At 71.3% G+C, this 55,271-nt stretch carries 57 protein-coding genes and 2 pseudogenes (2 of these 59 only partly in view); 30 read left to right on the top strand and 29 right to left on the bottom strand.

The annotated features are described in order from the left end of the window. The 5 genes and pseudogenes from AC07FJ_RS21480 to AC07FJ_RS21460 form a co-directional block, all read left to right on the top strand. Nucleotides 1–986, top strand: the 3' portion of a protein-coding gene (locus tag AC07FJ_RS21480) for a TIGR03842 family LLM class F420-dependent oxidoreductase (RefSeq protein ID WP_479050958.1). 16 nt of this gene lie to the left of the window's left edge; 986 of the gene's 1,002 nt are visible here — the last part of the coding sequence; its start codon lies beyond the left edge, outside the window; its stop codon occupies nt 984–986. A gap of 450 nt (nt 987–1,436) precedes the next feature. Continuing rightward, the gene (locus AC07FJ_RS21475; RefSeq protein WP_479050957.1) at nt 1,437–1,562 is read left to right on the top strand and encodes a hypothetical protein; all 126 of its coding nucleotides are present in this window, start codon (nt 1,437–1,439) and stop codon (nt 1,560–1,562) included. Between the two features lie 353 nt (nt 1,563–1,915). Beyond that, nucleotides 1,916–2,852: pseudogene (locus AC07FJ_RS21470) on the top strand (transposase); the annotation flags it as partial. A gap of 62 nt (nt 2,853–2,914) precedes the next feature. Further along, nucleotides 2,915–3,682, top strand: coding sequence for a hypothetical protein (locus AC07FJ_RS21465; RefSeq protein ID WP_479050956.1), 768 nt, complete (start codon nt 2,915–2,917; stop codon nt 3,680–3,682). A gap of 84 nt (nt 3,683–3,766) precedes the next feature. Then, nucleotides 3,767–3,856: pseudogene (locus AC07FJ_RS21460) on the top strand (IS5/IS1182 family transposase); the annotation flags it as partial. A 107-nt stretch (nt 3,857–3,963) separates the two neighbouring features. Here the strand turns inward: AC07FJ_RS21460 and AC07FJ_RS21455 are convergent. The 3 genes from AC07FJ_RS21455 to AC07FJ_RS21445 form a co-directional block, all read right to left on the bottom strand. Beyond that, nucleotides 3,964–4,272 carry a DUF7677 family protein gene (locus AC07FJ_RS21455; RefSeq protein ID WP_479050955.1) on the bottom strand — a complete coding sequence of 103 codons (309 nt, stop codon included), beginning with the start codon at nt 4,270–4,272 and terminating at the stop codon, nt 3,964–3,966. A gap of 294 nt (nt 4,273–4,566) precedes the next feature. Further along, the gene (locus tag AC07FJ_RS21450; protein WP_479050954.1) at nt 4,567–5,559 is read right to left on the bottom strand and encodes an ATP-dependent DNA ligase; all 993 of its coding nucleotides are present in this window, start codon (nt 5,557–5,559) and stop codon (nt 4,567–4,569) included. Between the two features lie 341 nt (nt 5,560–5,900). Next, nucleotides 5,901–6,257 (bottom strand): hypothetical protein, encoded by a 357-nt coding sequence (locus AC07FJ_RS21445; protein WP_479050953.1) that lies wholly within the window; start codon nt 6,255–6,257, stop codon nt 5,901–5,903. Here AC07FJ_RS21445 and AC07FJ_RS21440 point away from each other — a divergent pair. After that, nucleotides 6,237–6,449, top strand: coding sequence for a hypothetical protein (locus AC07FJ_RS21440; protein WP_479050952.1), 213 nt, complete (start codon nt 6,237–6,239; stop codon nt 6,447–6,449). The genes AC07FJ_RS21445 and AC07FJ_RS21440 overlap by 21 nt on opposite strands. A gap of 218 nt (nt 6,450–6,667) precedes the next feature. On the opposite strand, the gene AC07FJ_RS21435 is transcribed toward AC07FJ_RS21440, so the two are convergent. After that, nucleotides 6,668–7,543, bottom strand: coding sequence for a polysaccharide deacetylase family protein (locus tag AC07FJ_RS21435; RefSeq protein WP_479050951.1), 876 nt, complete (start codon nt 7,541–7,543; stop codon nt 6,668–6,670). A 171-nt stretch (nt 7,544–7,714) separates the two neighbouring features. Between AC07FJ_RS21435 and AC07FJ_RS21430 the strand changes: the two genes are divergently transcribed. Continuing rightward, a complete protein-coding gene (locus tag AC07FJ_RS21430) occupies nt 7,715–8,329 on the top strand; it encodes a TetR/AcrR family transcriptional regulator (RefSeq protein WP_479050950.1) in 615 nt (204 codons plus the stop codon). Nucleotides 8,330–8,564: 235 nt separating this feature from the next. Here the strand turns inward: AC07FJ_RS21430 and AC07FJ_RS21425 are convergent, their stop codons facing one another. From AC07FJ_RS21425 to AC07FJ_RS21415, 3 genes are all read right to left on the bottom strand, one after another. Further along, on the bottom strand, nt 8,565–10,211 hold the full coding sequence (locus AC07FJ_RS21425) for an alpha/beta hydrolase (protein ID WP_479050949.1): 1,647 nt from the start codon (nt 10,209–10,211) through the stop codon (nt 8,565–8,567). Between the two features lie 115 nt (nt 10,212–10,326). Beyond that, nucleotides 10,327–11,664, bottom strand: coding sequence for a sensor histidine kinase (locus AC07FJ_RS21420; protein ID WP_479050948.1), 1,338 nt, complete (start codon nt 11,662–11,664; stop codon nt 10,327–10,329). Next, a complete protein-coding gene (locus AC07FJ_RS21415) occupies nt 11,661–12,341 on the bottom strand; it encodes a winged helix-turn-helix domain-containing protein (protein WP_479051243.1) in 681 nt (226 codons plus the stop codon). Before AC07FJ_RS21415 ends, AC07FJ_RS21420 begins: the two co-directional genes overlap by 4 nt. Nucleotides 12,342–12,648: 307 nt before the next feature. Between AC07FJ_RS21415 and AC07FJ_RS21410 the strand changes: the two genes are divergently transcribed. Together AC07FJ_RS21410 and AC07FJ_RS21405 are read left to right on the top strand one after the other, a co-directional pair. After that, nucleotides 12,649–13,314, top strand: a complete 666-nt coding sequence (locus tag AC07FJ_RS21410; protein WP_479050947.1) for a response regulator — start codon at nt 12,649–12,651, stop codon at nt 13,312–13,314. 143 nt (nt 13,315–13,457) lie between these two features. Then, nucleotides 13,458–14,552: a sensor histidine kinase gene (locus AC07FJ_RS21405; RefSeq protein WP_479050946.1), complete on the top strand. Its 1,095-nt coding sequence runs from the start codon at nt 13,458–13,460 to the stop codon at nt 14,550–14,552. A gap of 73 nt (nt 14,553–14,625) precedes the next feature. On the opposite strand, the gene AC07FJ_RS21400 is transcribed toward AC07FJ_RS21405, so the two are convergent. The 3 genes from AC07FJ_RS21400 to AC07FJ_RS21390 all read right to left on the bottom strand — a co-directional run bounded on the left by AC07FJ_RS21400 (nt 14,626) and on the right by AC07FJ_RS21390 (nt 15,660). After that, nucleotides 14,626–14,853, bottom strand: a complete 228-nt coding sequence (locus AC07FJ_RS21400) for a DUF2283 domain-containing protein (protein WP_479050945.1) — start codon at nt 14,851–14,853, stop codon at nt 14,626–14,628. A 302-nt stretch (nt 14,854–15,155) separates the two neighbouring features. Further along, nucleotides 15,156–15,299 carry a hypothetical protein gene (locus AC07FJ_RS21395; protein WP_479050944.1) on the bottom strand — a complete coding sequence of 48 codons (144 nt, stop codon included), beginning with the start codon at nt 15,297–15,299 and terminating at the stop codon, nt 15,156–15,158. Between the two features lie 31 nt (nt 15,300–15,330). Further along, nucleotides 15,331–15,660 carry a hypothetical protein gene (locus AC07FJ_RS21390; protein ID WP_479050943.1) on the bottom strand — a complete coding sequence of 110 codons (330 nt, stop codon included), beginning with the start codon at nt 15,658–15,660 and terminating at the stop codon, nt 15,331–15,333. A 437-nt stretch (nt 15,661–16,097) separates the two neighbouring features. Here AC07FJ_RS21390 and AC07FJ_RS21385 point away from each other — a divergent pair, with 437 nt between their 5' ends. Together AC07FJ_RS21385 and AC07FJ_RS21380 are read left to right on the top strand one after the other, a co-directional pair. Next, entirely contained in the window at nt 16,098–16,979 is an 882-nt protein-coding gene (locus AC07FJ_RS21385; protein WP_479050942.1) for a DUF72 domain-containing protein, read from the top strand. Between the two features lie 32 nt (nt 16,980–17,011). Further along, entirely contained in the window at nt 17,012–17,158 is a 147-nt protein-coding gene (locus AC07FJ_RS21380; RefSeq protein WP_479050941.1) for a hypothetical protein, read from the top strand. Nucleotides 17,159–17,550: 392 nt separating this feature from the next. On the opposite strand, the gene AC07FJ_RS21375 is transcribed toward AC07FJ_RS21380, so the two are convergent. Beyond that, nucleotides 17,551–18,135, bottom strand: coding sequence for a CchlQ (locus AC07FJ_RS21375; RefSeq protein ID WP_479050940.1), 585 nt, complete (start codon nt 18,133–18,135; stop codon nt 17,551–17,553). Nucleotides 18,136–18,630: 495 nt separating this feature from the next. On the opposite strand from AC07FJ_RS21375, the gene AC07FJ_RS21370 reads away from it, so the two are divergent. Continuing rightward, entirely contained in the window at nt 18,631–19,338 is a 708-nt protein-coding gene (locus tag AC07FJ_RS21370) for a hypothetical protein (protein ID WP_479050939.1), read from the top strand. Nucleotides 19,339–19,562: 224 nt separating this feature from the next. On the opposite strand, the gene AC07FJ_RS21365 is transcribed toward AC07FJ_RS21370, so the two are convergent. Then, complete coding sequence (locus tag AC07FJ_RS21365; RefSeq protein ID WP_479050938.1) at nt 19,563–21,179, bottom strand: alpha/beta hydrolase; 1,617 nt, start codon at nt 21,177–21,179, stop codon at nt 19,563–19,565. A gap of 509 nt (nt 21,180–21,688) precedes the next feature. Here AC07FJ_RS21365 and AC07FJ_RS21360 point away from each other — a divergent pair. The 12 genes from AC07FJ_RS21360 to AC07FJ_RS21305 all read left to right on the top strand — a co-directional run bounded on the left by AC07FJ_RS21360 (nt 21,689) and on the right by AC07FJ_RS21305 (nt 34,792). Continuing rightward, nucleotides 21,689–23,038 (top strand): MFS transporter, encoded by a 1,350-nt coding sequence (locus AC07FJ_RS21360; RefSeq protein WP_479050937.1) that lies wholly within the window; start codon nt 21,689–21,691, stop codon nt 23,036–23,038. 92 nt (nt 23,039–23,130) lie between these two features. Beyond that, nucleotides 23,131–24,279, top strand: a complete 1,149-nt coding sequence (locus AC07FJ_RS21355) for an aKG-HExxH-type peptide beta-hydroxylase (protein WP_479050936.1) — start codon at nt 23,131–23,133, stop codon at nt 24,277–24,279. Nucleotides 24,280–24,455: 176 nt separating this feature from the next. Beyond that, nucleotides 24,456–25,202, top strand: coding sequence for a phytanoyl-CoA dioxygenase family protein (locus AC07FJ_RS21350; protein ID WP_479050935.1), 747 nt, complete (start codon nt 24,456–24,458; stop codon nt 25,200–25,202). Between the two features lie 54 nt (nt 25,203–25,256). Next, nucleotides 25,257–26,276 (top strand): radical SAM protein, encoded by a 1,020-nt coding sequence (locus tag AC07FJ_RS21345; RefSeq protein WP_479050934.1) that lies wholly within the window; start codon nt 25,257–25,259, stop codon nt 26,274–26,276. Nucleotides 26,277–26,342: 66 nt separating this feature from the next. After that, entirely contained in the window at nt 26,343–26,645 is a 303-nt protein-coding gene (locus tag AC07FJ_RS21340; protein ID WP_479050933.1) for a PqqD family protein, read from the top strand. A 151-nt stretch (nt 26,646–26,796) separates the two neighbouring features. Further along, the gene (locus AC07FJ_RS21335; protein WP_479050932.1) at nt 26,797–26,961 is read left to right on the top strand and encodes a hypothetical protein; all 165 of its coding nucleotides are present in this window, start codon (nt 26,797–26,799) and stop codon (nt 26,959–26,961) included. Between the two features lie 55 nt (nt 26,962–27,016). Next, nucleotides 27,017–29,545 (top strand): B12-binding domain-containing radical SAM protein, encoded by a 2,529-nt coding sequence (locus AC07FJ_RS21330; RefSeq protein WP_479050931.1) that lies wholly within the window; start codon nt 27,017–27,019, stop codon nt 29,543–29,545. After that, nucleotides 29,542–30,507: a TylF/MycF/NovP-related O-methyltransferase gene (locus tag AC07FJ_RS21325; protein WP_479050930.1), complete on the top strand. Its 966-nt coding sequence runs from the start codon at nt 29,542–29,544 to the stop codon at nt 30,505–30,507. The genes AC07FJ_RS21330 and AC07FJ_RS21325 overlap by 4 nt, the downstream gene beginning before the upstream one ends. Beyond that, nucleotides 30,507–31,133, top strand: a complete 627-nt coding sequence (locus tag AC07FJ_RS21320; protein ID WP_479050929.1) for an N-acetyltransferase family protein — start codon at nt 30,507–30,509, stop codon at nt 31,131–31,133. The genes AC07FJ_RS21325 and AC07FJ_RS21320 overlap by 1 nt, the downstream gene beginning before the upstream one ends. 40 nt (nt 31,134–31,173) lie before the next feature. Continuing rightward, nucleotides 31,174–32,589, top strand: coding sequence for an amidase (locus AC07FJ_RS21315; RefSeq protein ID WP_479050928.1), 1,416 nt, complete (start codon nt 31,174–31,176; stop codon nt 32,587–32,589). A gap of 413 nt (nt 32,590–33,002) precedes the next feature. After that, nucleotides 33,003–33,821, top strand: a complete 819-nt coding sequence (locus tag AC07FJ_RS21310) for a S8 family peptidase (protein ID WP_479050927.1) — start codon at nt 33,003–33,005, stop codon at nt 33,819–33,821. Nucleotides 33,822–33,844: 23 nt separating this feature from the next. After that, a complete protein-coding gene (locus AC07FJ_RS21305; RefSeq protein ID WP_479050926.1) occupies nt 33,845–34,792 on the top strand; it encodes a cyanobactin maturation protease PatG family protein in 948 nt (315 codons plus the stop codon). Nucleotides 34,793–35,751: 959 nt separating this feature from the next. On the opposite strand, the gene AC07FJ_RS21300 is transcribed toward AC07FJ_RS21305, so the two are convergent. Beyond that, nucleotides 35,752–36,072, bottom strand: a complete 321-nt coding sequence (locus tag AC07FJ_RS21300) for a C2 domain-containing protein (protein ID WP_479050925.1) — start codon at nt 36,070–36,072, stop codon at nt 35,752–35,754. Between the two features lie 199 nt (nt 36,073–36,271). Between AC07FJ_RS21300 and AC07FJ_RS21295 the strand changes: the two genes are divergently transcribed. Further along, nucleotides 36,272–36,481, top strand: a complete 210-nt coding sequence (locus tag AC07FJ_RS21295; RefSeq protein WP_479050924.1) for a hypothetical protein — start codon at nt 36,272–36,274, stop codon at nt 36,479–36,481. A gap of 59 nt (nt 36,482–36,540) precedes the next feature. On the opposite strand, the gene AC07FJ_RS21290 is transcribed toward AC07FJ_RS21295, so the two are convergent. From AC07FJ_RS21290 to AC07FJ_RS21280, 3 genes are all read right to left on the bottom strand, one after another. Then, nucleotides 36,541–37,596: a lipoate--protein ligase family protein gene (locus AC07FJ_RS21290; RefSeq protein WP_479050923.1), complete on the bottom strand. Its 1,056-nt coding sequence runs from the start codon at nt 37,594–37,596 to the stop codon at nt 36,541–36,543. A 100-nt stretch (nt 37,597–37,696) separates the two neighbouring features. Continuing rightward, complete coding sequence (locus tag AC07FJ_RS21285) at nt 37,697–37,870, bottom strand: hypothetical protein (RefSeq protein WP_479050922.1); 174 nt, start codon at nt 37,868–37,870, stop codon at nt 37,697–37,699. A gap of 53 nt (nt 37,871–37,923) precedes the next feature. Then, on the bottom strand, nt 37,924–38,172 hold the full coding sequence (locus tag AC07FJ_RS21280) for a hypothetical protein (RefSeq protein ID WP_479050921.1): 249 nt from the start codon (nt 38,170–38,172) through the stop codon (nt 37,924–37,926). A 76-nt stretch (nt 38,173–38,248) separates the two neighbouring features. Between AC07FJ_RS21280 and AC07FJ_RS21275 the strand changes: the two genes are divergently transcribed. The 4 genes from AC07FJ_RS21275 (at nt 38,249) to AC07FJ_RS21260 (ending at nt 42,952) form a co-directional block, all read left to right on the top strand. Next, a complete protein-coding gene (locus AC07FJ_RS21275) occupies nt 38,249–40,018 on the top strand; it encodes a gamma-glutamyltransferase family protein (protein WP_479050920.1) in 1,770 nt (589 codons plus the stop codon). Between the two features lie 114 nt (nt 40,019–40,132). After that, nucleotides 40,133–40,966, top strand: a complete 834-nt coding sequence (locus tag AC07FJ_RS21270; RefSeq protein WP_361416048.1) for an inositol monophosphatase family protein — start codon at nt 40,133–40,135, stop codon at nt 40,964–40,966. Nucleotides 40,967–41,021: 55 nt separating this feature from the next. Further along, nucleotides 41,022–42,443 carry a phytoene desaturase family protein gene (locus AC07FJ_RS21265; RefSeq protein WP_479050919.1) on the top strand — a complete coding sequence of 474 codons (1,422 nt, stop codon included), beginning with the start codon at nt 41,022–41,024 and terminating at the stop codon, nt 42,441–42,443. Beyond that, nucleotides 42,440–42,952, top strand: a complete 513-nt coding sequence (locus tag AC07FJ_RS21260) for an O-acetyl-ADP-ribose deacetylase (RefSeq protein WP_479050918.1) — start codon at nt 42,440–42,442, stop codon at nt 42,950–42,952. Before AC07FJ_RS21265 ends, AC07FJ_RS21260 begins: the two co-directional genes overlap by 4 nt. A 412-nt stretch (nt 42,953–43,364) precedes the next feature. Here the strand turns inward: AC07FJ_RS21260 and AC07FJ_RS21255 are convergent, their stop codons facing one another. From AC07FJ_RS21255 to cpt, 4 genes are all read right to left on the bottom strand, one after another. Next, the gene (locus AC07FJ_RS21255; protein ID WP_479050917.1) at nt 43,365–44,039 is read right to left on the bottom strand and encodes a DUF3618 domain-containing protein; all 675 of its coding nucleotides are present in this window, start codon (nt 44,037–44,039) and stop codon (nt 43,365–43,367) included. Then, nucleotides 44,015–44,461, bottom strand: a complete 447-nt coding sequence (locus tag AC07FJ_RS21250; protein WP_479050916.1) for a phage holin family protein — start codon at nt 44,459–44,461, stop codon at nt 44,015–44,017. Before AC07FJ_RS21250 ends, AC07FJ_RS21255 begins: the two co-directional genes overlap by 25 nt. Beyond that, nucleotides 44,458–45,219, bottom strand: coding sequence for a hypothetical protein (locus AC07FJ_RS21245; protein ID WP_479050915.1), 762 nt, complete (start codon nt 45,217–45,219; stop codon nt 44,458–44,460). The genes AC07FJ_RS21250 and AC07FJ_RS21245 overlap by 4 nt, the downstream gene beginning before the upstream one ends. Before the next feature lie 223 nt (nt 45,220–45,442). Next, a complete protein-coding gene (cpt, locus tag AC07FJ_RS21240) occupies nt 45,443–45,973 on the bottom strand; it encodes a chloramphenicol phosphotransferase CPT (RefSeq protein ID WP_479051242.1) in 531 nt (176 codons plus the stop codon). Nucleotides 45,974–46,036: 63 nt separating this feature from the next. Between cpt and AC07FJ_RS21235 the strand changes: the two genes are divergently transcribed. Beyond that, nucleotides 46,037–46,834, top strand: a complete 798-nt coding sequence (locus tag AC07FJ_RS21235) for an aminotransferase class IV (protein WP_479050914.1) — start codon at nt 46,037–46,039, stop codon at nt 46,832–46,834. A gap of 39 nt (nt 46,835–46,873) precedes the next feature. On the opposite strand, the gene AC07FJ_RS21230 is transcribed toward AC07FJ_RS21235, so the two are convergent. The 9 genes from AC07FJ_RS21230 to AC07FJ_RS21190 form a co-directional block, all read right to left on the bottom strand. After that, nucleotides 46,874–47,704, bottom strand: a complete 831-nt coding sequence (locus AC07FJ_RS21230; RefSeq protein WP_479050913.1) for an SCO4651 family lipoprotein — start codon at nt 47,702–47,704, stop codon at nt 46,874–46,876. Between the two features lie 102 nt (nt 47,705–47,806). Then, nucleotides 47,807–48,961 (bottom strand): oxygenase MpaB family protein, encoded by a 1,155-nt coding sequence (locus AC07FJ_RS21225; RefSeq protein ID WP_479050912.1) that lies wholly within the window; start codon nt 48,959–48,961, stop codon nt 47,807–47,809. Between the two features lie 127 nt (nt 48,962–49,088). Continuing rightward, nucleotides 49,089–50,111, bottom strand: coding sequence for an ABC transporter substrate-binding protein (locus tag AC07FJ_RS21220; RefSeq protein ID WP_479051241.1), 1,023 nt, complete (start codon nt 50,109–50,111; stop codon nt 49,089–49,091). A gap of 5 nt (nt 50,112–50,116) precedes the next feature. Further along, the gene (locus AC07FJ_RS21215) at nt 50,117–50,908 is read right to left on the bottom strand and encodes an ABC transporter ATP-binding protein (RefSeq protein WP_479050911.1); all 792 of its coding nucleotides are present in this window, start codon (nt 50,906–50,908) and stop codon (nt 50,117–50,119) included. Continuing rightward, entirely contained in the window at nt 50,908–52,002 is a 1,095-nt protein-coding gene (locus AC07FJ_RS21210) for a FecCD family ABC transporter permease (RefSeq protein WP_479050910.1), read from the bottom strand. The genes AC07FJ_RS21215 and AC07FJ_RS21210 overlap by 1 nt, the downstream gene beginning before the upstream one ends. A 261-nt stretch (nt 52,003–52,263) precedes the next feature. Then, the gene (locus AC07FJ_RS21205; protein ID WP_479050909.1) at nt 52,264–52,719 is read right to left on the bottom strand and encodes a MaoC family dehydratase; all 456 of its coding nucleotides are present in this window, start codon (nt 52,717–52,719) and stop codon (nt 52,264–52,266) included. Continuing rightward, nucleotides 52,716–54,272, bottom strand: coding sequence for an acyl-CoA synthetase (locus AC07FJ_RS21200; RefSeq protein WP_479050908.1), 1,557 nt, complete (start codon nt 54,270–54,272; stop codon nt 52,716–52,718). Before AC07FJ_RS21200 ends, AC07FJ_RS21205 begins: the two co-directional genes overlap by 4 nt. A 23-nt stretch (nt 54,273–54,295) precedes the next feature. Continuing rightward, the gene (locus AC07FJ_RS21195; RefSeq protein ID WP_479050907.1) at nt 54,296–55,189 is read right to left on the bottom strand and encodes an amidohydrolase family protein; all 894 of its coding nucleotides are present in this window, start codon (nt 55,187–55,189) and stop codon (nt 54,296–54,298) included. A 4-nt stretch (nt 55,190–55,193) separates the two neighbouring features. Then, nucleotides 55,194–55,271 carry the end of an SDR family NAD(P)-dependent oxidoreductase gene (locus AC07FJ_RS21190; protein WP_479050906.1) on the bottom strand. 837 nt of this gene lie beyond the right edge of the window, so only the last 78 of its 915 coding nucleotides appear in the window; its start codon lies off the right edge, out of view — the gene reads right to left on this strand; the stop codon is at nt 55,194–55,196.

The raw sequence follows: 55,271 nt of genomic DNA, 5'->3' as shown, positions 1-55,271 counted from the left end.
TCCTGCAGACCGACCCGCCCGCGTCACAGGTCGTCGGCCTGATGCGGCGCGCGGAGCGCAACGGCTTCCGCTACGGCTGGACCTTCGACTCCGCCGTGCTGTGGCAGGAGCCCTTCGTCATCTACAGCCAGGTCCTGGAACACACCCGGAGGCTGACCATCGGCCCGATGGTCACCAACCCGGGTACCCGGACCTGGGAGGTGACCGCCTCCACCTTCGCCACGCTCAACGACATGTTCGGCAACCGCACCGTGTGCGGCATCGGGCGCGGCGACTCCGCGATGCGCGTCGCGGGCCGCAAGCCCAACACCCTCGCCCGCCTCGGCGAGGCGATCGACGTCATCCGCGACCTCGCCGAGGGCCGCGAGGCGCTCGTCGACGGCCAGCCGGTCCGCATCCCCTGGGTGAAGAACGGCAAGCTCCCGGTCTGGATGGCCGCGTACGGCCCGAAGGCCCTCGCCCTCGCCGGGCAGAAGGCCGACGGCTTCATCCTCCAGCTCGCCGACCCCTTCCTCACCGAGTGGATGGTCGCGGCGGTACGCAGGGCCGCCGAGGAGGCCGGCCGCGACCCCTCCTCGGTCACCATCTGCGTCGCCGCCCCCGCGTACGTCGGCGACGACCTGGCGCACGCGCGCGACCAGTGCCGCTGGTTCGGCGGCATGGTCGGCAACCACGTCGCCGACCTGGTGAGCCGCTACGGCGAGCACTCGTCCATGGTCCCCGAGGCCCTGACCTCGTACATCAAGGCCCGCCAGGGCTACGACTACAGCCACCACGGCCGCGCCGGAAACCCCTCGACGGACTTCGTCCCCGACGAGATCGTCGACCGCTTCTGCCTCCTGGGCCCTCCGGCCGCCCACATCGCGAAACTGAAGGCGCTTCGGGCCTTGGGCGTCGACCAGTTCGCCGTGTACGCCATGCACGACGCGAAGGAGGCGACGATCGACGCGTACGGCTCCGACATCATCCCCGTACTCGCCGGATGACAACCCCGGGTGGGTAGGGGAGTTCGCCAAGAGAAGCGTGCGCCTGGTGTGCCTCCCACCGCCCCCACGCTTGAGTCAGGTTGGTGAGTAGGTCCCGCGTGGGTTGGCCGCTAGCTGGCTAGAAGTGACGCTCTGAACGGACGCCAGCAACCCCTACCCAGGTGAGCAGCATTTGTCGCGTCGTCTGATGCATCACCTCGGGGAGCAGGTTGGCTGTGCCCAGCAAGTGGTCCATGGACACCACGGCCAAGTGCATTCCGGCAACACAGTGAGGATCGCTTGGTGCGCGGCGTGGCGCACCTCATAACAGAGGTGCTACCCGAACAGCCCGTTCGGCTTGCGAGCGCCGAATTCGGATGAGCCGAACCGGTCCGAACGGCGCCATCCGAACGAATGAGGTCGTTCGTGCCGCTCCCCGCCGCGCCTCGACACCCGCGTAGCGTCGCTCCCGTGAGCCCTCGTCGAGTCCGCCTTTGCATCGTCTTCGAAGTCGAGGACGTCGAAGGCGACAAGGGCCGCCAGCACACCACCCACCGGCTCTACCAGCTCACCCGCCGCCTAAGGGCTGTCCCGTAAGCGATCTCGCTTGCGATGATCTCGACCGTATCAGGCGTGATCACGGCGTCCGAGCCGTTCTAATTCCTTGGTAATGGGCCGTGAGAAACGGGGCTAGCCACCAGTCCGTTCGAGCGCCGGGTACCAATGCCCTTCGCTCATCCCGGTCTCCACAGTGCAGGTGGTGGCAGCCTTGCGGGCACCGAACGTACGCCTGGAGCCGTCTGGGTACTCGATCCCTTTATCCAGAGCGGCGGCGCTCGGTGTCTTCGAGGTCGCCACCACCGTCAACACTGTCCGCTTGATCACTCGTTGGCGTTGGTGGCGTGAGCCCGCCGCACGGTGACCTCCTGATACTCCAGAGCCGTCAGAGCTCCCGAAGAGACCGGGGCCCGTGGGGTGCGTTGGTGCCACGAACTGCCCACCGGCCGCTACCGAACGACAGCGACCTGGCCCGCGCCATCGCCGTACTGGCCCGTGCTCAGCAGGACGCGGTCTGGAACCGACAGCAGGTCGCCAACCAGCTCCGCTCGCTGCTGCGCGAGTACTACCCCGCTGCTCTGGAGGCCTTCGCCAAGTGGGACAACGGCTTGTGCCGACCGGAGGCCCGCGAGCTGATGAAGCTCGCGCCGACACCGGCCAAGGCCGCGAGCCTGACTCGCACCCAGATCACGGCGGCTCTCAAGCGTGCGGGCCGCAAGCGCGGCATCGAGGCGGACGTCGAGCGGCTGCGCGAGGCCTTCCGCACCGACTGGGCCCGTCAGCCCGAGCTTGTCGAGGATGCGCTCGGCAAGCAGACGCTCGCCCTACTCGGACAGCTCACGGCCGCCTGCATCGCCGCCGCCGACCTCGCCCAGGCCGTCGAGGAGGCGTTCCCGCAGCACCCGGACTCCGAAATTATTCTCAGCTTCCCCGGCCTCGGTATCCAGCTTGCCGCCCGGGTGCTGGCCGAAATCGGAGACGATCGCACCCGCTTCGCGGACGCCCGCGGCCTGAAGGCCTACGCGGGCGCCTCACCCGTCACACGGGCCTCCGGCAAGAAGTCCAGCATTACCAGACGATGGGTGAAGAACAACCGGCTCAACCACGCCGGTTACCTCTGGGCGTTCTCAGCGATCACTGCCTCGCCCGGTGCCAAAAGCCCACTACCGGCGGCGACGTGACGACCACGGAGACTGGCACGCCGCTGGCCAGCGCAATCTGTTCAACCGGATGCTGGGCCAGCTCCACCACTGCCTCAAGAACCGCCGCCTGTTCGATGAGCACACCGCGTTCCCGGCGCCGCAGGCCCCAGCACTGGCGGTGGCGTAGGTGATCCCGCTCACGACTCACCGCGCCTCGGAGGTCGCTCCGCAGCGTGCTTGAATCACCGAATGATCGACTGGTCCACACTCCACGACGCCTACGGTCCGGCACACGCGATACCCGGGCTGCTGGATCGAGCCATCGGTGGTGACCGGGAGGCCATCGACTGGCTTTGGGGGCGCTTGTGCCACCAGGGGACGATCACCCCGGCGAGCATCGCCGCACTGCCGCAGCTGGCGGACATCGCGAAGACCGAGGGCGCCGGGGACTGGGCGCTCGATCTGGCCGGAGCCATAGCGGGTGGCCTCCTGCAACCTCACGGCGCCGACGAAGAAGTCGCCCGCTGCACCGCGGCCTTGGCCGAGCTTCGCGCCATGGCCGCCGCCCGGCTGCGGTCCGGCCTGGACGGAAAGATCTACCTGAGCCGGCTGCGGGCCATGCTCGCGTTCGACGGCCAGCCCCTATGGTTCCAGGCCCTGGACGACTTCACCGATACCTTCGTCACTGTCGCCTGTCCGCACTGCGACGCACCGGTGACAACCGCGGTCGGCGACTACGGCTGCTACTCCTCTATCCGGGACTGGAATCTGGGGGATGTCCACCAGATCCCGCTCCGGCCAGCAGTCCCGCACGAGCTGACCGGCACCGGGAGGATGCTGCACGAGTCGGCCGTACGGGATGGCCAGCAACGGCTCGCCTGGGGCCTGACGCACCTGTTCGGCCAGGCGGAATGTCCAGGATGCGGGAGCGTCTTCGGCATCGCAGACGAGTACGCGGCCGCCAATGCACCCGCCCCCTGGGACTTCGCCCGAGACCACACCAAAGACGCTCTCTGATGACCACCGGCAGGCCCTCGAAATCGAACAGTGAGCTCGTGCCCGCTGTCCCGGCTTGACGGCTTGGCGCCGTGAGGTGTCTGGATAGCCCCGTTCACCGGCCTGAGTCCTCGCGCCTTCGGCAAGTTGGTGACCGCGCTGCGTCGCGAGGGTGCCGACTCTCCGGGGCGGGGCATCACCCGCCTGCACAACCTCGTCCTCACCGGATAGCCCCACCCCATGCAGGGGGGCGGGGTCGCGGGCGGGGTCAACCTGGCTCGGACGGCGTCGCACGGTGACGGTCAATAAAGTGCGCACTCCCAGGGCTCGATGTCCGGCTCCCCGGGAGGCAGCTTCCCGGTGCAGTAGTGGTAGAGATAGGTTGCAGCCCGGCGCTCCGCGTACTTCTCATTGACCGGTTCGCCCTGCTCGTCCAGTTCGAGGACGTTGGCGAAGATCGCGACGCAGATCTCCATCTGGGAGGGCGAATCGCGCAGCTCTTCCCAGTAATCGATCCCGTCCAGCATCGGATGGCCCACCGACCCGCGAGCAATCCATCCGGCGAAGCGTCGCAGGGCGCCCGAAGCGCCATGACTGAGATGCGAAGACATGCCAAGAAATCTAGTCAGCGTCTTCCCGGATTGATCCTTGCCCCCACCTTAGAGGGCTCCGAGGTCCTGGGGAGTGGCGCGGATGGTTACGGGGACAGCCTTTAGCACGCTGCCGCGCCCGCCGCGAGGTGGCCGAGGGCCCGCTTGTCTCCTTGCCTGTCGACGATCAGCTCTGCTGTGGCCAGATCACCGGCGTCCACGAGCACTCCAACCGAGGCCCACCATACGGCCAGGCCCGTGTCGCTGTGAGGGAAAGAGAGCCTCCGGAGCCGCAGCATGGCGACCGCCCACGCACTACCCGTCAGCTGGCTCGTTGCCTGCTCCGAACGCGGGCACGTCGGCGGGAGAAACATCGGCGCGCAGCCGAACGAAGTGCACGGCGTGTCTCCAGCGGCCGTCTTCCATGGAGGTGTCCGCGCTGATCTCGGCAACCTGCTCGGGCTGGACCAGCGTGACGACCAGCGTCTCGCGGGTTCCCCATCCGGCGGAGAACGTCCGCCCCCGCCAGGCGTGGTCGAGGGCGCCGGGCTGGAGCTGGACTCCTACGTCGCTTGCGGCATGGGCGGAGAGCACGGGGCTGCGTCCGACGTACTGGAGCATCCCGGCGCGGTCGTAGCGTCCGAGGAGCAGGCCGGTCGGTCGGTGGAGCGTGCCGGTGACCCCTGCGATGATCGCTTCGGTGGTGTGCCGGTGGCGGATCTTGCGCCATCCTCGTACTCCCGGTTGGTAGGGCTGGCGCAGCGGCTTGGCCACGATGCCTTCCATGCCCATGTCCGACCACTCTCGTATCCAGCGCTCCGCTTGGGCGCGGTCCAGCGTCATCGGGCACAGCGTCCACGGCGGCCCGAGGGCGGCTTCCGTAAACAGCGACTCCAGCCGATCGCGTCGGCGCTCGTACGGCCACGGCATCAGGTCGGTTTCGGCAAGGTGGAGCACGTCGAACGCGACGAAGTGCGCCGGGGCCACGCGGATCTCCTCGGCCACGGTGTGTGGGTCACGGTTCATGCGGCGTTGCAGCCTGCCGAAGGCGATCCGTCCTTCGTGCCACACCACCAGCTCCCCGTCCAGCAGCGTCTCGGACGGGAGGTCACGCTCGGCTGCCGCGGCGATGTCGGCGAAGGCGTGGTTCAGCACGTCGCCCCGACGGGACAGCACTCGTGGCGGGCCGTCGGTGGGTCGGGCGATGAGGCATCGAAACCCGTCCCACTTCGGCTCGTACGCCACGCCGGAGGTCGGCAGGGAGTCCGTCGCTGCGGACAGCATCGGCTCGGGGACGTGCAGGGCCATGCCCGAGACCTACCACCCAGTGCCGCCTCCGTACCGATCGCGGCACGTCGCCTACCGGTCCATGCGCAGCTCGACGTGCGGGCAGCACAACGGGCACCCTTCGACGTCTTGGGCCAGCGGCCAGCGGGCGGCGGCCAGCGGGCGGCGGGCGGCGTCTCGGCCGGTACCCAGCTGCCTCCCCTTGCTCAGGGTGCAGGTACCGGCGTGGCCGCGGTACGGCCCGCTGTCGATACGGACAGCTCGACCTTCCACTCCGGCGGCGCAAGCGGAGCCACTCCAGGTGCTCCTCCACAGCACGGAGCTTCTGGGAACGAGACAGCGTCTCGGTTATATGTTCGATGTCAGTCAAGGTCGCCGACCCGGACGTGCGGCAGGGCGTCATGGGACGAGCAGCCGACCTCGGTACTGGACGGGCCACCCCTGTCGGCGCCATCGCATCGTCCGCAAAGTCGCTGATGAACTAGGGTGTGGGGCGTGGACATGCGGACGATCATCAAGGACCTGGCGGAGGAGCCGAACGGCTGATCAGCGACCGGACATGGGTCGTTTCCGCCGCCGATCGTCACATCGCCGGAAAGGCCGCCGCCGACCTGCTTGCCGTCGTCGGCGATTCGCAGTCCCAAGAGCGCCTGCCTGCGGTCCACCGGCTGGAACGCTTGCGAGAAGCGCTCGCCGCCGTGGCCATCGCCCTCGCCCACGTCCACGGACGCCTGGCCTGGTTCCTCGGCGCAGCCGCCACTGCACTCCAGCCAGTCCTGCACTGGCGCGCCCTGCCCGCCGAAGGCGGCCCCACCTTCGGTGCCGTCCAGCCGACCCCCGAGCAGTACGCGGAAGCCGAGGACGCAGTCCGCCGGCTCCAGCGCACCCTCGCCACCATCACGACCGCCTGACGCCGCCTCACCCAGCCGGAGAGCGACACGGTCCCCCGGGTCCGACTCGGTTCGCCAGCGGCACCACGGGCACTTCAGGACGTACGCGGCCGAGCCCCTCAGCCGCTACCGCCGACGAAGAGGAGGAACCCGGCCCAGCGGAGGGATGAGGTCGGTCCGGGGGCGGCGTCGTCCGGTGGCTGGGACTGTCGGGGCAGGAGTCGTCATTCATCCTTCGGTCAGGCGGAGGCGTCGGGTCCCGCGGTGGTGCGGGCGTAGTGTTCGGCGATGTCGTCGCTGGTCGTGGTCCACACGCCGGGATGGTTGACGACATACTCGAGCGCTTGGTCCAGGTACTTCATCCGGAACGCCTGGCCGGTCACGAAGGGGTGCAGGGCCAGTGCCATCACGCGGCCGCTGTGCGCGGAGTCCTCGTACAGCTGGTCGAGCTGGTCCTTGACGATCCGCACGAAATCGGGACCGCTGATGGAGTGGGCGGTGAACAGCCCCAGGTCGTTGAGTTCGAGGGTGTAGGGGACGCTCAGGAGCCCCGGCACGTTCAGCCGGAACGGCTGGTCGTCCGCGGTCCAGTCCAGCACGTAGCGCAGGCCGAGTTCGGCGACCAGCGCCGGGGTCTGAAACGTCTCGCTGAGGGCGGGGCCCATCCAGCCGCGGGGACGGTGCCCGGTCGCCTTCTCGATGGTCTCGACGACCTCGGTGAGATAGGCGCGTTCGTCCGCCTCGACCTCGGCCTGCAGGGTGGAGTTGTTCTTGCCGTGCGCGAGCCAGGCCCAGCCGCGCGCCCGGCCGGCCTCGATGATCTGGGGGTAGTGCTCCGCGACGTCGGAGTTGAGCAGCACGCTGGGGCGTACGCCGTGCCGGTCGAACGACTCGATCATCCGCCAGATCGCCACCCGCGGGCCGTAATCGCGCCACCCGTGGTTCAGCGGATCGGGCACGAGCGCCGCGGTGCCCTGATTGATGCTGGTGGACGGCTTGCCCAGGACGAAGTGCTCCACGTTGAGGCCGACGTAGAACGCCACTCGCGCGCCGTCGGGCCACTGGATGGGCGGGCGTTCGGTGATGGGGCTGTAGTCGTACAGGTCGTTGTGCATGGATTCCCTTCGCAAGAACCGTCCGTGGACGGCAGAGCCGAACCTAAGGAGCCGAACCGTATCGTGTCGCGATCCGAAACGGATCGTGTCGCGATGTCGCACTCTTGTCAACACGAACCGGATCGTCTCCCCTGTGCGGTAACGTGAGCGCGTCAGCACCCTGGAGGCGACATGAGCACGACCCGTGCGCCCGACCCCGCCCGGCGCAACCCCCAAGCGACCGCCGCGATCCTCGAGGCCGCGCTCGGCATGGCCCGCGAGATCGGCCTGGCGCGCGTCACCATCGAGGGGATCGCGGCTCGCGCGGGCGTCGGCAAGAGAACCGTCTACCGCTGGTGGCCCTCCAAAGGCGCGGTCGTCCTCGACGCGTGGGCGCAACAGCTCGAAGAGCGCCTGCACCGGCGCCTCGACACCGCGCAGACCGGCGACTTCGAGGCCGACCTGAAGCTGATGGTCAAGGACGCCTGGATCGACACGATCGGCGACACCCGCAGCGTGCTCGCCTCGATCGTCGCCGAGTCCCAGCACGACCCCGACCTCGCCGCGCAGTTCCGCGAACGCCTCGTCGACCCCGCCAGCGCGCTCGTGGCGGAGCGCATCCGCCGCGCCCAGGCGGACGGACAGGTCGCCGCCGACATCGACCCGTACCGCGCCATCGAGCTCATCTACGCCCAGCTGTACTACCGGCTGCTCGTCGTGCGCGGCCCGAACGACGAGGCATACGTCGAGGACGTCGTCGAACTCGCCATGCGTGGGCTCAGGCCCCCTCGCCAGGGCGGTGCGTGACCGGATACGCGCCGGAAGCACCGCTTGACGCGCGGGAGGGAGAAGGCCGTCCCGAAGCCGGCCGCCGGCGGCAGCGCTAGATGGTTGGCACTGGCGGCGGCAGCACTCCGGCCACGCGGCCAGGCAGGGGCTGTGGGAGGTGCACTACGACCCCTATGACCTCTCCCGCGTGTTCCTCCGCACAATCGGCGGCTGGATCGTCACCTTCACCCAGGCGGGAATCTGGGGGCCGTCATCAGCAGGTGGTGCCGGGCGCCACCTTCTTCAGTCGGAGGAGGTAGTCGTCGACGGCGTTCGTGACGCAGGCGTTGGCGCGGCCGTAAGCGAGGTGCCCCAGGCCCTCGTATGTCAGCAGCATGCCGCCGGGGAACTGGCCGGCCAGGCTCACGGCCTCCTCGTACGGGGTGGCCGGGTCGCCGGTGGTTCCCACCACCAGTACCGGTGGCACGCCGTCGGCCTTGACCTTGTGCGGCTTCATCGTGCCTGTGGGCCATCCCTTGCAGGTGAGGGCGGTGGTCACCGCCGAAGTGCCGTAGACGCCGGCGGCCTTGTCGGCGGGTTCGAGGGCGTCCCAGTACGGCTTGTCGTCGTTCGGGTGGGGTGTGTCAAGGCAGTTGACGGCCTGGAGCACAGCCTCGCTGTTGTCGGCGGGCACGTCGCTGTCGTCGGCTGATTCGTCGGCTGCCTCGTCGGATCCGGCGGACCCGTCGGATCCGGCGGACCCGTCGTCGGGTGCGGACGGCTCGGAGTCCTCCGTTTCCGGGGGCGGGTCCTCCGCCAAGGCGGCCATTTTCGTCCCGTCCCCGTTGGCCGCGTCCCGCAGCGCCTCGGAGAGGGCCTGCCACTGGTCCTCGGGGGTGTACATCGACTCCGTGATGGCGTTGAGCAGCATGGTGCTGTCGAGTCCGTACTCATCGCCGTCGACCGGGAGCGGCCGGCGCTCGGTCCGCTCGTACAGGCCGTCGATGAGAGCGGATATCTCCTCGGGGGTGGTGCCGGGGCAGCTGTCCCCGGCGATGTCCGCGCAGTGCGTGGCGTAGTCGTCGACGGCCCGCCGGAACCCGACCGCCTGGCTCGTCGTGCGTTCGGCCCAGTCCAGTGAGGGGTCCACCGCTCCGTCCAGAACCAGGGCGCGCACCCTGTGCGGGAACTGCTCGGCGTAGGACGTGCCCAGGCTCGTGCCGTACGACCAGCCGATGTACGTGAGCTTCCGGTCGCCGAGGGCGGCGCGCAGCACGTCCATGTCCCTGGCGGCGTCCGGCGTACCGACGTGCCGCAGGAGCGGGCCGCTGCCCTTCCGGCAGGCCTCGGCCATCGCCCGCGCCTCGGCCAGCGCCCTCTCACGGTCGGTCTCGGTCCTCGGATAGAGCGGCTGCTCCGCCGGCGTGGTGTCCTCGGTGTCCTCGTCGCCACACGTCAGGGCGGGTGAGCTCTCCCCGACGCCGCGCGGGTCGAAGGAGACGATGTCGAAGCGGTCGCGCACCTTCTTGCTGATCGACTCGGCCGTACCGTCCTTGAGGGACCGCACACCGGGTTCGCCGGGCCCGCCCGGGTTGTAGACGAGGGAGCCGATGCGCCGGCCCGGATCCGCGCTGACGGCCTTCGCCACCGGCAGGACGAACGTCTTGCCGTTGCCGGGGTTCGCGTAGTCCATGGGGACGGTGAGGTCCGCGCACTGGAAGTCCCCGCAGGCGGACCACGTGAGCTTCTGGCTGTAGAAGGACGTGAGCTCCGGGCGGGTGGCGGGGTCGGCGGGAGCGGCCGATGTCCTCGGCCGCTCCGGGGCATGCCGCGCACCCGTGGCCGTGCAGGCGGCGAGGGACGCCGAGCCGAGGACGGCCAAGGCGAGGACGAGGGCGTGACGGCGGGTTGCGCGATTCAACGGGGGGCTCCCATGGTCGGTTCACGGGAAGCATCACGGGACGATGCTGAGGTTTTGATGAGGCACCGGCCACCGGCCACCGGTCCGCTCGCGGGCCCGGCCCGCGCCCCGGGGGTCAGCTCCGCGTCGGCAGGCGCAGCACGAAACGGGCACCGCCGCGTGCGCCCCGGGCGGCGGTGAGGGTTCCGCCGTGGGCGTGGGCGACCCACGAGGCGATGGACAGGCCGAGTCCGGTGGACCCCGTTCCGCTGCGGAAACGTTCGAACAGGGCGCCCGCCACCTCGGGGGGCAGGCCGGGCCCCGCGTCGTCGACCGTCACGGTGCCGTCCCGTGCGACGGTGACGCGGACGTCCGCCGGCTCGCCCGGCGCATGGCCGTGGGCGAGGGCGTTGCCCAGGAGGTTGGAGACGGCCCGGCGGACGAGGTCGGGGTCGGCGACCACGACCGTCTCCTCCGCGTCGACCGTGACCCGGTGCCCCCGCGTCGGCGCGTCCTCGACAACCGCCTCCACCAACTGGTCCAGGCGCAGCGGCCCGCGCGCCAGGATCGCCGTACCGGACATCAGCCGGGCCCGGGTCAGCAGCCCGTCGACGAGCCGGCCCATGCTCTCCGCCAGCCGCAGGGTCCTCCGGTGCACCTCGGCACTGTCCGTCTCCCCGCGCAGCGCGGTCTCCGCGAGCGTCCGCAGCGACGCGGCCGGGGTCCGCAGATCGTGCGCGGCGTCGGCGAGAAACGCCTCCTGCTGCCCCAGCGCGGCCAGCGCGGGCCGGATCGCCCGTCCGGACAACAGGTGCCCGACCGCGGCCGACAGCAGCACCAGTACGGCGCAGCCGCCCGTCACCACCCAGGTCAGCCCGCGGTGGTCGGCCCGCTGTGCGGTCGTCTCGGCCAGGGTCACCAGGGCGCCCTCCGCCTGCTCGTCTTCGGCCGCGTCCGGCGGGTAGTACGGCAGGGCGAACACCCGCACCGGCGTGCCGTCGCCCGCCCGCCGGTCGAAGGCTCTCGACTCGCCCGCGCGTACGGCCGCGTACGCCGCTTCCCGTACGACCGGGGGACTCACCGGCAGACAGGGGCGGCGCGGGGCGTGCGCGACCACCAGGTCGGGGTCCGTGTCGGACGGCTCGGCGTCGGGCGACTCCCCGGCGGACGGCACCGTGAGTACGAAGAGCGGAGGGCACGCGGTACCCATCGTGTCGACGAGCACGGTGGTGTCCACCCGGCCGTCCTCGGTGGTGTCCAGCAGGCCCAGGGCCCAACTCGTATCCGCATCCATCGACTGGTCGACCTGCTCGCGCCACCGCACACCGTCGCTGCGCACCGCGAAGACGGCCATCGCGACGAGCCCCACGGCGCTGGTGCACGCGAACAACGCGGTGATCCTGCGACGCAGCCGCTTGACCCGCGCCGTGGGCGTGAGCGTCCGGGAGCGGCGCCGGACGAGGGCTCTGCTCATTCCGCTTCGCCGACCGCGCGTTCCTCGGCCACCAGCCGGTACCCGACCCCCCGTACGGTCCTGATCAGCGGTGGGTCTCCCAGTTTGCGGCGCAGCTGGGAGATCAGGACCTCCAGGACGTTCGACTGCGGCTCCGCCATCTCGTCCCAGCAGCTCTCGATCAGCTCCGCGCGGGACACCGCCTGGTCGGCCCGCGCCACCAGCACTTCGAGGACGGCGAACTCCCGGTGGGTGAGAGTGAGCAGCACCCCGCCCCGGCGGACATGCCTGCGGGCGGTGTCGACCTCCACGTCGCCCAGCCGGTGCACGGGCGGGCGGACCACCGCGGCGCGGCGGCACAGACTGCCCACCCGCGCGACCAGTTCCGGCACGGCGAAGGGCTTCACGAGGTAGTCGTCCCCGCCACTGGCGAAACCTTCCACCCGGTCGGCGACGGTGTCACGCGCGGTGAGGAACAGCACCGGCACCGTCCGGCCGCCCCGGCGCAGCCCGTCCACGTACGCGGCGGCGTCACCGGAGGGGAGCATCCGGTCGAAGACCGCGCAGTCGTAGGCGGTGACGAACAAGGCCTCGTCGGCCTGGGGCAGGTCGGCCGTCTCATCGACGGCGAAACCCGCGGCCCGCAGGGCGGCGGCCACCCCGAAACGGAGGTTCTCGTCGTCCTCGACCAGCAGCACCCGCACGCGGCTCACCCTATCCTGGGCGCCGCCGCGCCGTGCTGGTCCGCACCGATAGCGGGATGGTGCAGTTCGGGCCGCCATGTGCCGTCGTCGACGAAGAGCGGGAACGCCCGGCGGTCAGTGCGGGAGCGTGCAGCGGGTCGCCGTCGCAGTCGCCGACGCCATCGCCGGCGCCGGCGATGGCGATGGCGACCGGGCGGGTGTGCGGCGCGGTGCGCGAGCGCGGGGGCGGGCCGGAAAGCGGCTGGCGCCAGGTGGCGTACTCTTCGGTAACTCATGTCGCGCCGAGTGAAGGAGCACGAGGGTGATTCGGGTCGTCGTCGTGGATGACGAGCCGCTGGTCCGATCGGGGCTGCATGCGATCTTGGGCTCGGCCGCGGACATCAGCGTGGTCGCGGGCTGCGGCGGCGCCGAGGCCGTCGAGGCGGTCCGGTGTCACGCTCCGGATGTCCTCCTCCTCGACATCCGTATGCCGGACGTGGACGGGCTCACCGTACTGCGGCGCGTCACGTCCATGGCGTCCGCTCCGGCCGTGGCGATGCTGACCACGTTCGACGCGGGTGAGTACGTCGACGACGCCTTGCGGGCGGGGGCGGCGGGTTTACTGATGAAGAACGCCTCTCCCGACCAGTTGGTGCACGCGGTGCGCGTTCTGGCCGGCGGCGGCAAGATCCTGGCTCCGGAGGCCGCGGGACCGGTGATCGGCGCATACCTGTCCATGGGCCGTGAGCAGGACGCGGCCGGGCAGGTCGGGCTGCTGACCGAACGGGAGCGCCACGTGCTGGCGCTGGTGGGCCACGGCCTGTCGAACCGGGACATCGCCCGGCGGCTGCACCTGGCCCACGGCACGGTCAAGGACCACGTCAGCTCGCTGCTCGCGAAGCTGGGCGGCATCAACCGGGTCCAGGCGGCCGTCGTCGCCGACCGTGCGGGCATGATCGGCTCGGCCGGACGTGGGCACGGCCGGTGAACACCGTCCTGACGGCCTTGACGCGGCGGTCGGCCCGACGTCGTATCACCGGGCGGCCGGGCCCCGTCGAACGGGCCAGTTGTGGGACGGAGCCGCACACGCCCGTCTCCCCTTGGCGCTCCCGCGCCGTAAGGCTGCGGCGGATGGGAACGGCGGTCCTTCCGGTGGCCGTCGGTACCGTCGACGGGCTGGTGGTCAACGGCCCCGGCGCCACCGGACCCGGCCTGTGGGTCGCCCTGATTGCCGCAGCCGCTCTCGTCGTACGGCGGCGTCTGCCCGAGGTGGCGTTGGCCGCCGGCCTGCCGGGGCTGTATCTCGGTTTCATCGCCTTCGCGCCGCTCATCGCCCTGTACTGCCTGGCGGTCCGGCGCCCCGGCGCCGTCACCGCCGGCATCGGGGCGACACTGGTCGCGCTGGGGCAGTTCCTGCCGTACCCGCTCGGCCAGGTGACCCAGCTCCAGCTGGACCACGACACCGTGCTCCTCGCTCTGGATTCCTGTGCCTTGGGCGTCGGGGCCGTCGTACTGGGCCGATCGACACGGCTCCGGCACGACCGGCTGCGGGAGATGACCGAAAGCCGGGAACGCGAGCACCGGCTGCTGGCGGAACACACACTGGCCACCGAGCGGGCCCGCCTGGCCAGGGAGATGCACGACGTCGTCGCCCACAAGGTCAGCCTCATCAGCCTGCAGGCAGGAGTACTGCAGGTCAGTGAACCGGACGCGGCCACGGTTCGGCAGACCGCCACGGTGATCCGCGAGCTGTCGGTGACCACCTTGACGGAGCTGCAGCACCTGGTGGGGGTGCTGCGCGCCGCGGGCGGCACCACCCACGCACTCGCCCCCCAGCCGCGCCTCGCCGACCTGGCCACACTGATACGGGACAGCGCCCTGCCTGTCACCCTGCACCTCGGGGACGTGCCCGATGGCCTGCCGGAACCTGTCGAGCGTGCCGCCTATCGCACGGTCCAGGAAGCACTCACCAACGTGCGCAAGCACGCCCCCGGCGCCGACGTCGACGTATACGTACAGGCCGACGCCCACGGCCTGAGCGTCGAAGTGCGCAATACCGCCGCCACCCCGACCGCTGAACTCCAGGACCTTCCCGTCGGCGGACACGGTCTGGTCGGCCTCCGGGAACGGGCCCACCTGCTCGGCGGCTCGTTCTCCTCCGACCCCCTGCCCTGCCGCGGCTTCCGCGTCCGGGCCCACTTTCCCGTGACGGGCGAGGCACGGTGAGAACTCCCCTGGCATGACCGTGGGGCGGTACGGCGAACCGCCCCACGACACCACCAGACACCGGCACACCCCCCTAGTAGGGGTCGGAGGCGGCCTGTGTGAGGAGTTCCGGGGTGAGGCCGCCACGGGCGCCGATGACCTCGATGCCCAGCAGGCGCCCCGCCTCTTCGAAGTCGAGGGTCAGTTCGGCTTGCTCTCCCGGCGCGTCGACCGTGATCTGCCGGACGGCGGCGCTATCCGGAATGTCCGGGACAAGGGAGATGTACGCGGTGTCGTTCTTCCGGTCGTACTCGATGTGCACTCTTCGGCTCCCGGAGAGGCGGGGTCGGACAGGTGGACGGAGACGACGTTTCCGGCCTTTGGGCGACGCCCCCAGATCTGTCCTGCGACAGCTTGGGCGGGCAGCCCGCCAGGCCGCGAGGGGCTGGCGGCCCAGGCGGTGAGCGAGTCGGAGTGCTGCATCATGCGCGCTCGCGCGACCACGTGCGTGTCTGCAGGCCACATGATCCAGACCAGTGGCTGCTCGACGACTCTGCATCGGGGGAGGGGCCCCGTTGGGCAGCGGTCTACCGCCCAACGGGGTGAGAGGCCCTCCGTGCGGTCTCAGCCCTCCCGGGTATGGCCCAGCTTGCCCAGAATATAGACCATAACTCCTGCCGAAACGGCCGTGAAAACGAGCTCTCCCCACAGCGGTTCAATGAGGAACTTATTGACCGCGGCCAGGATCACGAACCATACGGCGAACACGAAGAGTTTCTGAAGCACCATTACCTCGGGCCTAGTTGATCAGGGAGGAGAGGCAGGCTGCCGCGCCTGCCCCGACCGTATTGACTGCGATTTCCCGTGCAGCCTTTTTGTTCACCTTACCCACGATCAGGGCGGCCGCGCTGCCGACCCCTGCCCTCAGCAGGCAGTTCTTGGCTGCCTTGGTCATGGGCCTGCCCTTGAGCGCGTTGCAGTACTTCGCCCTCTCCTTGCCCGTCTTGCTCTTGTCGAAATAGCAGTTGGCGACGTTGTGTTCCTGGATGACGTCCACGGCGTGGGCCGAGGGAGCGACGCCGAGGGAAAGCGTCGCCAGCACTACCGCGGTGACAATCTTGTTCTTCACTCTGTTCCTTGCGCATATGAGGTCGAGGAGACTCCCCGTACCGGCGGCCTGATGAGGCCCAGAAGGAACAATGTCCCCGGCCCGGTGAATGCACCACCCGTCGGCAGGCGGGGACTTCATCCGCCATGCGGCGTGCCCACCCCCGCCGGTCGGCGGGGTCTTGCGCCCGCACGGGTAAGGGTCGGGAAGCGCGGTAATGAGGTGGGAAAGCCGGTGCACATCAGCGTTCCCGCTCCGGCCCGGCCGCCTCGCGTGGGTTCGCAGTGCTGCACAGCGGCGGCGAACGTGTCACAAGGGGCGTCACCGCGCCCTGAGCAGGAACATTGGCAGGGCAAACGTTGCCTGATGTGGCACAAGTAACGATGTCTCATTGAGCCCGGGCGGAGGACGAAGCGACGGAGAGGGGCGGAAGCGTCGTGCCGGGGTAGGCGGGCCGTATGGGTGAGATCCTGATCGGTACATGTTCCTGGACGGACAAGGCACTTGTGTCCAGCGGGTGGTACCCGCCGGGACGGCGGGACCCGGAGGGTCGGCTGCGGCACTACGCCGAGCACTTTCCCGTGGTGGAGGTGGACGCCACCTACTACGCGCTGCCCAGCACGCGCAACAGCCTCCTGTGGGCCGAACGGACCCCGCCCGGCTTCCGCTTCGACGTCAAGGCGTTCTCCCTCCTCACCGGCCACCCCACCCGCGACGCCGCCCTGCCCGCCGATCTGCGCGGCCGGCCCCGTACCACCGGCGACACCGGACTTCTCGACGAGATCTGGCACCGTTTCAGCGACGCCCTCCGGCCGCTGCGGAACGCCGGCCGCCTCGGCACGCTGCTGTTCCAGTTCCCGCCCTGGTTCGCCCCCGGCGCGCGGTCCGAGGCCGCCCTCCGGCACACCCGCCTGCGCACCGGCGACTGGCCCGTGGCCGTCGAGTTCCGGCACCCCGACTGGTGGCGGGACGAGCACCGGGCCCGTACCACCGCCCTGCTGAGGGAGCTGGACGCCGCCGCTGTGGCCGTGGACACGCCACAGGGACTGCCCACCTCGATACCGCCGGTCACCCCGGTCGCCTCCACCGACCTCGCGGTGGTGCGCTTCCACGGGCGCAGCCCCGAGTGGGGCAGGGGCAGCAAGGAGGACCGCTTCCGCCACGCGTACGCGGAGGACGAGCTGCGGGAGTGGCGGCCGCGTCTGCGTGCCCTCGCCGACCGGGTCACGCACCTGCACGTCCTGTTCAACAACTGCTGCGCCGACGCAGCCGTACGCGCCGCCGCGTCCATGCAGGGCCTCTTGAGCCCGTGCGGACATCCGTCGGACGTGTCCGGGTAGGAGAGTGGTAGACACAGACTTCAGGAGGTGCCATGTCCGGACTGATGACACGCATCCAGCGGTTCGTCCGCAGCCCGCAGGGGCAGCGGGCCGTCGCCTCGGCGCGCCGCGCCGCCGCCGACCCGCGCAATCGCTCCCGGGCCCGGCAGCTGCTCGCCCGGCTGCGCGGGCGCCGGTGACGGGGTAGGGGCTGAGGGCGTACCCGCGGCGGGCGTCGGGACGGCGGTGATGATGCGCACGGAGGCGGTTCGAGTGGCGTGAACGGCTCGAGTGGCGCCAAGGAGCTCTCTCTCACGGCCGTCGCCGACGACGGCACCGCCTACGGCGTGGCCGGCGAGGACGCGCCGCTGACCCGTCTCCGTCTCCGTCTTCGCCGCCACGGGCACCGCCACGCCCTTGCCGGAGGCGACGATCACGCCGAAGACCATGGCCAACGGCGCGGGCGTGTTCGTCACGCACGCGGGGACGGACACCATGCGTCTGATCGTCCTCAAGCTGAAGAGCTGAGGGTGCCAGGAGTCGTACGGGTGTCGGTACGGTGGCAGGGCGGAGCCCTTCGCCGCCGCGGCCTTCAGCGTGCCGACGCCCGCTTGGCCCCGGCTGCGCCACCCGCGCCGCCTGAGCCCCCTGCGCCGCACAGCGAGCAGCGTTCCCTGCCGTCCCAGTCGGCCCAGCCGAAGACGCCCGGCGACAGGGAGCGGCCCTCCAACTCGTCCCGCACCGCGACCCGGTAGTCCCACACGGACGCGATGTACGGGTGGTAGACGTCGTGGAAGGAGGGCTGGGACAGCAGGGCGCCCGCGGCGACGGCACGGCGCAAGGCGCGCAGCTGCTCGAACATCGCCTGCCCGGCGGCGGCGACCGGCGCGGCGGCGTCGATGAACAGCCGCTCCCGCACCTCGTAGATGTGCGCGTCGGCGAGGGCCGCACGGCTCGCCGCCTCCCGGTCGAGGGACGGGTCCGGGTCCTGGGCCAGCTCACGCAGCCGCGTATGGGCGGTACCCGCCGCCGAGATGAAGTCGATGTACACCTCGCGCCTCAGCGCGCCGAGCCCCCGCCCCTCCTCCTGCCGGGTACGCAGCCGGTCGGCGAGCACCGTCCCCGCTATCGCGATGACCGCGCCCCCGAGCGTCGCCACCAACGTCAACCACTCCACGCCGAGCCCCCCTCGCTCCGCCGTGCCCCCTACGGTGGCGGCACCGTAACATCCGCCGCTGGAACCGCCGGTACCGCAGGTGTCCGACGGTGTGGCCCCTGGACATCCCGCGGACGCCCCGGTCCGCGATGCGCGACGATGACCCTATGAACGGACAAGGGGGAAGCAACGAAGAGGAACCCATCGCGGACCTCGCCCGGCGGCTCGTCGCGGCGGACACCGGCGGCTGGACGCCCGACGGGGCGAGGGCCTTGGCGGCCGAGCTGGGCTGGGCCTGGGGCGGCACGCCGGAGAGTCCCGTCCTGATCACCGGCCGGGCGCCGGGGAACGCCCGGTTGCGCCCGGTGGGCCGGTTCGAGAAGTCCTACGTCGACGGGGAGTCGTACGTGGAGCTCGCGGTTCCCGTGACGACGGCCGCCCGGGAAGCCGCCGCGCAGGCCTGCCTTCCGCGCCGTCAGGAAGGAGCTGACCATCGCGCTGGGTACGCCTTCCATCATGGGCTCGCACGGCGACTTGGGGCCCTACTACGACGGCGGGCAGTTCTGGGGCGCGCCCTTCCTGCGGTGGCGCGGCAGGGAAGACACGCTGGAACTGCGCGCCGGGGCCGAGGGGCCGGAGCTGGTCCTGCAGCCCACCGGGCCGGCGGAGAACTGGTTCTGGCGTCAGGGCATCGGCGAGGAGTACGCGATCAGCGGCTTCTTCGGCAGCAATCGCGACCCGGCCAACTCCGGCCTCGGCTTCCCCGGTGGCTGGACGGCCCGGAGCTGGGAGACCGTCACCCGGACGCTGGACGGCTTCCTGGGCGCGCTGCCCGCCGAAACGACCGCACTCGGCATCAGGATCGGCATGCCGGTCTACGGCCGCACCGACCGCGGCGCGCCCATCCTGTTCAACGTGGCATGCGGCGACCGGCTGACAATCGGCTGCTTCGCCCCGGACGATGTCGATCCGGCCTCCCTCGGCTGGGGGACACTCGCCCAGCACCCCGGCACCGCGTCGGTCTACGGCGACGGCGGCCCGGTGTGGCGCGTGGACGCGGGCGGCCCCGGTGAACCGAAGGGCCGTGCGCTCGCGGAGATGCTCGTGGCGACGGCCCGGGCGGTGGGCGTGAACGATCCGTCCGACCTGATCGTCGGCCGCGAGGCCGAGGACGTGGACGGCTACCACGTCACGTACTACGGGCTGGGCCTGCCGACCGGCTGACCGTTCCCCCGGGCCGGCGCGGTGGCGTGTTCGCGGATGTCGCCGTCCCTGACGCGGCCGGCGCGGCCGGCGCGGGCGCCTTGGCGTCGGGCGGGCGCGCGAGGTGGGGTCGCCGTGACGGCGGCGGCGTCCTCGGCGCTCACCGGCGGCTACGGCTCACCGTGTCCGGCGGTGGGGGCCTTCCGCGACGGAAGGCCCCCACCCACGCCGGTGAGCGGCGTTCGTCAGCGTGCGTTCATCGCCGGGACGCCCGGAGGCGTCGGCAGCGGCAGCCGCAGACGGGCCGGCTGGTCGGAGGCGGCCGGGGTGCGGCAGGTGAGGTCCTTCGCCGGGAGCTTGCCGGTGGTCAGGTAGGCCGTGGCGGTCTTGTCGGCGCAGGACTTGGTTGTGTAGACGCCGTGGCCCTCGCCTCCCAGGACCGTCACCATGCGCGAGCCCTTCATGGCCCGGTGCAGGCCCTGACCGCTGGTCAGCGGGGTCTGGGAGTCCCATTCGTTCTGCAGGATCAGCGCGCCGACCTTGTTGTTCACCACGGTCGCGGGCTCACTGCCGTTCTTCCAGAACGCGCACGGCATGATGTTCGACGCGAAGTCGCCGTACAGCGGGTACCTGGCCTTGTCGCGGATCGCGTCGCGGCGGTACTGCTCCGGGTCGCGCGGCCACGCCCGGGTGTCGGCGCACACGACGGCCCAGAAGCTCGCGTCGCCGTTGTCCGACGGGACCTCCGCCCGGGCGAACGCCGGCGGTGCGGGGCGTTCGGGGCTCGGCGTCGCGTCGCCGTTGCGGGACGGGGCCGGCTTCTGGCCCGAGGCGGCCTTCTTCAGGTCGGCGACCCGCTCGGCGGCGTTCCGCACGTAGAAGAAGACGGCCCGCTCGGCGCGGATGTCGTCCCCGGTCATGCGCGTCCCGTCGACATCGATGGGCTTGCGGTCGGCCCGGGCGACCAGGTCCCAGTACGTCTTGCGGACCTTGGCCGGAGTGTCGCCCAGCCGGTACGTCGTGTGGCGCTTCGCGGTCCACTCGGTCCAGCGCGTGAACGCGGGCTCGGCGCCCTCGGCCCACACCTGGATCATGCCCCGCCAGGCGCGCTGGGGGTCGACGCCGCTGTCCAGCACGAACCGGTCCGCTCGCTGGGGGAACAGCTGCGTGTAGACGGCTCCGAGGTACGTTCCGTAGGAGAACCCCAGGTAGGAGATCTTCTTCTCGCCGAGCACGCCGCGGATGACGTCCATGTCGCGGGCCGTGTTGCGGGTGGTGAGGTGGGGCAGGACCGCGCCGCCCTTGGCCTGGCACTTGTCGGCGACCGTACGGGCCCACTTCACGTCCTTGGCGAACGTCGCCGCCTTGTACGGGCGCTGCCAGTTGAATTCGTCGTCCGCGAGGCCGCAGCCGACCGGGGTGCTCCGGCCGACGCCCCGCGGGTCGAAGCCGATGAGGTCGTACTGCTTCTTCACGGCCGCGGGCAGATCCGGCCCCAGGTACAGGGGCATGTCCAGGCCGGAGCCGCCCGGGCCCCCGGGGTTGAGCAGCAGCACACCGCGACGTTCCTTGGTGCTGCTCGCCTTCAGACGCGACACCGCGATGTCGATCTGCTTGCCGCCGGGACGGCTGTAGTCGAGCGGCACCTTGAGGGTCGCGCACTGCAAGGCGGCGGGGCTCTCGGCGTCACACCGCTTCCACTGCGGCTTCTGCTGCAGGTACCGCTGCAGAGGGTCCGCGGTCGCGGGACGCGAGGGCGACGCGGCGGAAGGGGTGGCGGAGGCGGTGGCGGGCGCGAGGGCGGGGATCAGGGTCGCGACGGCGCCCACGGCCAGGAGAGGGGCTATTCGTCTGCTGCGCACGATGATGCCGTTCCTTACGTAGAGGGTGGCTGTGACCCACCCACCCTCTCGGAAACGGGAGTTGGGCGAATCCGCCGCCGGACCCCCGGTGTCTCCGACCGCAGGAGTAGGGAGGGACCCGGTGAATGGTCCCCCTGAAGGAGAACGCGAACCGCCGTTTTTCCGTCCGCGGTGGCCTTCGCGGCGGATGCGGCCCCGGTCCGGGGGTGGGCAGCCGAGGCGGCACACCACCCCGCACGGGCGTCCACCGGCGTGGCACACTCGTCGCCTCAACAGGCATGAGGGGAAACGTGGGTGTGCCATCGGCAGGCACCGACCCCCTTGGCCAACCCGGGCGCGGGGCGGGCCCGGAGCGAGCATGGGGTTCGATTCGCGCGGGCGTCCTTCGCCGGAGCCGGGACAGAAGGCTGAGGGGTGCCGTACGGCGGAGCCCACGCCCGCGGGTCGCGCTCGTGGGCCGGGGCCCGAACCCATGACCGTTCCCATTGAGTAAGGGGGTTGAGCAACACATGCAGCAGCAAGCGGGGAGGAAGCCAGGACCGCTGGGGCTGCCCCGGGACTTCTGGCTGCTCTGGACCGCGGCAGCGGTCTCCGGGCTCGGCGACGGGCTCGAGCTGAGCGCCTTTCCCCTGCTGGCCAGCCACTGGACCCAGGACCCGCTGCTCGTCTCCGCGGCCGCCGCCGCGGCACAGGCACCCTGGTTGTTCCTCGGGCTGCTGGTCGGCGGACTGGTCGACCGCTGGGACCGCAAGAGCGTGCTGCTGATCGCCGACAGCTGCCGCGCCCTGCTCGTGATGGCTCTGGCGGTGGCGGTGGCACTCGGTGAAGGGAACATCTGGTTTCTGCTGGCCGTGCTCTTCGCTCTGGGGACGGCTCAGATCTTCTTCGACACCTCGGTGCAGGCGGTGATCCCGTCCGTGGTCGGCACGGGTTCGCTGGTCCGCGCCAACAGTTTTCTCCAGGGCAGTTCGACCGTCCTCGTCCAGTTCGTGGGACCGGCGGCGGGTGCCGCCCTGTTCGCGGTGGCCCAGTGGCTGCCCGCAGGCGTCGACGCCGTCAGCTACCTGCTGGGAGTGGTGCTGCTGGCAGGCGTCCGGGGCCGCTTCCGCCCATCGCGGACAGCCGCGTCGCGGACAGCCGCGTCGGCGACGGTCTCGTCGGCGACGAGGCCGTCCTTGCGGCACAGCGTCGCCGAGGGGCTGCGCTGGCTGCGCGGCGACACGGTCGTGCGAACGCTGGCCATGGCGACCGTTCTGCTGGGCATGGGGAGCGCGGCCGCCTGGGGCGTCATGGTCCTGTTCGCCCGGCAGCAGTGGCACCTCACGGGCGCCGGTTACGGCCTGCTGCTGACGGCGAGCGCCCTCGGCAGCATCGCCGGCTCTCTGGTCGCGGCCCCGCTGGCCCGCCGACTGCCACCGCGGCTGGTACTGGCGGGCTCCGCCGCCGGTTCGGCGGCGGCCTTCGCCCTGCTCACGGTCTCCCGCTCGGCCGCGTTCGCCGCGGTCCTCCTGGCCGTCAACGGGCTGTGCGTGGTGGTGTGGAACGTGGTCACGGTCTCCGAGCGGCAGGCCCGCATCCCGGACGCCCTCACCGGCCGGGTCACGGCCGCCTACCGGGTCCTCGCCTGGGGCAGCATGCCTCTCGGGGGACTTCTGGGTGGTGCGTCGGCTTCCGTCCTCGGTCTGAGCTCAGCCGTTCTACTGGCAGCCCTGCTGCTCGCTCTGGCGGCCCTGCTGGTCGGCGTGGCCCGCGGCGATGCGGACGGCCAGGAGGACCTCCATGAGGACCTCCATGAAGACCTCCACGGGGTCTGTCATGAGAAAGTAAAACGATCGTCAACGCGCAAGAACGACTGTTGACTTATCAACAGCAGCCCTTTTACGTTCTGATCGAGCGTCAGTGATCTCGAAGAGGTTGATTCCTGAGCCCGAACCTGGCCGACGGAGCGCGTGTGTCTGCTGTGATCGAAGCCCAGAACGTCTCCAAACTCCTCGCCGAGCACCCGCAATTCGGGGACGCGTCCGCCATACGAAGGCGCGCGGCCGAAGTGCTCGACTTCACGCTGGAAATCCTGTCGGACTCCTTAGCGCCGGCCGGCCCGGCCATCGCCGCCGGCGCGCTGCGCATCCGGCAGGAGCGCCTGTATTTCGACCCCGTGGTCCGGGACACGCTCGAATTGGGTCTACGGGAGCTGAAGTCGGGGCGGCTGAGCGACAACAGCGCGGTGGTCGGCCTGCTGGCCGGCCTCGGCGCCGACGCGGAGGGCCCCGAGCGGCACGTGAGCGTGTTCCGCGACGTACGGCTGCCCGCGCTCGAACTGGGCAGACCCGAGGGGTGTGATGTGCGGGTCTGGGACCCCGGTGCGGAAGCACCCGGGGCGGCCGCTCGGTTCGCCGAGCTCTGCGCCGACCAGCTGCAGCACCGTGAGGGCATCGAGGCCGCGACGGTGGTGCCGCGGCCCGAGGACCTCGAACTGCTCGACTCTGCCGGGGGACTGGCACGTCACCTCCTCGGTGAGCTGGCCGTCGGCCTGTTCCGTCACGTCGAGGTGCTGGTCCTGGTGGCCGGCCGATCGGTGTTCCGCAGCGCCTCGGACCGTGGCGCACCGGGGGCCGTCTTCCTCAGGCTGGTCCCGGGAGACCATCCGCTCACGGTGGCCGAACTGCTGGTGCACGAGTCGGTGCACCACCGGCTCTACGACCTGTACGCGTCCCGGAGCATCCTGGCGGCGGGCTATTCCGAGCGGGATGCCGAACCGGTCGTGGCGCACTGGAACCGTCCGTCCGCCTTCGACACGAACCTGTGGTCCCCGGACCGGGCGCTGGCGGCCTTCCACGTGTACGTACACCTGGCTCTTCTGTACACCCGCGCATGCCAGGCGGCGGATGAGGGCCCGGGCCCGTCCGCCGAGTGGTGGCCGCTGCCCGCGGGCGCGCCGGACCGTGCGCAGCAGTGCCGCGAGCGGGCCCGTTACCTGGGCGACCAGCTGAGGAATCGTTCCTCCGACCTGGGTCCCGACGGCCTTCGGCTCGTGGAGTGGCTGCTTGACGCACTGGACCGCACCGAAGCGGCGCTGCACCTGACGCGCGCGGCCGCCTGACACCCCCGCCGCCCGGCGCTCCACCCTCCCCGGGGCATCCAGCCGCCCGGCGCTCCACTCCCCGGGGCCTCCCGCCGCCCGGGACTCCACCGCCCCGGCCGCCGCCGGGCGGCCGGCCGCGGGGCACCTCGGGCAGCGTGCCGAGACTTCCGTAGCGAGAAAAAGGTACGTACGTCATGGGCGTGAACACGATCCCGGCCGCGGCCGTGGACCAGTACCACCACACCGGCAGCGTCACCGCGGGGCGCCTGCTGTCCGAAGAGCAGCGCGAGGAGCTGACCGCGCGACTGGACCGCGAGTACGGCCTGGTCGACGACCGCCATCTGCGTTTCGACGGCGTCTCCGCCCAGGGGCCCGGCGAACTGAAGATCTTCATCAACTGGTGGGAGCGGCAGCAGGACGTGGTGGCGGAGGCGGAGAGCCTCATCACCGCATGGGCGTCCGAGCTGCTGGGCGCGCCGGCCCGGCCGATGGGGGACGAGACCTTCATCAAGCCGCCCCGGCACGGCGCGGAGATCCAATGGCACCAGGACTTCGCCGTCTACGCCGAGTTCGACGACCGGTTCCTCACCTGCTGGATCGCTCTGGACGACGCCCTCGAAGGCAACGGCGCCATGATCTTCGCTCCGGGTACGCACCGGCGCGGGCGGTTCCGTCCTCCCCAGGTGCCCGACCGGCCCCCGGCCCCCGACGGCGAGCGTCTGACGGGAGTGGACCACCTGGCGACCCTGGGGCTGCCGGCGCTGCCCGATCCCGTCGCCCTCGGCCTGCCCACGGCGGCGCACGAAGTCCCGGCCGGACACTGCTCGTTTCACCACCCGTATCTCTGGCATCGCTCGGGCGCCAACGGCAGCCTCCACTGGAGGCGCGCGGTGGCCCGCCGCTTCTGGGCCGAGGACAGCGACCGGTTGCGGAACAGCTGAGCCACGTCACCCACGTCACCCACGTCGACGAAAGGACACCGCGTGGAAGCGGTCATGCACGAACCGGTCAAGATCTGGGTCCAGGCCACCACCCGGTGCAACATGGACTGCGTCCAGTGTTACGACGACGTGTGCTCCCCGGAGGGGAGCCCGGACGAACTGACGCTGGAGGAGCACCGGAAGCTCATCGACTACTACGTGGACAACGGCATCATGCACGTGTTCTACGAGGGCGGCGAGCCTTTCCTCCGGCCCGACTTCCTGGACGTGGTCGAGTACTCGGGCCGCCGGCTGATGACCTGGATCCGGACGAACGGAACCCTTCTGGACCAGCCCACCGTCGACCGCCTCGTCGACGCCGGCGTCAACACCGTCGTCGTCGACCTGTTCGCCGCCCGCAAGGAGACGCACGAGCGGATCACCGGGCTGCCGGGCAGCTACGACCTCACGATCGAGGCCATCAAGCGGCTGGTGGACAGCCCCATCAAGGTCATCATGGCGTGCATCGTCAACCGGTGGTCCGCGCCGGAGCTGCAGGAGTACACCGAGCTGGCCTCCTCGCTGGGGGTGCCGCGCGTCGGCTGCCTGCGCCTGTACCCCCTCGGCCGGGCCAAGCGGAACTGGTCGCAGCTGTCCATGCCGCTGTCGGAGATGACCGCCGCCATCGAGGCCGTCCAGCCGCCGGACGACGTCTTCTTCATGAAGTCGTGGCACCCCAAGAACGCCAACTGCTGCTGGCAGTCCATCGCCCTCGACGCGAGCGGCACCGCCATCGGCTGCCCGTACCTGCGGGGGCTCGTGGACTTCGGCAGCGTCCGCGAGGTGCCGCTCCTCAAGACGTGGGACGACCCGCTGCACCGGCAGCTCCGCGACGCCACCGGGCCCGGCGGATGCGACGGCTGCTACGAGACGTCCAAGACCCGGGGCGGCTGCCGCAGCACCGCCTACGCCTTCACCGGTCGCTGGGACGGCCAGGACCCGTTCTGTTCGGAGATGAACAACGGCACCGACCTCACCCACCTTCCCGAGGAATACCTGCGCCGCACCCTTCCCGTGTACCGAGCGGCCCGATAGGCGGACCCACGAGAAACCCCGGGAAAAGGCCCGAAAGGCGCTGTTCCCCACCAGAGCAGGAGAGACATGTCTTTCACCGAAGGACGGTTCACGAAGACCGAGGGAATCCGCGAGCGACCCATGGAGGAGTGGGACTGTCTGCTCGTATTCACTCCGGCCAAGCCGGACCTGCACATTCTGAACACCACGAGCTGGGCCATCATGGAACTCTGCACCGGCCAGGAGTTCGACCAGCTCATCGACGACTACCGGGAATTCAGCGGCTCGCGCGTCGACGCCGAAACCGCCCGCAATCATGTGCGGCGCGTGCTGAGGAACCTGGAGACCAAGGGCATCGTGACGAGGCTCCCCGAGCCCGTCGCCGCGTAACCACCCCCGCATCCCGGACCGCGAGGCGGCGCGCCCGCGCCACGGCGCGTCGGCCACCGCGTCCGGCCCCAGACCACCGGACACGGCCGTGCCCGGTGCCGCGACAGGGGGCACCGCGCCCACCTGCGAGCCCGACGAAAGGAGGAGGAGCATGCCGAAGGAGACGAACAGCGCCCTCGACCGGCTGAAGGCGAAGGTCGACGAGCTCGGTGCGATCGAGGAGCCGGCGGCCGCGGTCATCGAGCCCGAGATCCGCACGCCGGCCCAGTACGCCATGTACACCACGCTGCCGGACGACAGCGAGGACATCGCGTAACGGGGTGCGGCGGCCGACGGCCGTCGCACCCACCCTCCGACCCCGAACGGATGCCATGTCTCAGCCGTTGCAGGTGGGGTCGGCGAAGGACCGGAGCCCGGGGCCTTCCCGGCTCCGGTCCGCACGGGCCGCGCGGCCCGATCAGCCGACCACGCTGCTCGTCAACCCGCCCCTCTGGAACGCCTACGCACCGCACCTGGCGGTTCCCCTGCTGCTCGCGTCGCTGCGGCAGGCCGGGTTTCCCGCACGAGCCCGGGACCTGAGCGCGGACGTACTGGACCGGCTGCTGTCCGGACGAGAGCTCCGTCGACTGGGCGCCCGCATCGGGACCGGGATCGCGGCCTTGACCGAGACCGCGGCCGGAAACGGGACAGGACACGCGGCCGCGGTGCGACAGGCGGAACGTGCCCGGCTCGTCCTGCCCTCCGCGATCCGCGACATCGACGAGGCGAAGTCGGTGCTGCGGGACGTGAAACACCTCGGCGACCACCGCAGAACACAGTGGGCCACCACCACCCTGCGCAACGCCCAGTGGGTCGTCTCCGCGGCCCACCCGGGACTCACCTTCGACCTGGCCGTCAACGAGCAGCGGTACGCCACCAGCTCCACCTCCCAGGTCATGGCCGCCCTCGACGACCGGGTCGGCAACCCCTACCTGGAGGTCCTGGAGGAGGAGCTCGCGGACGAGCTGGCCGACCCGCGGCTCGGTCTCGTCGCCGTCTCGGTCTCCGCGGACACGCAGCTCATCGCGGCCCTCGGCTGCGCGCGCCTGGTACGCAGCCGGCGTCCGGACGTGCGCGTGGTGTTCGGCGGCAACTACGTCTCGCGGCTCGTCAGCCGGTGGACCCGGGCCGACCATCCGTTCCTGGACCTGGTCGACGTGTTCGTCGCCTTCGAGGGAGAAGAGGCGCTGCCCGCCCTCCTCACCGCGCTGTTCGGCGACGGCAGCCTCGACGACGTCCCCGGCGCCGTCTGGCGCGAGGGCGGCACGCTGCGCCGCAACCCCGGGCGGGACGCCGACCTGGCCGCACTGCCGTGCCCCGACTACACCGACTACGACCTCGGCCGCTACTTCGCCCCCGGCCCCCTCCTCCCGCTGCTGGCCTCCCGCAGCTGCGCCTGGAACTGCAGCTTCTGCTCCATCCCCTTCGCGAGCAACCGCTTCCGGATGCGTACGCCGGCCGACGTGGTCGACGACATGGACGAGCTGTACCGCCGCCACGGGGCCACCGCCTTCGTCTTCGTCGACGAGATCATGACGCTCCGGTCGATGCGGGGCGTCGCCGAGGAACTCGTACGCCGCGGCCGTACCTACCACTGGTACGCGGAGACCCGGTTCGCCAACGGCTGGAGCCGGGAACTGGCCGATCTCCTGTACGCGTCGGGGTGCCGGCGCCTGGACTTCGGGCTGGAGAGCTACAACCAGCGGATGCTCGACCGGATGCGCAAGGAGGTGCGGCTGGAGTGGGTCGGCCGCAACCTGGACGCGCTGCTGGGCGCGGGCATCCCCGTCCACCTCTTCACCATCCTCGGCTTTCCCGGGGAGACCCGGGACGAGACCGCGCGCACCGTGGCCTTCGCACGGCGGACCCTGGAGCGGTCCCGCGAGCAGTACGGCATCCCGTACACCACCTGGGGCGCGAGTCCCTTCGTGCTGGACGTCCACTCTCCCGTGGCCCGGAACCCGGCGGAGTACGGCGTGGTACCGGTCGCTCCGCCGCCCGAGCACGATCTGGCCCTGAGCCTCGACTACACGGTCACGTCGGGGGTGAGCGCCGCCGAGGCGGAGTCCACCGCGGCCGAGGTGTTCGGCCGGGAGTCGAGCAGCCCGCGGCAGTGGTTCCACCGGGTGCAGACGCGCGACGTCGAGGAGTTCGTCTTCTTCCGGGCCGTGCACGACGCCGGAATGCCCGTACCCCAGGGGCGCCCGCTGCGGCTGTTCGCCCCGCTCGACGCCGCCGACCGCGTACGCCTGCACCCCGGGCTCCACGCCATCAGGCCGCGTGCCGGCTTCTCCGCCGGAGGACGGCCCGCCGCCCTGGCCGTGTACGACCCCCGCAGCGACGTGGTGGTGACGGTCCCGGGCGGCGGCGGCCGGGACGGCGAAGGCGACGCCGGTCACGGCCGGACACCCGGCGCGCCGACGGGCGCGCCGCTCCTTCCGCTCGGCAGGCCGCTGCGCTACGACGAGCTGTGCGCGCTGATCGCCCGCGCCGCCGGCTGCGACCCCGAGGCCGCGCGCCTCGCCGCCGACGCCCTGATCCGTCACGGCATGGCCGAACCCGCCACGCCCTTCCCCGAGCTGCGTACGCCCGCGGACGCCCCCGACGAGGCGCTGCTGCTCCCCGAACCCGAGGTCCTCGCGGAAGCGGACAGCCTGCACAGCGTGCCCACCGGAAAGTCCCTGCGCCTCAACGCCGACGCCGCCCGCGTCTGGACGGTCCTGGCCGACGGCGGGCTGGAGGCCGGGGTGCTGCGCGCCGCGGCCCGGAGCGAACGCGCCCGTACGGCCGTCGACGGCCTCGTCCGTGACCTCGTCGGTTTCGGATTCGCCTACTACCTACTCGCCCCGGAGCGCCCGTGACCACCGTGCCCCCCACCACCTTCCCCTTCGACCTGATGCTGGAGACGGACTTCCCGGGCGAACTGGGCCGCCTGGTACGCGAAGTCGGCCCCTGGTCCCTGCAACCGCCGTACCCCTGGGCCAGCTGGTGCTACGCCCGGCTCCTCGACGGCCGCCTGCGCGACGTGCCGGGCGACTACGCGGAACTCGGCGTCGGCCTGGGCGGTACGTCGCTGCTGCTCGGCCTGATCGCCCGCGAGCAGGGGCGGCAGGTGTTCAGCTACGACAGCTTCGAGGGGCTGCCCGCCCCGCACGGGGAGTTCGACAACGACTACTTCCGGGACGGCTTCTACCGCGCCGCTCCCGAGCGCGGCGACCTGCTGACGCGGTTCCGCAAGGCCATCGACCACTTCGGCCTCGCCGACACCGTGCACCCGGTGCCCGGCTTCTTCTCGGACACCGTGGCCGGCGGCGGGCGCCAGGCGCCGAGCGGCCCCCTGGCGTTCGTCCACCTCGACTCCGACCTGTACGACTCGGTCACACAGTCCCTGGAGGCCGTCTACGACCTGGTGCCCGAGGGCGGCGCCCTGGTGGTCGACGACTTCTTCCACCCGGCGCAGGGCCCCGCCCGCGCCCTGTCGGACTTCTGCAACCGCCGCAAGCTGGCTCCCGTGCTGCACGTGACCTTCCCCTACAGCGTGCTGATGTTCAAGGGCGAGGAGCCCGGCCCCGCCGACCGCCGCGCGATCGACGGCAACTACTACCGGCTCGACCTCGTCCGCCAGGACGAGGTGCTGCGCGCGGCCCTGGCCCGGGGGAGCGACACCACCGAGCGCGCGGCCCGCTCGCGTGCGCTGCTGCGGGAGCTGCTGGACGCGCCGCAGGCCGCGTACGCCGACATCTACGCGTACTGGAGGTGCCTGGAGTACTTCTGGCAGCGCATCGACTACCGCCCCGCGGACCAGGAGGTCTGGGAGATCTGATGGACGACGGCAACGCAACGGCCGAGGGCGCAGGCCCCCGCATCGTCGAGCTGGACGTCGACGCGGACGCCGTCCACGAGCAGCTCCGGGGCCTGCTGGCCGTACGCCTCTCCGCCCCCGACCGCCTGGTGCGGACGGAGGGCGTGCGGGGCGAGGCCGGACACTACGACCTGGACATGCTGGAACGGGACGTCTGGATGGTCTCCCTCGACCCGAACCGGCACCTGTTGCTCGCCCTGGACGAGGCGGGAGCCGTCCTCGGTTACGCCGACTACGTGGATGCCCACCCGCGGGACGGAGCGCCGTACCTGGGCGCCGTCGAGGTCGCCGCGGAGAGGCGGCGGGCGGGCGTGGGCCGCGCCCTGGTTCGGGCGGTGACCGGCCGTCTCCCCGCCTCCGCCCCGGCCCTCCGCGCCACCGTGGTGCCCTCCCGCGACCCGGTGGGCTTCCTCGCCGCCCTCGGCTTCCGGCCGGGCACGCCCGCCGGGCCCGCCGGCTACGACGCGTCCCCCGACTACGACGCGTCCGCCGCCTCCAGCGCCTCCGCCGGGTCCGGTGTGCCGGAGGCGTCCGCCGCGCCCGGCGCGTCGCAGATGTGGGAACTTCGCCCTCCTCGGCTCGACTGACTCCCTGACAGCCTTACTTACCGTCCAGTAAGCTCCGGCCATGTCCACCCCCGCCATAGCCGGACTCGCCGACTCCGTACGCGCCTTGACGGAGGGTCAGGTCACCTCCGCCGCCCTCGTCCAGGCCTCCCTCGACCGGATCGAGGCCACCCGCTCCACGGTGAACGCCTTCCGCCTCGTGCGCGACGCCGAAGCCGTCCTCGCGGAGGCCGCGGAGGCCGACCGCCGGCTCGCGGCGGGGGAGCGGGCCCCGCTGCTGGGCGTACCGGTCGCCGTCAAGGACGACACCGACGTCGCCGGGCTGCCCACCGCCTTCGGCTGCCGCGGCGACCTCCCGGCCGCGAGTGCCGACGGGGAGGCCGTCCGGCGGCTGCGCGCCGCGGGCGCCGTCATCGTCGGCAAGACCAACACCTGCGAGCTGGGCCAGTGGGCCTTCACCGAGGGCCCCGCCTTCGGCGCCACCCGCAACCCCTGGCACACCGGCCACACGCCCGGCGGCTCGTCCGGCGGCTCGGCGGCCGCCGTCGCCGCCGGGCTGGTCCCCGCGGCGCTCGGCTCCGACGGCGCCGGGTCCATCCGCATACCCGCCGCCTGGACGCACCTGGTCGGCATCAAACCGCAGCGCGGACGCGTCTCCGTGCACCCGTACAACGACTGCTTCGAGGGCCTGACGGTGAACGGACCCCTCGCCCGCACGGTCGCCGACGCCGCGCTGCTCCTCGACGCCGTCTCGGGCGCGCACCCCTCCGAGCGCCACCACCCGGCGCCCGTCGACGCCTCCGCCGCCGCGCGCCGCGAACCCGGCCGGCTGCGCATCGCACTCGCGTGGCGCTCCGCGTTCACCGCCACCCGCAACCCCCTGCACCCCGACATACGCCGCGCCGTGACCGACCTCGCCGAGGCCCTCGCCCGCCTCGGCCACACCGTCGAGGAGGCCCGCCCCCGCTACGGCCTCATCGGGCTGAGCTTCCTGCCGCGCGCCACCGCGGGCATCGCCGCGTACGCCGACCGGCACCCGGACCCGGCGCTGCTGGACCCGCGCACCCGCGGCACCGCCCGCACCGGCCACCGCCTCGGCGGCCGCGCCCTGCGCACCGCCCGGGAACGCGAGGTCCGCCAGCACCGCCGCATCGGGGCCCTGTTCGCCACGTACGACGTGCTCCTGACCCCCACCACCGCCGCACCGCCGCCCGCCGTCGGCGCCTTCGACGACCTGTCGGCCTGGCGCACCGACCTCACCATGGCGGCGGCCTGCCCGTACGCCTGGCCCTGGAACGTCCTCGGCTGGCCCGGCGTGAACGTCCCCGCCGGCTTCACCACGACCGGCCTGCCGGTCGGCGCGCAGCTCCTCGGCCCGGCCGGCAGCGAGGAACGCCTCATCTCCCTGGCGGCGCAATTGGAGGCGGACCGGGGCTGGCACCTCCTCCGCCCGGGGGACACGCCCCAGGCGGACTAGCGACCCGGGCACGACCTCCCACCACCTGGAAATGGGCCCCTACACGGGGCCGGCGGCTCTGGACGCACGGAAGTCGCTTGTGTGTGAATCCACGGGGAGATACCGGCCCTGGTCGATTCATCTTCTTCGTCCTCATCGCCACCGCGAGGTGATCCCTCGTCGAATTCCTCTGTCCCCGATGACGACCCTGCGCCAAGTGACTCTCACGAACGCCGCGGAATCCGCCTCTCACGGGCACGAAGCAAAGGGGTCTGCATTCCGCTGCGCGCCACGGCTCCGGGCGCGCAGGCCCGGCGCCGGCGGGGTAATCTGGACATACGCAGGGGGGCGAATCGGTCGGTGGTGGGGCTGTGATTTCTGATGCTGACGCGCCTCTCAGACTCCCCCCTTCCCTGGTTTCTCTCGCTCCCCTCATGGCGAGAAGCACAGGTGCGGCGGCTCTACGGGTAGGTCTCGCGGATGGGCCGGTGATCGTCGGCCATCCAGGGCTTTCCGGCGCAAAGATCGAATGGTTCTGTCGACGAGATGTGGCAGAACTCGGTGCGGATGATGTCTCCGCTCTTCATGCCACCTCCGCCGCAGGTGTCCTCGTGGCTGGGCGCAGGTCGGGTGCTGTGGGCATCTGTCCCGGAGTCACGCTTGTCACCCGCTCCGTCTTCCCTTCTTCGGCAGCGCGTTCTGCCGGTACCGCCCCATGGAGAGAACTGGCCGACGCCCTGGTGAAGCTCGCGGACGCCGGTGCACGGATCGTGAACATGAGCCTTTCGTCGGCAACGGGTGTGTCCAAGGGGCACCGTGCCGTGCAGGACGCGCTCGACTACGTGGCTGCTCGTGGTGTGATCGTGGTGGCCGCCACCGGCAATGAGGGCGCGATCGACGGCACGGTCGTCACCCGCCACCGGTCGGTCCTTCCGGTCGTCGCCTACAACCGGCTGGGTCGGCCCTGGCGGATGTCCAATATCGGCCGGTCCATCGGCCGGCGAGGCGTCGGCGTTGTGGCTGACGGCTTGACAAGCCTGGGCGCCCACGGAGGTCTCCGGCCGTTCGGCGGGACGAGCGCGGCTGCGGCCGTCGTGACCGGTGCTTTGGCTCTCATCATGTCCGAGCTGCCGAAGACCACGCCCGAGGAACTGATCTCCGCGATCACAGGAGCCCCGTTGCGCCGCACATCGGTCGTGCCGCCCCTGATGAACGCCTGGCGTGTTTTCGAGTCCTTGGGGTCACCGCATTGATCAAGGAAGGAGACGCCGAGCTCATGGAAGAACCCACGGTATCCACTTCGGAATCGAGCCTCGCTGCGCCCGGTCCACCGGGCGAGCGTGCGACGCGCAGCGAGACGATTCCCTCCGTCCAGGTACCACATGACAAGTCGCCCTGTTCATGCGGTGGTTGCGGTCATACCGCCCCTGCGGCCGGCCGCTCTTCCGAGCCGTATTCTCCGTTTGTCTATGCGGTGGGCCGGCTTGAGCCACGCATGCCCAGCCTCGGGACGGAGAAAGAGTTCGCCCAGGCGACCGGCCGCGCCGAGACGGCCAACCTGACGGACAGGCAGGCCCTGCACGCCGTTCTCTCGGACCCTCGGAGTCGCTATCTTGCCAAGCAACTGTGCTACGTGCTGGTGATCCAGGGAATCGACACCTACATCCTGCGTCCGCGTGATCCCGCGGACTACGCCGTCCTCGTGGACGCGATCGGCGCGTCACCGCAGGCGAGCGATCTCCACGTGGTGATCGGCCTGCGCGGCCCCCTTGCCCCGCCCGAGTTGTGCAACGGTCTCATGCTTCCCCTGGTCGCGTTCGACCACATGTACGCCTTCGACACGGACTCACTCATCGCCGGTCTGCCCAAACCGGACGACATCGACGAGGAGCCGTTCCGCTCGGCCGCTCGGGAGCTCTTCGAACGAATGATGCAGATCACCGACAACGCTGGCTCGTCCGACGAGCACCGTGCCCTCAACTACTGCGCCGTGCGTTACGCGCAGATCTACGCCAATACCGCTCATGCCTTCGCGTCGGGGCGTGCCCTCACGGCCATCGAGACGCGGCCGTCGCGGCTCAGCGGCAGCAGGAGCATTCAAGACGTGGTGTTCTCCTACACCAATCGAACGACCGACGTGACAGAGAAGTACTTCGTCCGCGTCGATGTGACAGAAGCGTTCCCCTTCCTCGTGACCAAGTTGTCCCCGTACTACGACCGGTGACCGGCAGGAAGGAGGTCGGTGGCATGCCAGCCCCGACCGCTACGGCGGAGGCCTCGCTGTACTGTACGAGCCGCGCGTACCGGTCAGCCCCCGGCCGGATGCGTTCCGACGCGAACGTCGCTCTGGCAGACAGTTGCTACGACGACTGTATGCGTGATTGCCGGGAATCCGGTTGGGAGACCTACGAATGCGAGCCGGTTTGCCGACAGGACTGCGTGCCCGGATACGACCCTTGCGTGGGAGAACAGGTCTGTCTTTTCGGCCCGCAGCGCCGTTGCTGCCCATACAGTCACACCTGCTGCAACGGGTATGAGTACCCGTCGCTGCGCCAGATCATCAGCTGCTGTCCGCCCGGGCACGAATGCTGTAATGGCAAGTGCTGTCCACCTGGTCAGGAATGCTGCGACAAGGTGTGCTACGCACCGGGCCAACAGGTCGTGTGTACGACGGACGGGATTTGTCCCGAGGACCGTATCTGCGGCGAACGGTGTTGTCTGCCCGGGGAGAAATGCATAGGCGGCAAGTGCTGCAGGCCTGGCCCCCTGTGCGGTGGCGGCCAGTGCTGCGAGGGAGAGCAGTGCACGTCGACCGGTTGCTGCCCTCAGGAGCGGTACACATCGACGCTGGGCTGCTGCCCCCCGGGCCGGGTCGCGTGCAGGGTACGTGTGTGGCCCGAGTCGGGACCGGACTCCGACCCCGAGCCGCGAATCGAGGAGCAATGCTGCCCGCCGGGCTATTCGTGCGCATCCGAGGCCTGTTGCCCGCCCGGTGAGTGCTGTGAGAACAACACGCCCTGCCCGTCGGGAAAGCACTGCGACAAGGGTAAATGCTGTGCGCAGGGACAGAAGGCGAAATTCGACCCCCACACAGGAATGCTGAGCTGCGTCTGAGTGTAACGCCTGATTGCAAGTCGACTCCGGATGGATTCCCGTCCGGAGCCGACCAGGCGCTTCGGTCAGTCACTTCGTGACCTCGTAGTAGATGTCATAATTCGAGCCGTCGCCGGTCAGGGTCTGCGCGTGCTCTCCCGTTCCTGCCAGGCTTTCGTGGACCCAGAAGCTGCCGATGAGATCGTCCGGGGAGACCGAGTCGTAATCCCGTACGACGACCTTCGCCTTGTTGGTGAATTCGACCGACTCGTTAATCTCCTCGGAGTCATCCGAGTCGAACTCATGGGTGCCATACACCTGCACGCCGTCGACCTTGATGTACACGTCGTCAGAGCCGGGGCCGCTGGTCGTTTCATGACATTGCAGCGTGTTGATCGTCAAAGTTGCCATCTCTGCGCCTTTCACGTGTGCCGAAGGTCCCACTTAATGCTCCCTCCGTGGCGCGACGGATGCAACAGGCCCTGATTCCACGCTAAACGAACCCTTCATCATTTGACGGTTGAATGAGCTCTGGTTGTCGCGGCACACATTTACAGGCGGTAATGTGGAGAAGCGACGAGAAGGAGAACATGCACGCGGAGGTGGAGCAGTGACTGATGGCGAAACTGGTCGACGTGACGCGGCGCATAAGCCGTTGCGGGTTCGGCTGCCCGCTTTCATAGACGACGAGATCGGGCTGGGCGACGCGGTCAAGAAGGTCACCTATCGCGCGAGGATGCAACCCTGCGGCGGCTGTGAACAGCGCGCCGCAACACTGAACCGCTGGGTCGTGTTCTCCGGCAGGAAACGGTCACGCTGAGGCCGAAAGGCTGGTGAGGACACGTTCGATCAGCTGATCAGCCGACGATGAGACACCTTCTAAGGCACGCGTGCCGTCCACTCGGGGGAGGAGAACTTCGTCTCCGCCAGCTCCCTCGCCCGCGCCATCTCCTCGGCCGTCACCGCGCCGTCCGTCAGGCCGTACCGCTCGCGGAACGAACCGATCATCCGCTGGATGACCGTGGCGCGCGGCAGGCCCGTCTGACGGCGCAGCGGGTCCACGCGCTTCTTCGCGCTCGTCGTGCCCTTGTCCGAGAGCTTCTCGCGGCCGACGCGGAGCACCTCCGTCATCTTCTCCGCGTCGATGTCGTACGACATCGTCACGTGGTGCAGCACCGCGCCCTCCCCGCCGACGATCCGCTTCTGCGCCGCGCCCGCGATCTTGCCCGCCTCGGTGGCGATGTCGTTGAGGGGCTGGTACCAGGCCTTGATGCCCATGTCGCCGAGCGCGCCCAGCACCCAGTCGTCGAGGTAGGCGTAGCTGTCCGTGAAGGAAAGCCCCTTGACCAGGGCCTCGGGGACGGAGAGCGAGTACGTGATGGTGTTGCCCGGCTCGATGAACATCGCGCCGCCGCCGCTGATCCGGCGGACCACCGTGATGCCGTGCCGCTCGGCTGCCTCGGCGTCGACCTCGTTGCGCAGCGACTGGAAGCTGCCGATCACCACGGCGGGCGCGCCCCACTCCCACACGCGCAGCGTCGGCGGCCGGCGCCCGGCCGCGACCTCGGCCGTCAGCACCTCGTCCAGGGCCATGTGCAGCGCGGGGGACTGCGGCGCGTCGTGGACCAGCCGCCAGTCGTAGTCGGTCCAGTCCGTGGCGTGCGCGAGGGCCCGCCGTACGGCGACGCCGATGCCCTCGCTGGTCAGCCCGAACATCTCCGTCCCGGGCGGGAGCGCCGCGTCGATGCGCGCCGCCAGCCCCGAGGCGTCGGTGTCGGCGGGGGCGCCCTCCAGGGCCCGGTCGATGGCGTCCAACGCGTCGTCGGGCTCCAGGAAGAAGTCCCCGGCGACCCGCACCCGCCGCAGGACGCCGCCCTCGGCGTCCAGGTCGACCGTGATCAGCTTGCCGCCGGGGACCTTGTACTCACCGTGCACCGCGCGCCCTTCCTGTCGGGGCTCCCACGGTATCGGGGCCCGCCGACATCAAGGCCCGTGCTCCACGCCGGCTGTCAAGGCCGGTGCTCCACGTCGGCCATCAGGGCCTGTCCTCCTCCTCGCCGGACTTCTCGGTCTTGCGGCCTCTCTCGGTGCCGCTCTGCCGTCCGGTGCGGGTGCCCTTCCGCTCCTCCTCCGGGTGGACGTCGTTCTCGCCGGTCACCCGCTCCAGCGGTGACTTGTTCCGGTCTTCCTGCCGTCCGCGTTCGCCCATGACGTCATTCCTTCCTGTTCGCCGGAGTCGACGGGTTCCCCGCCCGGCGCCCGTCACGCACCCAGCTCCCCGGCCATGGTCCGCAGGGTCGCCGCCAGCTCCCGCACCTGGTGGTCGGAGGGCGACGGCGTGCCGATCCGGTCCACCAGGTCGCCGCGCGTCAGGAGCACGGCCGCTCCCTCGTACCGCGCGGAGGCGAGCCGGTCCGGGCGGACCACATGCGCCCGTCCCTCCATCAGGACGAGCGCGGCCCCGTCGTCGGGCAGCGCGAGCAGCTCGCGTACATGGCTCTCGTCGATCATGCGGCCCGAGTACCCGATCCGTACGGCCCCGATCCGCCTCGGCGCAGACTCACTCGAAAGCGCGTACGCTCCGGCCATGTTCACCACCCGGCCCACCCTCCAGGGCACCTTCGGCATGGTGTCCTCCACCCACTGGCTCGCCTCCCAGACCGCGATGGCCGTCCTGGAGGACGGCGGCAACGCCTTCGACGCCGCCGTCGCCGCCGGGTTCGTCCTCCACGTCGTGGAGCCGCACATGAACGGCCCGGCCGGAGAGGTGCCCGTCATCCTGGCGCCCGCCGGCGGGGACGTACGGGTCCTGTGCGGGCAGGGCCCGGCCCCCGCCGGTGCCACTCTCGCGCACTACCGGTCCCTCGGACTCGACCTCGTCCCCGGCACCGGACCGCTCGCCGCCGCCGTACCGGGGGCCTTCGACGCATGGATGCTGCTGCTCCGGGACCACGGCACCGCGTCCCTCGCCCAGGTCCTGCGGTACGCCATCGCGTACGCCGAGGACGGGCACGTGCCCGTGGCGGCGATCGGCGAGACCGTCGAGACCGTACGGGGGCTGTTCGAGACCGAGTGGACCTCCTCCGCCGAGGTGTACCTCGTGGACGGAGAATCCCCCGCCCCCGGCTCCCTCTTCCGGAATCCGGCTCTCGCGCGTACCTGGCGCCGGCTGATCGAGGAGGCGACGGCGGCCGCCGGGGACGACCGGGTCGCGCAGATCGAGGAGGCCCGGCGCGTCTGGCGCACCGGCTTCATCGCGGAGGCGTTGGTACGGCAGGCCGCCCGCCCCACCATGGACACCAGCGGCACCCGCCACACCGGTACCCTCGCCGCCGGGGACCTGGCCGGATGGTCGGCGGCGTACGAGGACCCGGTCACGTACGACTGGAACGGCTGGACCCTGTGCAAAGCGGGTGGCTGGAGCCAGGGACCCGTCCTCCTCCAGCAGCTCGCCCTCCTGCCGGACCCGCTGCCCCCGTACGGCTCCGCCGACTACGTCCACCTGCTGGTCGAGGTCTGCAAGCTCGCCATGGCGGACCGCGAGGCCTGGTACGGCGACGCCGCCGACGTCCCGCTCGACGCCCTGCTGTCCCGCGCGTACAACGCTGAGCGGCGCGCGCTCATCGGCGACAAGGCGTCGTACGAGCTGCTCCCGGGCCGCCCCGGCGGGCGTACGCCGCGGCTCAGCGACCACGCGGCCCGGGCGGGCGCCGCCGCTCCGGCCGCCCTGGGGGCCGGTGAGCCGACCGTCACGGTGGACGGCGCCACGCGCGGCGACACCTGCCACCTCGACGTCGTGGACCGCTGGGGCAACATGGTGGCCGCCACGCCGAGCGGCGGCTGGCTCCAGTCCAACCCGGTCGTGCCCGAACTGGGCTTCCCGCTCGGCACCAGGCTCCAGATGGCCTGGCTGGATCCCGGTCTGCCCAACTCGCTGACGCCCGGCCGCCGCCCGCGCACCACGCTCACGCCGTCGCTGGCGCTGCGGGACGGGGTGCCGGTGATGGCGTTCGGCACACCGGGCGGCGACCAGCAGGACCAGTGGCAGCTGCACTTCTGGCTCGCCGTCACCCACGGCGGCCTCGGCCTCCAGGCCGCCATCGACGCGCCGAACTGGCACAACGACGCCTTCCCCAGCTCCTTCTTCCCGCGTGCCATGCGGCCGGGCGCGGTCACCGTCGAGTCCCGCATGGACCCGGCGGTGGTCGAGGAGCTGCGGCGCCGGGGCCACGAGGTGACGGTCGGCGGGCCCTGGACCGAGGGGCGGCTGTGCGCGGTCGCGCGCGATCCGCGCACCGGGATCCTCTCGGCGGCGGCGAACCCGCGCGGCATGCAGGGGTACGCGGTCGGCCGCTGACGGACCAGGCTGCCGACGGAACCGGCCGCTGACGGAACCGGCCGCTGACGGAACCGGCCGCGCGTTCTCGGGGTTCGGTCGCCCGTTGTCAGTGGTCCGTGATTGGCTGGACACATGATCGATGAGCTTCTCGAGGGATCCGGTTCTCTGTCCTCGCGGGTCGAAGAGGCGGTGCGCGCGGCGGCGGCCGCCGAGATCATGCCGCGCTGGCGGCAGCTCGCCACGCACGAGATCCTCGAGAAGAGCGGCCCGCACGATCTGGTGACCATCGCCGACCGGGCCGCCGAGACCCATCTGACGGCCGCGCTCACCGCGCTGCTGCCGGGCTCGGTGGTGGTCGGCGAGGAGGCGGTCCACGCCGACCCGGAGGTGTACGAAGCGCTGCGCGGCGACGCGCCCGTGTGGATCGTCGATCCGGTCGACGGGACCCGGCAGTTCGTGCGCGGCGAGCCCGGTTTCTGCACGCTCGTCGCGCTCGCACGCCACGGCGAGCTGCTGGCGGGCTGGACCTACGCCCCGGTGGCGGAGGAGATGGCCGTCGCGGTGCGCGGGCACGGCGCCCGGCTGAACGGCATCCCGATACGGTCCGGCTCGCCGGTGCCCGGGGAGGTGCTCCGGGTGGCGACCTCCCACCCCGACTACACCACCCCGGAGCAGAAGGCCGCCCTGCTGGGCCTCGCCACCGAAGGCGTCCACCCCCGGCCGTGCGGCTCCGCCGGCCTGGCGTACCTGGACATCGCCCGGGGCGTGACCGACGCGCTCGCGTTCACCTGGGAGTACGCCTGGGACCACGCGCCGGGCCTGCTGCTGGTGGAAGAGGCGGGCGGCACGCACATCACCGCGTCCGGCGAGCCCTTCCGCATCACCGGCGGCAACGCCCTGCCCTTCACGGCGGCCCGTGACCGGGCCACCGCCGCTCGTGTCCGCGACCTGCTGACCCGTCAGTAGGACCCGGGACCTATCCTGAAGCCCTTGGCCATCGGCTGACGAAGGAGTCCGAAAGGTGCCGTCGATGCTGGATGCCGTCGTCGTGGGGGCGGGGCCCAACGGGCTGACCGCCGCCGCCGAGCTGGCCCGGCGCGGGTTCTCCGTGGCCGTGTTCGAGGCCCTCGACACCGTCGGCGGCGGTGCCAGGACCGAGGAGCTCACGCTGCCCGGCTTCCGGCACGACCCGTGCTCCGCCGTCCACCCGCTGGGCGTCGGCTCACCGGCGTTCCAGGCCCTGCCGCTCGACCGGTACGGCCTGGAGTGGCTGCACGCCGAACTGCCCATGGCGCACCCCTTCGACGACGGGACGGCGGCCGTGCTGTCCCGGTCCGTCTCGGAGACGGCGGCCTCGTTCGGGCCGCGGGACGCGGGCACGTACCGGCGGCTCGTCGCGCCGTACATCGGCAAGTGGGACACCCTCGCCCGCGACTTCATGTCCCTGCCGCTCACCGCGCTCCCGCGCGACCCGGTCACCCTCGCCCGGTTCGGCGTCGACGGCCTGCCGCCGTCCACCTGGCTGATGCGCCGCTTCCGCGACGACCGGGCCCGGGCGCTGTTCGCCGGGCTCGTCGCCCATGTCATCGCCCCGCTGAACGGGCTCGCCACCAGCGCGATCGGTCTCGTCTTCGCACTCGCCGCGCACGCGGGCGGCTGGCCGCTGCCGCGCGGCGGCTCGCAGTCCATCTCCGACGCTCTGTCCGCGTACGTACAGGACCTCGGCGGTACGGTCCACACCGGTTACGAGGTCAAGCGCCTCGACGACCTGCCGCCGGCCCGCGCGTACGTCTTCGACACCTCCCCGACGGCCCTGGCGCGTATCGCCGGTCTGGGCCGGTTCTACGACCACTACCGCTACGGCGCCTCCGTCTTCAAGATCGACTACGCTCTGGACGGCCCCGTCCCCTGGACCGCGGAGGCGCCCCGCCGCGCCGGCACCGTCCAAGTCGGCCCCAGCAGCCGGGAGATCGGCACCGCGCTCACCCAGGCCGCCGGCGGCACGGCGCCCCGCACGCCGTTCCTGATCACCGCCCAGCCCAGCCTCGTGGACCCCTCCCGCGCGCCCGAGGGCAAGCACGTCTTCTGGGCGTACGGCCATGTCCCGCACGCCTGGCGCGGCGACCTCACCGACGCCGTCGAGCGCCAGATCGAGCGCTTCGCCCCCGGCTTCCGCGACCTCGTCCTCGCCCGCGCCACCGCCGGCCCGCCCGAACTCGCCGCCCGCAACGCCAACTACGTCGGCGGCGACATCGCCTGCGGCGCCGCCAGCGGCCTCCAGCTCCTGCTGCGCCCGCGCCTCTCCCTCTTCCCGTACAACACGCCGCACCCCGCGGTGTTCCTCTGCTCGTCCGCGACCCCGCCGGGCCCGGGCGTCCACGGCATGTCGGGCCACAACGCCGCGAAGGCGGTCTGGCGCCATCTGCGAAAGGCCCGGTCGTGAGGATCACCCTGGTCCACGGAGACCTCACCGAGCAGCATGCCGAGGCCCTGGTCAACGCCGCCAACTCCTCCCTCCTCGGCGGCGGCGGCGTCGACGGCGCGATCCACCGCAAGGGCGGCCCCGAGATCCTCGCCGAGTGCCGCCGCCTCCGCGCCTCCCACTACGGCCGCGGCCTCGCCACCGGCCACGCCGTCGCCACCACCGCCGGCCGCCTCCACGCCCGCTGGGTGATCCACACGGTGGGCCCGGTCCACTCGACGGAGGAGGACCGCTCCCCTCTCCTGGCCTCCTGCTACCGCGAGTCCCTCCGCGTGGCCGACGAACTGGGCGCGCGCACCGTCGCGTTCCCCGCCATCTCGACCGGCGTCTACCGCTGGCCGATGGACGACGCGGCGCGCATCGCGGTGGAAACGGTGCGGTCGACGCAGACGGCGGTGGAGGAGGTCCGCTTCGTCCTCTTCGACGAACGGGCGTACGCGGCGTTCGCCGAGTGGGTCGGTAGCTTCTGACACGGAGGGATGCATTACCGGGTCGACGAGCGAAGCGAGAAGGTGCCCGACGGCGCAGGTGGTCTGGTCGAGACCGCGGTCACTTCCCCCTGTGGATGGACCCGGTCGCCCACGGCGGAACTCCGAACCGCGCCCTTCAGTATGCCGAGACTCTCGTCGCCGGCTGGACCGAGCGCTATCCGGCCGGCTTCCCGCCGATCGTCATCAATCTCACGGATGGAGAGTCGACCGACGGTGACCTCACCGCGGCCGCCGAAGCCATCAGGTCTCCTTGTCCGTGGGGTAAGCCCGTGCTCGCGCGACACGGATGGCCACCCCTGTCCCCGCCCGGCATACGTCGACGAGCAGCCCCGAGCGCGCGCGGTCCCGGCGCGCGCCCGGGGGCGCAGTGGTCGTCGGCGTCGGTCCCCGGTCAGCGTTGTGTCCGGTCGCGTACCTCGGCGACGGTGTCCTGGCCCGTCCGGCGGAGGCCTTGGGCGGTCTCCTGGCCGGCGGACCGGGTTTGCTCCTTTGTGGTGTCCACCGCTTCCTGAGCTGTGGATTTGACCGACTCGACCGCCTCGGCGGCCGGTTCGCGCAGCTCTTCCTTCACCTGCTGTACGGCTTGGGCGGCTTGCTGCTTCACCGGCTCGATCAGCTCGTCCGAGTGCTCGCGCAGCTGCTGTCCGGCGCGTTCCTCGGCCTCCGTGGTCGGCAGCAGCGCGGCGGTGAGCATCCCGGCACCGAAAGCGATCAGCCCGGCCGCCAGCGGACTCCCCTGTGTCTGCTGTTTGGCCCGCTCCGGCGCCTGCTGCAGCGCGTCACCGACCTGGCTCGTGGCGTCCTGGGCCGTCTGGGCCACGCTGCCGGCGGTGTGTCCTGCCGTGTCGGCCATGCCCTGTGCGGATTGCCTCATGCCGCCGACGGCGTCTCGGGTGCTCCCCATCACGCGCTCCTTCACTCCGGTCAGCCGGTGACGTGCCGCGCCGGCCTTTCGCCGCGCCACTCGTCCCGGGGTCACCTTGTTCGCCAGCAGGTCGACATTGCGGGCCAAGTGGGCGCGCCGGTATTCCACGTCGCTCCTCAGCTCCTCGGGTGTCGCGCCCATCGGGCATCCTCCTTCAGCGATTCCACGGTCTGTTCGGGCTTGAGGTTGACCGTGCGCAGGCGCTTGCGGCCGGTGGAGTACAGCACCGCGCCGACCACGGCCCACACGGCCGTGACGATGAGGGCCGCCCAGGCGATGTCCATGACGTTGGCCAGAGCGAAGATCACGGTGAAGCTGCCCAGCAGCAACACCAGATGACCGGCATACCCGGCCCCGCCGAGCATGCCCATGGCCTTGCCCGCCTTGGCCGACTCCTCCTTGATCTCCGCTTTGGCCAGTTCGATCTCGTCGCGTACCAACTGCGACAGGTCCGCGCTGATGTCACCGATCAGATCGCCGATCGACGTGTCCTCGGCCCTCGCGGGCGGCGTGGAGGGCGGCCGCGTCCGGACCCTGTCGTACTCCGACACCCGTGCTGTCACAGCCGGCCCCCTTCGCCCGAGGCCGGGGGCTGGGTGGGCGGTGCCGTGGGTGTCGCGGGGGCTGGAGGTGGCGGCACCGGTGAAGTGGTGGAGGTGCCGACAGGGGGAGTGGGCGGTACGGGAGGCGGAGGCGGAGCTGCGGGCATACCGGACGGGGCGACCGGTGCCGCGCCGGATGACGCCTCCAGACCCGCGCGTCCCGCGGGCCGGGGCTGCTGGGCCCGGGCGCCGCCTCCACCGCTGCCGGATCCGTTCGAGCCGGCGGCGCTGACGCCCTTGCCGGCGCGCGCCACGACGAAGCCGGCCAGAGCCGCCCCCGCCAGGAAGACACCCGGGCGACGCCGCGCGAAGTCCTGCAGGTCACTGACGAGGCCATCGGGTCCACGCCGCTCCAGGCGGGAGGCGACCTGGTTCCCACCGTCAGCCACCTGCCGCACCATGCCCGCGACGCCGGAGTCCGGCTTGCCGTTCTCGCTCATCTCGCGCAGCTCGTCCGACAGCCGACGCACATTCTCCGCCAGCCGCCGGGTCTGCTCCTGAGCCTGTCCCTGGAGTTGCTCCCGCAGGTTCCCCACCAGGTCACGAGCCTGGTGCGTAGCCTCCTGAGCCACCCCCGCGGCCTGCTCCCTGGCGGTGCCGGCCACCTCGGCGGCCTTGTCACCCACCATCCCGGCGCCCTCCACCGCCTTGCTCTGCGCCGTTCGCGCCACCGCTCCAGGTGTGCCCTGGTCGCGGCCCGGCCCTTCGAAGTCGCTCATGGATCCTCCTGATCGAAGGAAAACGTTCCGTCTGCCACCCCCGCGTACCCCCATCGCGGCCGGTCACCATCGCATCGCGGCATCAACCGGAAATTTCCGGCGCAGCACGGGCTAGGCCAGCGCGTCATCGACAGGACGCCCCGGTCCGGCGTTCGCGATCATCCAGCTGGGGCGGGCCTGGCCGGTGCGGGCCCTCGGCGCCGCCGGCCACCCGGGCCGCCGATCACCGCACCCGCGCGGCGATGGTGCGCGCGCACTCCAGCGCCTCCGCGTGCGTGGTGTCCACCTCCAGGTCGTAGGCCACACCCCGGTGGACCAGCTCCGCCTGGGCCTGGGCCATCCCGACGACCCGGTCGCCCCGGGCGATCTCGCGGCCGGCCGCCACCGCGGCGTCGCACTTGACGCCGACCCACAGCACGTCCAGTCCGTCCAGGGCCTTCCGCCAGCGCTCCTGTGAGGAGGTGCCGCCGAGGAAGACCTCGTCGACGATGACCCGGGCTCCCGCGCGGGCCATCGCCGCGACGCCCTCGATCCACGCCGCTTCCAGCGTCCGGAACTCCGGGCCGACGATCACCTCTCCGTCCGGGCTGAACTCGATGCCGTCCTCGGACGTCCGCAGGGACGCCGGCATGGCGTCCACCAGCGTGTCCGTCCCGAGCGCCAGCCATGGCTGCGGCAGGACCGCCTGGAGACACCGGATGATGCCGGACTTGCCCGAGCTCGAACCACCGTTGAGAACGATCACCTGAGTCATCACCGCGCCACAGTAGCCCTCTCGCGAACCCCACCGCCGGGCCGTCCTGACATGCTGGGCGGCATGGCCACACTCGACGGACAGCCCGTGACCCCCGACGATCTGCTGCCCCTCGCGCTGACCAACCTCGGTCACTTCACCACCATGCGCGTCGGCGCCGACCGCCGCATCCGAGGTCTGTCCCTGCACATGGAGCGCCTCGTACGGGACTGCGAGACCGTGTTCGGCGTGGAGCTGGACACCCAGCGCGTCCGGGCGCACGTCCGGGAGGCCCTCGGCGGGCCGGACGGGTCGGAGGGGCCTTGCGTCGTGCGCGTCACCGTCTACGACCCCACCGTCGACGTGGCCCGCCCCGAGGACGCCGACCACCCCCGCGTGCTCGTCACGCTGCGCCCCGCCGGGGCGGTGACCCCGCCGCCGCTGCGCGCCAAGACCGTGCCGTACGAGCGCGACCTGCCCGAGGTCAAGCACACCGGGCTCTTCGGCACCCTGTACGCCCGCAGGGCCGCGCGCCGGCAGGGTTTCGACGACGCCCTGTTCTTCGGGGCGGACGGCCGGGTGTCCGAGGGCGGCACCTGGAACGTCGGCTTCATCACCGACGACGGCGTGGTGTGGCCGGAGGCCCCCGCGCTGCCCGGCGTCACCATGGCCCTGCTCCGGCAGCACGTCGACCACCGGGTCGCCCCGGTCACCGTCGCCCAGGCGAAGGCGGCGCGGGCCGCGTTCGCCACCAACGCCTTCATCGGCGTACGCGCCCTGTCGGCCATCGACGACATCCCCCTGGCCGTCGAGCACCCGCTCCTGAACACCCTGCGCGAGGCGTATGAGTCGATTCCGGGCGAGGAGCTGTCAGGAGCCTGAGCGGCCCACCCGCGTGCGGGCCGCTCCACGCCGACGGCGTCAGCCCTGAGGCTGGTTCTCGCGCACTTCGTCACTCAGGTCGGCCGTGTCGGAGGCCGGGGGAGCGGTCACCGCCTTGGTGGCGCCGAACTTCAGGAAGTCCGCCTCGACCTTGAGGTTTCCGACCTCCTGGACGAGCCGGACCGGCAGGTCCGCGTCGTCCACCCAGACGTCGACGGTGATGGTGTCGACCGGCCCGGTCGCGGAGTTCATCAGGCTCTTCTTCTCCTCCGGGGAGAAGACCCCCTTGTTCGCCATGTCGTCGACGTCGATCGTCGCGCGATAGTGCTGGGTCTTCTTCCCGCGGATCGTCTGCTCGCCGAGGTCCTCGGTGTCCTTCGACAGGCCGATGTAGCGCAATCCGGCCGTCGGGTCGGCGTTCTTCTCGACGGCGCGCGCGCCGTCCTCACCGAGGACGGCGGCGACGTCGATACGCATCCAATGCTTGCCCCTGAGCGGGCCGTTGGGCTGCGGGTCGACGTGGTAGTAGTAGGCCCCGTCGACCAGCAGTGCGCGCAGCTGGGGGTCGTCCTGGACCTCCTGCATGTTGGCCGCCGCCGTGTCCATCATGACGTCGTACGCGGCGCCCTTGCCCCACGAGTAGGTGCCCGTCATCGTGATGGGCCCGGTGCCCGGGTCGGTCTTGAAGACGACCTCGGCCGAACCGAGCTTCTGCGTGCGGTCCGTGGCCCGGGCCAGCGCCGCGGCGATCGTGTCCGCCTGCTCCACCACCTTGGCGGTGTCCCGCGCGACCTGCGTCCCGCACCCGGCCGTGGCGGTGAGCGCGACGGCGGCCACCCCTACGGAAGTGGCCGCGCGTATGCGTCTCATCGGCCCCATGATGTCCACCCCTCGTACGTCCTTTTCGTTCACGCGTTTGCGTCACCTGGACTGTAAGGGGTGCCACTGACATCGCCAGGGGAGCCCGGGTGCTCAGCGGTTGTCGTCCAGCTCCTGGTGCATCTGCGGCTGGTCGTCCTGGTCGTGGGTCACGGCGTAGCGCATCATCTCCCGGTAGGCGCCGGAGGCGATGCCGAGGATGTCCTTGTACGGGTTGACGCCCGTCGCCTTCTCGGCGGCGCCGCCGAACAGGCCCCCGCCCACCTTGCCGGCCAGGCCGTGGCCGGTGGCGATCGGCTTGGCGGCGAGGTCCAGGACGCCCTTGGGGAGGCCGGCCATGTCGGCGTACTTGTCGGTGAGGGCGGTACGGACCATGGCGATGAAGGCGTCGTGGGACGGGCCGGGCAGGAACTTCTTGTAGTACTTGACGGCCTGAGCCGTCATGTAGACGCCGTCGTCGGTCTTCTTCCACTCGTTGTCGCGTTCTTTGGTCCACAGGCGGTCGACCTCGTCGGCGTCCTTGGGCAGGAGCCACTTCTCGGGGGTGCCGAGGTAGTGGTTGACGTAGTGCCAGGCGCACACGAAGCCGTGGGCGTCGTCCTTGGAGACGTCGATGCCGAGGTTCCGCATGGCCTGCAGGACCTGCACGCTGAAGACGCAGGCCGCGCCGGTGGTGTACTTCTGCGAGACCGGCTCGCCGTGGGTGGCGTAGTCCCACTTTCCGCTCTTCTTGTGCAGCTGGCGCACGGAGGCGTGGACCAGGCGGACCTTGGTGACGTTCGCGGCGAGCTTCCCGCTGGTCATCGCGTCCGGTTCGTCCATGTCGATGAACAGGCGCGAGGACTGCGACAGGCGCCGGCCCGGGCCTTCGACGCCGCCGAGGCGGCCGGTGGAGCGCAGCGTGAAGGCGCCGGTCGGGGAGAGGTAGGTGCCGATCAGGCCCACGGTGCCCTGCAGCATGGACACCTCGCCCTTGTGGCGGCTGAAGAACTTCTGCGCGGCCTTGACGTCCGCCGGGCTCCAGCCCGGCGGCTCGACCGCGGCCTTGTCCAGGAACTCGGCCAGCCGCGGGGGCAGGTGAGGGTTGTCCTGGCCGGGCCTGATGGTGCCGATCGTGCGGAACAGGGCGTTGACCCCGTCGATCTCCTGCTTGTCGATCAGGTCGGAGACGAGGGCGTCGGCCTCGGGGTCTCCGGCCTTGCTCGCGGCCTCAAGCTCCTGGGTGACGTACTGCGCGGACAAGGGCACAGCGGCTCTCCTTCACTCGGAAGACGGTGGGCGGGGATGCGCTCGTGATCTTGCCGGGAGGGAGGTACGCCTTCCATTACCCGATGGGGTTGCCCGGAGGTGCGCCGGGCGCACCCAGGGGGCGCGCTCAGCCGCGTGGCGGCACCGTCCGCAGGTAGGCGGCGAGTGCGGCGATGGCGGCCGGGTTGCGCGGGCTTTCCACCAGGTCGGCGTAGTCCAGTGTGAAGATCCGCCGGTGCTTCACCGCGGACACCTGCGCCAGCGGCGGGTAGGACAGCAGGAACGCCTTCTTCTGCTCGGCGGTGGTGTCCCCGTAGTCGTTGACGACGATGACGTCGGGGTTCCGCTCCACGACGCTCTCCCAGCCGACCGCCGTCCAGGAGTCGTCGAGGTCCGCCAAGACGTGGTCGCCGCCGGCCAGCGTGATGATGTCGTGCGGCGCGGCGAAGCGGCCCGAGGTGAAGGGCTTGTCCTGGCCGCTGTCGTAGAGGAACACCGTGGGCCGGTCGGCGCCCTTCGGGGCCTTGGCCCGTACGTCGGCGACCTGCGCGCGGAAGTCCGCGATCAGCCGCGCCGCCCGGTCCTCGACGCCGAAGAGCTTCCCGAGGTTGGTCAGGTCGGTGTACAGCGCTTCGAGCGGCGGCATGATGCCCCGGGCCTTGCCGCGGCCGTTGCGGCAGGACTCGGTGAGGACGTACGAATCGATGCCCAGGCCGCGCAGGGTGTCGGGGGTGAGGCCCTTGTCCTCGCCGAAGCCGTAGTTCCAGCCGGCGAAGACCATGTCGGCGCGGGCGTCGAGGACGAGCTCCTTGGTGATCTCGTTCTTGGACAGCCACTTCGCCTTGTCGTAGCCGGACTTCCACGGGATGCCGGACACGTCGCCCTTGTCGTCCGGCATCACGAAACCGGCCATGCGGTCCTCCAGACCGAGCGCGAACATGATCTCGGTGATGCCGACGTCGTTGGTGACCACCCGTTCGGGCCGCTTGGCGAAGGTCACCTTCCGTCCGCAGTTCTCGAGGGTGACGGCGGTGGAGCGGCCGTCGTCCCGGGCGGCGGAGGACGACGACACCTCGGCGCCGCACCCGGAGAGGGTGAGGAGCAGGGCGAGGGCGGCGGCCGTGGCGGCGGCCGGGCGGGAGTGCGTCATGTGCGTCACGGGCGGTGTTCCTGTCCCTGGTCGTGGAGACGGTCGAAGAGGAGCTGTACGGCACCGGTCCGGGGGTGCCGTACGGGGTGGGCGCTGACGCCGAACACATCGGCCAGCAGCTCGGGGGTGAGGACGTCGTGCGGGGCGCCCGAGGCGACGATGCGGCCCCGCGCGATCACGTACAGCACGTCGCAGTGGAGGGCCGCGAGGTTCAGGTCGTGCAGCGCGGCCAGCACCGTCGGACCGGCCTGGCGCACCAGCGCGAGGACGTCCAACTGGTGGGCGATGTCCAGGTGGTTGGTCGGCTCGTCGAGGACGAGCACCCGCGGCTGCTGGGCGAGCGCCCGGGCGATCAGGACGCGCTGCCGCTCGCCGCCGGAGAGGGAGAGGAAGCCGCGCTCCGCGAGGTGCGCGGCGCCGACCCGGGCGAGCGCGTCCGCGCAGACGGCGCGCTCGTCGGAGGGGCCGCCGGCGCCGCGCCGCTGGTGCGGCAGCCGGCCCATCGCGACGACCTCCGCGACGGTGAAGTCGAACTCCGCCGACGACTCCTGCGGCAGCGCCGCCAGCCGGCGGGCGCCCTCCCGCGCGCCCAGGGCGTGCAGGTCGTCGCCGGCCAGCAGGACCCGCCCGGCCGCCGGGCGCAGCGCCCGGTACACACAGCGCAGCAGGGTCGACTTGCCGCTGCCGTTCGGCCCGACCAGGCCCACGACCTGGCCCTCGGCCGCGGTGAGCGTGATGTCGTGGACGAGCCGGGCGCCCGCGACCGTGACGGACAGGCCCTCGATGTCGAGACGCATCAGCGGCCCCCGAAGGCGTAGCCGCGACGGCCGCGCATCAGCAGCAGGAAGCACGGCACGCCCACCACCGCGGTGATCACGCCCACCGGCAGCTCGGCCGGGGCGAGCAAAAGACGCGCGAGGACGTCCACCCACACCAGCAGCACCGCGCCCACCAGCGGCGCCACCGCCAGTACCCGCCGGTGCCCGGCGCCCACCACCATCCGTACGAGGTGGGGCACCATCAGGCCGACGAACCCGATGGCCCCGCTGACGGCCACCACCGCTCCGGTGACGGCGGCCGTGACCACGAACAGCTCCCGGCGCAGCCGCCCCGGGTGCACGCCCAGGGTGGCCGCCGTCTCGTCGCCCATGGCCAGCGCGTCGAGCCGCCGTGCCGAGACGGCGAGGTACGCGGTGCCGCCGAGCACGGCCGCGGCGGCGAACGGCAGCGACCCCCAGGTCGCGCCGCCGAGGCTGCCCAGCAGCCACATCATCACCGACCGGGCCGCCTCGCCGCGCTCCGCGTTGAACACCATGAGGGTGGTGACCGCCGAGAAGCCGTAGCTCATCGCGCTGCCGGTCAGCACCAGCCGCAGCGGCGTCAGCCCGTGCGCGGTGCGCGCGGCCGCGTAGACGAGGACCATCGCGACGAGCGCCGAGGCGAACGCCGAGACCGACAGCGCCCACACGCCCAGCGCGGACAGCGCGCCGAGCAGGATGACGGCGTTGGCGCCGACCGCCGCGCCGGAGGAGATGCCCAGGACGAACGGGTCGGCCAGCGCGTTGCGCACCATGGCCTGCACGGCGACGCCGGTCACCGCGAGCCCGGCCCCGACGACCGCCGCCAGCACGGTCCGCGGGAGCCGGATCTCCCACACGATGGTGTACGCGGAGACCTCGTCGGGCCGGATCGTGGAGCCGGTCAGCCCGGCCCGCAGGAAGTGCGCCACCTGCCCCCACGTCAGACCCGACGCCCCCAGCCCCACCCCGCACACCAGGGAGCACAGCAGGACGGCGCCGAGTACGACGGTCAGGGGCAGCAGGGGGATCCGGCGCGGGGGAGCGGGTCCGGCCGCCTGCACGGCCGGGGTGGCGGTCGTCACCGTGGTCAAGGGTGGTTGGTCCTCACGCGTCGGGCGCCGTGTCCGTACGCGTACGAGGAAAGGCCCGCACTCCGCCGGTGGGGGCGGGGTCCGCGCGCATCCCCTCTCGCAGTCCACGGCGAGTGGTCGGGAAGCCGAGCCGTCCCCCGGGTGATCGGGCTCACGCGACCGCCCCGCTCAACGAGGGCGCTCACGTTTACCGTTGCGGGTCAGCGCCGGACTCTCACCGGACTTCCCCCGCGGGACGCGATCCGCAGCGTAGCAAGAGCCTCAGGCGTAGAAGCGGGAGAGGCTCCGCAGCACGGCGGCCGGCTTGGCGCCGCCGTCGATCTCGAGCGTGCCGTCCACGGTGATCTGCACCCCGCCGGGTACGTCGGTGACGTCGGCGAGGCGGGCGGCGAGCCGGAGGCGGGAACCGACGGTGACGGGAGCGGGGAAACGCACCTTGTCGAGGCCGTAGTTGACCTTGGTGGTGACGCCCTGGACGTCGAGGAGGCCGGTGAACAGGGGGATGAAGAGGGAGAGCGTGAGATAGCCGTGGGCGATGGGGGCGCCGAAGGGGCCTTCCTTGGCGCGCTCGGGGTCGACGTGGATCCACTGGTGGTCGCCGGTCGCGTCGGCGAAGGTGTCGACGCGTTCCTGGGTGACCTCGATCCAGTCGCTGCTTCCGAGGTCGCTGCCGGCCAGGGCCTTCAGTTCGTCCAGGCCGTTGACGGTGACGGTCATCGCTGCGTGTCCTTCCGGGGTCCGGGGCTTGCGTGGCTTCCGTCGCTTGCGTAGCGCGTACGGAGCTGGTGTTTGAGGAGCTTTCCCGAGGCGTTGCGGGGCAGTTCGCGGACGGCCACCACCGCTTTCGGGATCTTGTACTTGGCCAGGGAGGGCGCCAGGAACGCCCGCACCCGCTCGGGGTCGAGCCGGGCGCCGTCCCGGGGGACGACCACCGCGAGGCCCACCTCGCCCCACCGGCCGTCGGGTACGCCGATGACGGCGCACTCGACGATGTCGGGGTGGGCCAGCAGGGCGCTTTCCACTTCGGCGGGGTAGACGTTCTCGCCGCCGGAGATGTACATGTCCTTGATGCGGTCGGCGATGGTGACGTGGCCGTCGGCGTCCACCCGGGCGGCGTCACCGCTGTGCAGCCAGCCGCCGGCGAAGGTGGCGGCGGTCTCCTCGGGCAGCCCCCAGTAGCCGGGGCTGACGTGGGGCCCGCGCACGACGACCTCCCCCACCTCGCCGACGTCCGCCTCGCTCATGTCGGGCCGCACCACCCGTACGTCGCTGAAGAAGTGCGGGACCCCCGCCGACCCGGCTTTGGGGACGGCGTGTTCCGCGTCCAGGAACAGCACGCCGGGCGCCGCCTCGGTCATGCCGTAGCCCTGCTGGAAGACCAGCCCGCGCCGCTCGTACGCGCGGATGAGCGGTACGGGTACGGGTGCGCCGCCGCAGTTCAGCAGACGCAGGGAGGACAGGTCCGCCGTCTCCCAGGCGGGCTGGCGGCTCATCAGGTCGAACATCGTCGGCACGCCGAACATGAACGTGACGCGGTGCCGGGCGATGGTCTCCAGGGCCCGTGCCGGGTCGAAGCCGTCGGTGAGGACGCAGGCGCCGCCCTTGAGCAGCACGGGCAGGGTGAGCATGCTCAGCCCGGCCGCGTGGAAGAGCGGCGCGGCCACCAGGGCGCGCTCGTCGGCGCGCAGGTCCTGGTCGATGAGGACGTTGACGGCGTTCCAGGTGAGGTTGGCGTGGGTGAGCATGGCCCCTTTGGGCCTCCCCGTCGTGCCCGAGGTGTACATGATCAGGCACAGGTCGTCGCCGGTGACCGTCTCGTCGATGGGGTCGGTCGACGACGCGGCGAGCCGGGACTCGTAGTCCGGGCCGAGGGGCAGGAGGGTGTTCGGCCGGGCGGTGGCCAGGCCGTCGACGACGTCCTGGTGGCCGGGCGCGTACACCAGGACGCGGGCGCCGCTGTCGTGCAGCTGGTAGTCGATCTCGGCGGCGGCCAGCCGGGTGTTGAGCGGCACGAAGACGCCGCCGAGGACGCCGGCAGCGAACAGCGTCTCCAGGAAGGTGTGGTGGTTGGGGCCGAGGTAGGCGACGCGGTCGCCGCGCCGGACGCCCCGCGCGCGCAGGGCGTGGGCGAGGCGGGTGGTGCGCTCGTGCAATCGGGCGTAGGTGAGGGTGATGTCACCCTGGGTGCCCCGGGTCTGGACGAGCGCCGGGCGGTCGGGGGTCTTGCGGGCCCTCCGTGCGGGCCAGGACCCCAGTCCCTCGTTGCGCATGGGCCGCTCCTTGGTCGCGGGGTTCAGGTCAGGCCGAGCAGCCGGGCGGCGTTCTCCTTGAGGATCTTCGGCCTCACCTCGTCCTTGATCGGCAGCTTGCCGAAGTCGGCGAGCCACCGGTCGGGGGTGAGGACGGGATAGTCGGAGCCGAAGAGGACCTTGTCCTGGAGCAGGGAGTTGGCGTACCGCACCAGCGAGTCCGGGAAGTACTTCGGCGACCAGCCGGACAGGTCGATGTGGACGCCCGGCTTGTGCGTGGCGACGGCCAGGGCCTCGTCCTGCCAGGGGAACGACGGATGCGCCAGGATGATCTTCAGGGCCGGGAAGTCGGCGGCGACGTCGTCGACGTGCAGCGGGTTGGAGTACTTCAGCCGGATGCCGCCGCCGCCCGGGACGGACGCGCCGATGCCGGTCTGTCCGGTGTGGAACAGAGCGATGGCGCCGGTCTCCTCGATGACCTCGTACAGCGGGTAGGCCATCCGGTCGTTCGGGAAGAACCCCTGGAGGCTGGGGTGGAACTTGAACCCCCGTACGCCGTGCTCCTCCACCAGCCGCCTGGCCTCGCGGACGCCCGCCCGGCCCTTCCAGGGGTCGACGCTCGCGAAGGGAACGAGCACGTCCGCGTGCGCCGCGCAGCTTGCGGCGATCTCCTCGTTGGAGATGCGGGAATGGCCGGTGGCGTGTTCGGCGTCGACGGTGAAGACCACCGCCGCCATGTTCCGCTCCCGGTAGTGGGCGGCCATCTCGTCGATGGTGGGCTGCCGGTGGCCGTGGGCCTTGAAGTACGCCTCCGACGCCGCGAACAGCTCGGGGCTGAGCGCGCCGTGGCCGTCCTTGGAGACCTCGGCGTGGGTGTGGACGTCGATGGCGGTCAGGGCGCCGACGTCGATACGGGCCGTCTGCCCGGCGGAGGACATGGACCTACGCCTCCGGGATCCGGGGCGCGGGGATGCCGACGCTCTGCGGTTCGCGCCCCACCGACGTGTCCCACGCCGCCGC

This window comes from Streptomyces sp. NPDC045998, from assembly GCF_056430285.1.
This window is presented reverse-complemented; position numbering and strand designations above follow the sequence as displayed.

Excerpts from the sequence above, each read along its gene's own strand:
- AC07FJ_RS21465 (WP_479050956.1), top strand. The coding sequence starts at position 2,915 with ATGATCGACTGGTCCACACTCCACGACGCCTACGGTCCGGCACACGCG.
- AC07FJ_RS21455 (WP_479050955.1), bottom strand. The coding sequence starts at position 4,272 with ATGTCTTCGCATCTCAGTCATGGCGCTTCGGGCGCCCTGCGACGCTTC.
- AC07FJ_RS21450 (WP_479050954.1), bottom strand. The coding sequence starts at position 5,559 with ATGGCCCTGCACGTCCCCGAGCCGATGCTGTCCGCAGCGACGGACTCC.
- AC07FJ_RS21435 (WP_479050951.1), bottom strand. The coding sequence starts at position 7,543 with ATGCACAACGACCTGTACGACTACAGCCCCATCACCGAACGCCCGCCC.
- AC07FJ_RS21430 (WP_479050950.1), top strand. The coding sequence starts at position 7,715 with ATGAGCACGACCCGTGCGCCCGACCCCGCCCGGCGCAACCCCCAAGCG.
- AC07FJ_RS21420 (WP_479050948.1), bottom strand. The coding sequence starts at position 11,664 with ATGAGCAGAGCCCTCGTCCGGCGCCGCTCCCGGACGCTCACGCCCACG.
- AC07FJ_RS21405 (WP_479050946.1), top strand. The coding sequence starts at position 13,458 with ATGGGAACGGCGGTCCTTCCGGTGGCCGTCGGTACCGTCGACGGGCTG.
- AC07FJ_RS21385 (WP_479050942.1), top strand. The coding sequence starts at position 16,098 with ATGGGTGAGATCCTGATCGGTACATGTTCCTGGACGGACAAGGCACTT.
- AC07FJ_RS21380 (WP_479050941.1), top strand. The coding sequence starts at position 17,012 with ATGTCCGGACTGATGACACGCATCCAGCGGTTCGTCCGCAGCCCGCAG.
- AC07FJ_RS21370 (WP_479050939.1), top strand. The coding sequence starts at position 18,631 with ATGGGCTCGCACGGCGACTTGGGGCCCTACTACGACGGCGGGCAGTTC.
- AC07FJ_RS21360 (WP_479050937.1), top strand. The coding sequence starts at position 21,689 with ATGCAGCAGCAAGCGGGGAGGAAGCCAGGACCGCTGGGGCTGCCCCGG.
- AC07FJ_RS21350 (WP_479050935.1), top strand. The coding sequence starts at position 24,456 with ATGGGCGTGAACACGATCCCGGCCGCGGCCGTGGACCAGTACCACCAC.
- AC07FJ_RS21345 (WP_479050934.1), top strand. The coding sequence starts at position 25,257 with ATGCACGAACCGGTCAAGATCTGGGTCCAGGCCACCACCCGGTGCAAC.
- AC07FJ_RS21340 (WP_479050933.1), top strand. The coding sequence starts at position 26,343 with ATGTCTTTCACCGAAGGACGGTTCACGAAGACCGAGGGAATCCGCGAG.
- AC07FJ_RS21335 (WP_479050932.1), top strand. The coding sequence starts at position 26,797 with ATGCCGAAGGAGACGAACAGCGCCCTCGACCGGCTGAAGGCGAAGGTC.
- AC07FJ_RS21330 (WP_479050931.1), top strand. The coding sequence starts at position 27,017 with ATGTCTCAGCCGTTGCAGGTGGGGTCGGCGAAGGACCGGAGCCCGGGG.
- AC07FJ_RS21320 (WP_479050929.1), top strand. The coding sequence starts at position 30,507 with ATGGACGACGGCAACGCAACGGCCGAGGGCGCAGGCCCCCGCATCGTC.
- AC07FJ_RS21315 (WP_479050928.1), top strand. The coding sequence starts at position 31,174 with ATGTCCACCCCCGCCATAGCCGGACTCGCCGACTCCGTACGCGCCTTG.
- AC07FJ_RS21310 (WP_479050927.1), top strand. The coding sequence starts at position 33,003 with ATGGCGAGAAGCACAGGTGCGGCGGCTCTACGGGTAGGTCTCGCGGAT.
- AC07FJ_RS21305 (WP_479050926.1), top strand. The coding sequence starts at position 33,845 with ATGGAAGAACCCACGGTATCCACTTCGGAATCGAGCCTCGCTGCGCCC.
- AC07FJ_RS21300 (WP_479050925.1), bottom strand. The coding sequence starts at position 36,072 with ATGGCAACTTTGACGATCAACACGCTGCAATGTCATGAAACGACCAGC.
- AC07FJ_RS21285 (WP_479050922.1), bottom strand. The coding sequence starts at position 37,870 with ATGGGCGAACGCGGACGGCAGGAAGACCGGAACAAGTCACCGCTGGAG.
- AC07FJ_RS21280 (WP_479050921.1), bottom strand. The coding sequence starts at position 38,172 with ATGATCGACGAGAGCCATGTACGCGAGCTGCTCGCGCTGCCCGACGAC.
- AC07FJ_RS21275 (WP_479050920.1), top strand. The coding sequence starts at position 38,249 with ATGTTCACCACCCGGCCCACCCTCCAGGGCACCTTCGGCATGGTGTCC.
- AC07FJ_RS21270 (WP_361416048.1), top strand. The coding sequence starts at position 40,133 with ATGATCGATGAGCTTCTCGAGGGATCCGGTTCTCTGTCCTCGCGGGTC.
- AC07FJ_RS21255 (WP_479050917.1), bottom strand. The coding sequence starts at position 44,039 with ATGGGCGCGACACCCGAGGAGCTGAGGAGCGACGTGGAATACCGGCGC.
- AC07FJ_RS21245 (WP_479050915.1), bottom strand. The coding sequence starts at position 45,219 with ATGAGCGACTTCGAAGGGCCGGGCCGCGACCAGGGCACACCTGGAGCG.
- cpt (WP_479051242.1), bottom strand. The coding sequence starts at position 45,973 with ATGACTCAGGTGATCGTTCTCAACGGTGGTTCGAGCTCGGGCAAGTCC.
- AC07FJ_RS21235 (WP_479050914.1), top strand. The coding sequence starts at position 46,037 with ATGGCCACACTCGACGGACAGCCCGTGACCCCCGACGATCTGCTGCCC.
- AC07FJ_RS21230 (WP_479050913.1), bottom strand. The coding sequence starts at position 47,704 with ATGAGACGCATACGCGCGGCCACTTCCGTAGGGGTGGCCGCCGTCGCG.
- AC07FJ_RS21220 (WP_479051241.1), bottom strand. The coding sequence starts at position 50,111 with ATGACGCACTCCCGCCCGGCCGCCGCCACGGCCGCCGCCCTCGCCCTG.
- AC07FJ_RS21215 (WP_479050911.1), bottom strand. The coding sequence starts at position 50,908 with ATGCGTCTCGACATCGAGGGCCTGTCCGTCACGGTCGCGGGCGCCCGG.
- AC07FJ_RS21205 (WP_479050909.1), bottom strand. The coding sequence starts at position 52,719 with ATGACCGTCACCGTCAACGGCCTGGACGAACTGAAGGCCCTGGCCGGC.
- AC07FJ_RS21200 (WP_479050908.1), bottom strand. The coding sequence starts at position 54,272 with ATGCGCAACGAGGGACTGGGGTCCTGGCCCGCACGGAGGGCCCGCAAG.
- AC07FJ_RS21195 (WP_479050907.1), bottom strand. The coding sequence starts at position 55,189 with ATGTCCTCCGCCGGGCAGACGGCCCGTATCGACGTCGGCGCCCTGACC.